This is a genomic window from Pseudobutyrivibrio xylanivorans (assembly GCF_008935055.1).
GTDB lineage: Bacteria > Bacillota > Clostridia > Lachnospirales > Lachnospiraceae > Pseudobutyrivibrio > Pseudobutyrivibrio xylanivorans_A.
In genome coordinates this window covers 1-57,671 of the sequence record NZ_CP043028.1, presented here as the reverse complement: position 1 = coordinate 57,671, position 57,671 = coordinate 1, and the positions used below count along the sequence as shown (strand labels likewise).

The following is a 57,671-nucleotide window of genomic DNA, read 5'->3' as shown; positions in this document are numbered from 1 at the left end:
TGGCACTAAATAAATTTTATAATTTGTTCGGGTTTACAAAAAAACGTGTTAGGGTGTATTATCTACTTACAAAAAACAAACATATTTTCGGAAAGTATGTTCGTGGTTTATCAAGGAGGTAAGACAACTGGATATGTCTAAGCATTTACTAATCCCCAAATGCTACATAGCTATAGATATGAAGTCATTCTATGCATCTGTAGAATGCGTTGCCAGAGGTCTTGATCCACTTAAAGCTAACCTTCTAGTCGCTGATGGAAGTAGAACCGACCAAACCATCTGCTTGGCAGTCTCTCCTGCCCTTAAAGCTATAGGCGTTCCAAGTAGACCTAGACTATTTGAGGCAAAACAGGCCATAGAGAAGTACGAGCGAATCCACCATACTAAGGTTCTTTATATTACTGCAGTCCCTCGTATGCTTGAATATGAAAAAGTATCAGCCAAGATTTACGGTATTTTTCTTAAATATGTAGCCCCAGAAGACATCCATGTTTACAGCATCGATGAGAGTTTCATTGATTGCACACCATACTTACATCTATATGAACCCGCATCTATAAAATCTGGCCAAAGCCCGGCTCACATCATGGCTATGACAATGATTAGAGATGTACTCAAGCAAACTGGCATTACAGCCACAGTTGGAATTGGAACTAATCTATATCTTGCAAAAGTAGCTATGGATATTGTTGCTAAGAAGGCTCCTGCCGATAAAGATGGCGTCCGCATAGCTGCTCTTACTGAAGATTCATATAAATCTTTATTATGGCCACATAAGCCTCTCACAGACTTTTGGCAGATAGGAAATGGTAAAGCTCGTCGTCTCGAACGAAATATGATGTTCACCATGGGCGATGTTGCAGAACGTTCTCAACTAGATGAGGAGTGGTTTTATAAAACCTTTGGCATCGATGCAGAGATACTAATAGATCATGCCTGGGGAATCGAACCTGTTACAATGCATGATATTAAAAACTACAAATCCGATAACCACTCTCTTTCCAATGGACAAGTATTGCCTAGACCATATAAGTACGAAGAAGCATGTATTGTCCTAAAAGAGATGATTGATATCCTCTGTTGTGACATGTACAAGAAGAATCTGGTATCGTCAAAGTTTACCTGGTGGGTAAGCTACGACTACAAAAGTCTTGAATACTGCCCTCACTACGATGGGCCACTAGCTATAGATTGGTATGGTAGACTCCATCCAGCACATTCTAATGGCACAGTAAACCTTCGTAATGCGACAAACACTTCTAAGCTTGTAATTGAAGCAATCATGAATGATGTGATAAAGAAAACTGACCATAGAATACTATTCCGCCGACTTGGCATTTGTGCTTGTAATGTTCAAAACAATGGTGGCTACTTTCAAATGGATCTATTCACTGACTATGATGCGCTTAACAAAGAACAGCTCATTCATTCAGCTCTTTTAGAAGTAAGAACTAGGTATGGAGCAAATGCGATATTAAAAGGCATTAACCTTTTAGAAGGAGCCACTACAAGAGAAAGAAATCAACAGATAGGTGGTCACAAACGATAGCACGACATCCTATTTCTGTTAATACAACAGAGGAAATGATATGATTACAGATAGATACAAAAAAGTGTATGAAAGAGGCAAACCAAAGCACTTTCCTTTTGATGATTTTTCAATCAAACATCCGGCTATGGATTTATCCAGACGCGCCAAAATATTCAGCCCCTTCGATGCACTAAAAGGATTTAATGAAGAAATCGCAAGTACAGAGCAATCTTTTGAAGCAAATTACTCTGACTTAGAACATGTACCTGCAGAAGAATATCCATAGGAGATTCACCATGTGTACTAGATATGCACTTGATATAACTCAACCTGAATTGAAAGAAATCATAGATATTGCAAAGAACTCACGTCTCACTACTAAATTTGTAGACACTCATGCAAGACCACTTGTCACTGATGGCGAAGTCCGCCCTACAGATATTGTTCCAGTAATAGCTCCTAATTCCAAAGGAGAAAAATGTGTATTTCCAATGCAATGGGGATTCACTGCCAGGGATAATAAAAGATCTTTGTTCAATGCCAGACTTGAAACTGCTGGTGAAAAGCCTACATTTAAGGATGCATTTCAATCTCATAGATGTATTATTCCAGCTGCTTATTACTATGAATGGGAGCACTTTAAAAGTCCTGATGGAAAAGTAAAAACAGGAGATAAATATGCCATTCAGCCAGCTGGTTGCACTGTAACCTGGCTCTGTGGCCTATATCGTATCGAAGAAGGCTATCCTGTATTTGTAATTCTTACAAAAGAACCTACCATAGAGCTTAGTAAAATTCATGACCGGATGCCTATGATGATACCGAAAGATAAAATTGAAGACTGGATTAATCCTTCAAAAAATCCCAAAGAATTGATATCATATGCCTTACTTGATATGGTTACAGAAAAAGCAGAAAGATAAAAACATATTTATGGGAAAAGTAATACAAGAAGTAGATGTTATAGCTCAATTCAAGTACGATGGTGAAATCATACCCCTGCGATTTCAGCTAATAAATGAAGATGGAAAACCTGAAGCCTACTCTATAAAAGGTTACAAACGAATAAGACATAAAAGCCCATATAAAAGTGTAGATGACATCTTAGTCATAAGCACAACCATTGTTTTTGAATGCCAAGTCAATGTACAAGATAAACTCAGTATTGTGAGGCTCTACTTTCAACCAGAAGGCCATATTTGGCTACTTGGAATAGATTAATAGTTTAAGGTACAGAAAGGTTTTATCGATGTCTAGATTTATTGTTTTTGACGTGGAAACTCCAAATAGATATAACAATCGTATGAGTGCTATCGGAATCAGCGTTATCGAGGATGACAAAATCATCGACGAGTTCTACTCGTTAGTAAATCCAGAGACTCATTTTGACTATTTTAATGTTAAGCTTACAGGAATTAACGAAGAAAAAGTTGCTAATGCTCCAACCTTTCCAGAACTATGGGAACAAATTGAACCTATTATGAGCAGTGGAATGCTTGTGGCTCACAATGCATCTTTTGATATGAATGTTTTAAAGAAATGCCTAAATGATTACTGTATCGAATGGAAGCCATATGCTAGGTATGTCTGTACTGTCCTAATGGGAAGACAATTACTTCCTAACATCAGCCATAAACTTAATGATTTATGCTGCTATTATGGAATAGCCCTAGACCACCATCAGGCAGATAGCGATAGTCACGCCTGCGCCGAAATACTTTTAAGATACTTTCAAGATGGTGGTGATATAAAAGGAGCAATTAGAACCTGTTCTTTTAAGAAAAAATAGGCTCGTCTTACAGTGCTTGCTGCAATACCAAGTGCCAGGATTATATGGATCTTCATAACTAGCTGCGCCATCACATATTCCACATGAATGAGAGCCGCTAGAAGAACTACTAGAGTAACTACCTGAAAAATAATCAGAACTGCTATATCCCATAATCTCATCCGCAAAATCAGACATCCACTGATAGTGTTCATCGCAGTAATATTCTAATTATTAAATGAAGAATTTATCTAGACTTTTACACTTCTAATAGGTTCAACAAGTCTAGTTGACTTCTTCACTAGTTGTAATGTAGGTCTATTCATTTAAGTTCCACAATTACACACACAATTGCAATCATTTAATCGTTTCTGGGGGAATACCCCGATTTTAACGCATTTTATAAAAGTTTCCCCCTCTTAAAGAACCAGGTAAAAAATGCCATAGATATAAGAAAATAGCCGGTAGGTTCAAGAATACTTCCTTGGATACATTGTCTAGGATTTTCTCCATTAATTTTAATCATAAAACGCTCACTTTCATGATTAAAATATCTTCTTTTCTCAAGAAAATACAATCTTCTTTGAGAGCTAGACGTATAATTGATTCCTTCATATTCATAAGTAAAAACAGGATAATACATATAATGTTTATAACGATCATTTGGACTATCCACTTTATCTATGTATCTTAGAACCGCTTCTACTTTTACATTACATTCTCGTAATGCAGCTAAACCTTTTGCAAATTCTACTGCTGAACCATAGCAAAATGCAGCTAGACACATAGCTGCCAGCAACATAAAAACTATATTATCGTCAATCACAACTAAATCTTTCCTTTTCCTATAATAAAATGCCAGTTCCATCGCTTCTTCAAACATCTCCGCGGTAAAACCAGCACTAAAACATCTTTATATAAATCACTTGTCTGGAACTCAATTACAGCTCAAACTCTACATGAGTTCTTCTATCAACAAAAGGAACTACAACATCTTTTGTGACCGCATTATAGTCTTCATTTACCTTGAAGTTCTTAAGTGCATCCTCATTTTCAAAGAAAATCTCTACAAACACATCTGCATTTGATGTTGTAAGGTAATCTGCTTTTACCTCTATGCTCTTCATCCCATCAATTTGTCCGTTTAGGGATTCTAGTCTTGTTTTCATATTACTCTTAATGGTCTCCAAGTTAGGTCCAAAACATTTATCCTGAAGATTCATTACTATTACTTGTTTAATCATAGGTGTTATTCTCTCTTCTACCTCTTTTTATCTGAAACAGTTTAGTACGGATATAGTACCGCTGCAAATCCCATTCGTGCCATTAGTTGACCAATTATACAGTAGTGCGAGAAAAAACGCCTCCCATGTAGGAAGACGCTTTAATCTTAAGGAATAATATTTACTTCATAAAAGCTCCAGCCAAATCTTTGTTTCCGTCAGGCTACTTAACGAATTAATACATACAGTTAAACCCTCATTAATCGCTATATTTCAAGCTGAAATAATTCATATATGCTTTGAAATGATCCTGACAAAAGAGAATTGTATCTTTAAGATAACCTTTTTCGTTTTTCCATTCCTTCAGCCCTCTATAATAAAACTCCTTTATATCATCTTCTATTATAAAAGGCGTAATTCCATTTCTTAGACATTCCTTAAACATTATAAGTCTTCCAATTCGACCATTGCCATCTTGAAAAGGATGTATTTTCTCAAATTTATAATGAAATTCTATTATGTCATCTATGCTTTTAACTTTATCTTTATTATATTCACGGATAAGTTCTTTCATGGAAATCGCCACTTCTTCTGGTGCTGTCGTCTCTAATCCGCCAACTTCATTGGCAAGCCTTTTATAATCTCCTACAGCAAACCATGGTTTTCTACTGTCAGAGGTACCTGATTTTAATACAAAATGAAGCTGCTTAATAAAACTTTCACTCAAAGCATAATTTGCATGGTCTATAACAAGATCAACGCAGCGAAAATGATTAACAGTCTCCACAATATCATCAACATTAATAGTATCATTTTCTACACCAATAGTGTTTGTTTCGTAAATATATCTTGTCTCGTCATGTGTAAGACGACTTCCCTCAATATGATTGGAATTATAAGTAAGCTCGATTTGAACTTTGTGATAAATTCCTCCATTCATTCCAGCATCTTTTTCCATCTTGAGTCGTTTAAGAATATCATTTGGCAGTTTTCCTGCTCTCTGCTTCCTTGCAGGTTTTTCTGTATCTGAAGGAATGGACCATGAGCCATTTTTCATCACAGCCCCCAAAATTCGTCCTTCGCTGCAATAATTTCTTACACTTCTCTCAGATATGTTCCACTTTTCCGCAGCACTTGCAACATCCATATAATTCATAGCTAGTCTCCATTGATCTTAATCTACTTATGACACGGAATAATTATATCATAATTGGCAATGTAAATCATTATTCCTATACACATATTCACATTTTATATTGCCGCCAAAGTTGTCTTGTGTATTAATATTTTTATAAGAAAATCCACCCTTCTCTCAATTGAAATTAGGGTGGTCTAAAAGGAACGATATTCAACTTAAATACTTTTATTATCTCCAATCATTCTGAAGCGGGATTTCTTCCATCTGGAACTCCCCGAAATCATCATCGTTATAAATATTCCTTAAACTAATTACTTCGAGTCACCAAATCCTGATAGTGTAACAACCTATACACCCCTATAAAATCCAGTCTATTAATATTGACATATATTTAGACATATATTATGATGTCCATAAATTAATGCATATTATTAGACACGGAGGTTAACAACATGGACGGACAGTTATCATTATTTGATGGTGACAACAATAGTTTTAAGGTAATTGATGGGGCTATAGACTCATCTCCTAACGAAAAACTCAAATGCTTTAAATCAGAATTACAATCAGTAGAGTTTCATTCACTAGAAGACCTTTTCATTGGATTTAATTCAATGAAGGCAATCACCTTCTCCTATGACATTGGATTCATAGATTCTATTATGGAAAACTTTGATTACGCCGAGATTTTACTAGGCGCCGATTTCTTGGTACAAAAAGACAATAAGCTTAATAATTTCTTGGCTGAAGTATTTACCAATGCATACGAAGCAGGACAAGTAATTAAATCGCATAAACGACTAGCAGCAATGCTTGAAGCTGGGGATATAGAATTCCACACTCCTACTTTCGTTTTGGATCATCGAAAAATATACTTACTAAAAGCTGATGACGGTAGAACCCGTGTTATTACTGCTTCTGCCAACATGACTAATCGTGCTTGGAACAACGATCACATGGAGTTCTATACTTTTGATGACTCACTATACTGTTACGAGGAATTTGAAAAAGACTTTGAAACTGCTTGGATTAACTCACAGGAAATACCTTATTCGGTTGTTTCATCTAAAAAGGCAGATGACTTAGTAGAAGGAAATGTGATTCTAAAAGGTGTAAAGGAAACTGGTCAAACAATTGTCCTTCAGCAGCCAGAAGACGTGGTTTCTTACGATAATATCAAATATGCCATTGATCATGAAAGAATCAAAGAGGACTATAAAGCTCTCATTGATGGCCTAAATACAAAAGGCAAGAACGGCATATTTGAGTTAATACCTAAAGCAATTGAAAAAATCGAACATAATAATAAGAAACATCTGCAAAAAAAAGTTAAGGTAAACAATATTACTGAACCATATCCTACTCTTGAATTTGACTATGGAGATAGAACTGCCGCTATTAATGGTAAACAGCTTGATTTAAAACCTTCTAAGCAAGAAATCACAGAGGATATAGAAGAGCTTCTTGGTATGTTTTCAAACTTTGATGATTTCGTTGGAGATAGCGAACGCCTCAAGGAAACACACTTTAAAATGCTTAATGCTATCTTCTGCTCTCCTTTCAATGCGAAATTACGTTGTGCAGCTAAGATACGTGGCATAGGCACCTCTAGTCTCCCACTATTCCTTCTAGCTGCTTCAAGTGAAGCTGATAGTGGAAAGACACTGTCCGTGCGTGCTGCTCTAAAGATGATGACTGGACGTGATTTACCAGTTACTAATAAAGCCAACACTAAAAAGGATGATATCCGCGATGTTCAAATTGGCTGCAAATGTGTCCCTTTCTTTGTTGATGAGTTAGATAATAGTTTCTTATCAAGAATCAAAGACCTCATTAAATTCCCTGAGCGATGCGAGGAGCACCAATTAGAAGAACAGCCTATGATTCTCTTTGCCAGCAACGATGTTACTGAACCAGATGAGATTCTTCGAAAGCGAATGGTATTCTTACGATTCGAAGGCGGTCTTCCTAGCGATACTGATTTAAGTGCAGCAAAGGGTAAGGGAGAGGCTATAATCCGTCGTCTCGGAACAGGTTTCTATCGTGAATACCTTCGTAGAATGCTAGATGATGTTTGCAATGAACTTAATTACATTATTTGTAGCGATGATATTCCAGACACATATTATCCAGATTTAATGAAGCTTTCATCAGATAATCTTGTTCAAATACTAGAAGATTACGGGTTCACACCTCCATCATATTTTAAGCACTTAACCTGGAATGACGATTACTCAGTAAATGCTAATTTCATCTCTGATAATTCTATTGATGAGATTGATAAGTTATATAAGAGAGAACGCCGCGTATTCACTATTGATAAGGAAATTGTCACTATCGAATTAGGTACTGACAAGAATAGTCAAAAGAAATGTGAGAACTGGAAGAACACTCTCCCACCTGAAATGAGAGCTCAATACCAATTTACTCGCGATTGTAGTAAAATAATGCTCGATAGAAAAGAACTTGAAAAACGTCTCGGTTATAAACTAGGCGGATTCAATATATTCAGGAGATAATATGTTTATACATCAATATGCTGACTCAACTGAAGATCTAACAACTTTTTTGGAACCGGTAGGCTTTCTTCAAATGATGGAATCAATTCCCAAAAATCCTCTTTTAGATGGAACAAAGAGTCTCTCGGCACCATTCTCTCCTGGAATAATGACTACTCATACGATCGAAAATAGACGTAGCTTCAGGAACTTTGAAATACTAAAAAATAATTGCGGTAGTGAAGATGCTATTGCTGTCACATCAGTAAAAGCCCTAGGCCTCAATGATACTGATATTGTTAACCAACTCGATTGGTTTATTAGTAATAAGAAGCTCCTAATCATTTGTGATATGCCATCAACCTACCAATATGGCTTATCAAAAGATGTTAATCGAGCTGTGCTTGCCACTATTAGGCAGTCCCTTGTGGCGGTAAATAATATATCGTTAAAGCCAAGCCGTAATAACGCAGGTCGAAAAGCTATCGAGTATCCTGATAATTGGGAAGACTTATACGATCAGTGGGTTAGCAAAGAGATATCTTCTAAAGAATTCATAGAAAAAAGTGGCCTGAAAAAGGCCACCTTCTATAATCTTCTTACTGAGTATAAAGAGCTTTTAGCTCAACAGGATGAGCTGGATATACGTGAAGCATAATGTAACAAAGACACCGTAGTATCATTACGGTGTCTTCTTTTATTATTCAAATAGTCCTAGCTACCTTACTCTATCGGTGTGGTTTTACCGGTCTAAATTCTGATAACTCTTCATCTGTAAGTTCAGGTGCGTCCTCCGTATATTGTATAGGCCTCCTGGAAGCTTCTTCTATCTCTGTCGCTTGCTCCTTAGTTGGTTGATCACTAGGATTCAAAGCTATCCAGTGAATATTTGATGGAAGCTTGCATTCTCTTAACTCTACTGTATTATCATCGAAGACTATGCAAGTAGCATAGACATCCCATTCATCTAAATTGCTTGAAAGTGTTAATGTACGCTCATTAGCATGTAGATCGAAACCTAAAAAGCAATATAACCCCTCCGGAACCTCTTCAGTGCTGAAGCAAGATACATCTTTGTATTGTAAGCAAAAGTCTTTTCCAATCGTTTCAGTTAACTTATTAAAACCGACCTGTTCTCTTCTCATCATACAACCTTCCATTATCCTCAACATCTATAGTAACAACAATATTATAGCATTATATGGCTGATATTACTGATTACATTTCTGGATAAATAGAAGCTTTTATGATAAGCGCAACCTTAAATATGAGCATTTAGGTAGCAGTATGTCTATCTAATCATAATGATGTGTGCTTCGTATTTGGGTTTATGCTATATGAACACTTAATATCTTTTTATGGCCAATAATGCCAATAAATCCTAGATATCTCAACTAATCGTCTACTGTATATAGATATAATAATATATTAGATTTACCTTACTTATACGACATAAGAAGGCTTATTCTCGACTTCAGACTGTCTATCCTCCTTATAAACCTTATAACCTACAGTATCTTGACTCAATCTATTATGTTAAACACACGATAAATAGGCCTATGGATTTTTAATCCAGAGACCATCTGTACAACGTCCACTACGACCGTATTAATTTATATTGAGGATTTCTTCTAGGTATAATCTAGATTAGGTTCAACCTGAGAAGCTCTTCTTTAACACCTTTAGTGTTAACAACAAGCTCATTACCCTTTCTGAAGATTAGTTCAGATTCTACTGGTACAATAAGATTATTCATCTCCTTGTATCTAAATATATCATCTTCGTGCTTAAATGCTTTATAGAAATCATCTAACAGTGTGATTTTGTTATGAATCAAAACGCCATTAATATCTGTTGAGGCTACACCAACACATTTGTATACTGGCTTACCACCTAAATCTCGTAATTTAGCCACATATACCGTGTAATACTCACTAAGATTGAGGAATTCACAATTAGCTGATAATTTCTCTAAATCATAATATCTTTTCCCAGAAGGTTCCTCTACTATATATTTATTAACGTCAATACGTCTCTCAAGCTCAACAGCATCTTCCCTAAGATCCATTGGAATACTCTCATACCCCTGTTTCTTTTTGTAGTTAGCAGCATTGAAGAATGTAAGCATTATAGGATCTAGTGACTGAATGCTCTTTCTCTCACCATATATATAGATAGCTGTTGAATCCTTAGTATAGCTTTCACATTTACCATTATTGCATTTGATTGTTACCTGAACCTGCTTTTCCTTATAAGTAAACATGTAACCATACAACTTCAGAATCATTCGTCTGATGTAATCATCAGACTTTTTAATATCATAGTGATGATAAATTTTCATTGCCTCCCTTAATTTAGGTATAGCAATAGAGCACTTATTATAATCAATAAGTACATTCTTCCAATTATAGTTACCATCTATATACTGAGCACCAAACAACTCGGCAAACTCTTTACTCTTCAGAATTGCTGCCATCTGGCAGATTCTATAAGGGCTATCTTCGCTACAGTCATTAAATACACGAATATAGTTTGTAAGCTCTGAAATCATTTCTCCCGTAAAGCTCTCACCAATAGAACATAAGCGCTTCCATGAAATCATACGTCCACTCTGCTTAAGAGTAGCTCCAAACATCATAATCCAGTTATTGAACAATCTACTCATAAATATAGCTTGGTAATATCTATAAGCAGCCTCTTCTTGTAATTGCTTTAAATCGTTATTCGAAACTGTATGGTCCTTTATATCTTCTCTTCCATACACAGCCTTGCTTATAGTTTTACGAATGTCGGCCCTTCCAAAACTGTTTTCATTAAGAACAACATAATCTCTAATAGCCATAGCTACAGTTTGATTAGTTTTGGCCATTCTAAAGAATAACTTCTCATAGAACTTTTCTAAGTCTTTTAAGTATTTAGTTATAGTCTTATACTCCATATTCGCAAGTTCAAAGGCCATTCTGAGATTATCTATAAATATAGACATGTCAAAAGAACCTGTACTCATGTGATACAGGAGAAGTAACTTTGCTATTGGTTTTGCTATGGCTGCGTCAACAGCTTTAATTTGCTCTCTAATATTATTCGTTCCATTAATGTCTACATTCCAAGCTATAAATTTGTAGAATGTCTCTTTATTGTTAATGGAGGATGCTATCGCATTACATATTAGATTTATGTCATCTTCGGTATAGGTCCAGTTGCCTGAAGCATATATATCTGTGCTATCTGCAACTACATTGGCTATTGTAGTTTCAACTCCTAGTTCCTGAGCGACTTTCTTCTCTAATAGATTCCAATTAGATAGCATGTACTGACAGTATGCCTCATTCGCTCTTTTGGTCATGCTGTTGGACAAACTTACACCAGTATTTGCCTTTCTGTAGTTGTTTTCTGATCCAAAAATATAAGCCCTTAAGAAGTCCTCATAATTCTTGTACTCCACTTCCCTTTCGTCAACTAAGCTTTCTGGAAGAACAATCATGTTGCTATGGTGACTAAATCTAATACGTAAGAAGAACTGCTCAATATTATTCAAATTGAACTCTTCTTTCTTATTACAAACGTAGATACACTTAACCATGTTGTGATTACGATAATCAATAAGCGGATCTTCATCACGATAGACAAGCTCATCAATTGACGTACCATTGTTAAGAAGCGATGTTGTAAAAATAACCTGATAGCCTAATCCAATAGGCCCCAGATTAATCTTTCCTTCACTGATAATGTCGTTGTACGCACTATTAGAATAAATTTCATCCACCTTACTGTAATTAATATCATCCGAAGAAATAGCAGCTGCGCTTATACCCTGTTCTTCTAAGAACTTTACCGCTCTCAGATTGTATTCTTTGTCATTGTTATGTACCAAGAAATAGCCGCCTTCCTTCACTTCATCTGCAAGTCTTGCAAGCTCATAAGGTAAATGACGAACATTCTTATAAGGTACGATATTGCAATATTTATAATTTCTATATACTTCTGGCTTACCATTAATACCGACCTTCTCGCAAACAATATGAGCCTTGTATTCACTACAAAGCGGGTTATTATCAGGCGGAGTTAGAAGGATACTCATCGGCGTGCCTGTTAAATAAACAACTCGACCTCCAGCATTAGCCACCTTTCTACAAGCAAGCTTAACATCGTTAATGGCTTCTTTACGATAGTCAATAGCATCAACTAATAGATGTGCCTCGTCTATTACAAGAAACACATCTTTAAGATCATTTTCCATTTCAATTTTCTTTATTTCAGTAAGAAGCTTGTCGTAGATTACGTTTGTCGCTACGTAATCCTCGACGTTTCTATTTATCACCGCATTTTTACCAGCTACAGCCTTGAACGCATACTTTTTAGAATTCTGGCTGACCTGAGAAACGTTTGGTGATGCCAAAATATTTATATGATTCTTTCTAGTCTTAAGGAAGATATCTTTAGCAAAAGCATATGTCTTACCAGCAGAGCAATCCGCAGTCATTAGATATTCTCCATTTTTAAAGGCAGGGTCTGGCTGTTCTCTGAATATAGATATATTCATGCACTCCTTAAGCATCCTATTTATATCCCTACTATTCTCAGCAATATACTGGCTATATTTAATTGTATAGATACAGGTCTTTGTCACTTCTCTATAGTCTTTGTTCATAAAATCCTACATCCTTTCTCAATGTCTTTCTGAGTCTGATATAGGTTTTTTTCACTGTATTAGAAATTTCTAGTGTCTGTTTTAATCACTTTTTCAATTTTTTTCTAAATTCTTTTTTCAACTAAGAGTTGAATGCCACGAATGAATAAAATATGTATAATATTTATATAGCTTTTGGAAAGGAATCATATAATTATGATAGATATGCTTCAAGAAATTCACAGTGCGATTATAGAGATAATACTGGATCACTTACGTTTGACCGAGGATGATCTAAAGGTAATAGACTTCAAACGATATTGTAAATACAGAGCAAAAAAGTCCTCTAAGCAGAAAAAATGTAAAATAGAACTTTTATAATATTACTGTAGTTTTTATCCTAAGGCATAAAAAAAGGCACTATATCGTGATAATATAGCGCCTTTATCTTTATAATTGCTTCAAATAAACATTTATATGTTCTGTAGCATATTCCACCAATTCATCAGTAAATCCGCTTTTTGAATACAAAACATAATACTCTTTTCGATTATCTTTATTCCAGTTAACAGTCTTCGCCTTTTCCTGGAGATCATTTAGGACACTAAGTCCTTTCTTGTTCTTAGAATACTTGCATTCGCCAAAGACAATATCTGCTCCTGTAGAATCATACGCAACAATGTCTATCTCAACATCTTTTGACCACCATCTTCCAGCTCGATTGAATGTTATACCTTCAGATAATAGCTTCCAAATATCTCCACGACAAACATCTTCATAGATATATGAAACATGATTGTCGATGAAGTTGTTTTTTATCTTATCTTCTACGTATTCAGGATGTCCTGATTCAAGCATGCTTCGGTTTGGATATACAAATTTGAACCAGAAAGCTATGAAATTATCCTTAATTCTGTATAGGCCCATCTTGCTCTTCTCTGGATTCTCTTCTGTAACAGGGACTTCCCTCTCAATAATATCTAAATCGATAAGCGTCTTCAGATAATTCGTTAAGTTCGATTGAGATACCCCCAGGGCAGTTGCAATCTTGCTAAGTTTATGGTTACCTGCAGCAATTGCCTTCAATATGGAGAAATAACTCCCAATCTCAGAAACCTCTTTTTGCAACAAGAACTCAGGCTCAGCATATAGAAACGAACTTGTAGACAAGATGTTTTCCTTGATTGATTTATAGATATCTTTCTTTTTATCAAAAAGCTCAATATACTTTGGAACTCCTCCAGTTACAGCATATTGTTCAATCTGTTCCTCTAATGACAATGTTTCATCAAACTCATGATAATATGAGAAATCAATCTGCTTTAGCTTTATCTGTGCAGTTCTACGTCCATAAAGAGGCGAATCATAGTTAAGGACCTGTGAAGTCATCATATTGATAAGTGATCCGCAAAGAATCAGCATAACATTTGACTTCGATAAGATCTCATCCCAAATCTTCTGCATCACAGATGGAAACGCCTTATTAGCCTTACCTAGATTCTGAAACTCGTCCATGACAAGTACAATTCTCTCGCCTCTGGATTCATCAGCTATTATTTTGAAGATAGGTGTCCAGGAATCAAGTATTGCACTTGCTAGTAAGGAATTATCAAAAGTTTCTGCAACAAGCTCCTTGAAAGCATTTCGATTCTCTGACTCATTCTCTTCTGTCGCTAAGAAATATATTGCTTTTTTATTTTCGCAAAAATGATTTATGAGAGTAGTTTTACCAACTCTTCTTCTTCCATAAATAACAACAAAGGATGCTGAATCTCTGGCATATTCATTTTCAAGAGAAGCCATCTCATCGATTCTATCTATAAATGCTGACATATATTCCTCCTGTGTTTTTATATTTGAGATTATTATAATTCAGATTATTATAATTGTAAATATATCTATTTTACTATTTGTATTACAACAACAGGTATGTCTTTATCTAGTATGTTGTTGTTTATATATAAATAATAATACAACAATTATTTTATTATTAGTAAAGCAGAGTCCTTATAAATTAAGGCTTTACAAACTCATTTCGGATATAAAATTGGGACAAGATGGATACAAAAACAGGAGAAGTTGGATACAAAATCAGTAAAAGATGGGTATAAAATTAGGATTTGGAAGATGGATACAAAAATAGGAGAAGTTGGATACAAAATCAGTAAAAGATGGGTATAAAAATAGGATTAGAAGCTTTACTTGGCTACAAAATTGGGATCTATAAAACTATGATTTTTCTTCTCAAGTTTCTAAATCGGCTATATTACTTGGTTTTCTCTTTTTTCAAGAAAATCTCTTGACATTGTTTCATCCTGTTTTTGTATCCATCTTTACATTGCAAATCCCATTTTTATATCCATCTTTGCATAATCGCGCAAAAAAAGAAGGCCTATAGCCTTCTTTTGAAAATTTTTCTATTATCTCGTCATCAGTATGTTTGTTTATTAAATCCTCTATGCTTGCTTCATACAAGCACATAAGAGCAAACATAGACTCTACCTGAGGATATCCGGTTCCAGACTCATATTTATATATAGCCTGAACGCTAGAAAAGCCTAAATATTCAGTTACTTCCTTAACTGATAGGTTTTTAGCCTTTCTGATTTTTCTTAAATTCTCTCCTACTATTTCCATGTTAAAAGTTGGTCTTTCCTGCATCGATTAATGCCTCCTTACTAAATATTATTTGACAATTGAGTAAAAAAATATGAAAGCATACACTCCTAGCGTGCAAAGCTTCCATTCTCATCTTCAATCAATATTTAGTTGCTCAACCATACAGGTAATGCGAGCATCCTTCCTATGTTCAACCAAATGATGCTCATATACTGCTCATTTTAAAAAAAATAAAAGGTTGTCTGGTTTTATCTCCGGACACTTGTAATAATACCACATGAATTTAAGAATATAAATCCCTATTTTGTATATAAATCAAATCAGATTTATTTCCCTTTACGTTCAGACCTAACAACTGCTATTTCTGCATTAATGTCATCTAAGGACATATCTGGCAAGCTAGCTGCGTCTTCTCGTAGTGAATAAAAAGATTGCTTGAAATCTTCTCTTTCTTTAGTCTTGAGATAATTAATGAAATCTATCACTTCCAACTGATGATATTCAGAGAGCCCTTTTGCAGCCTGTATTAATTCATCATACACCATTTCTAACACCCCGCTAATATATGTAATTACCAACTAGTATTATATATAAGATTCTTGTCTTACTCAATGTATTTCCAATATTTGTATACCCTCTGTTATCACTTTCCTATGGCCATTTATATCTACAACACTCTCTTTATTCAACTATACGTTGAATGCCAATCTTAACAACGCCTGATAAACTTTATCTGTAGTTGTAACAAGGAAACATGATACATATTGTGTTTATCGCTTTGACAGAAAGGAGTATATCATGTCAAACAAGAAACAGATTAAAACAGATGAGCCAGAGCTCATTACAAAGTCAACCGTAAAGTCCGAATATGGATTCAATGAAAAGATGATTGATACCTTATTACCAGAACCTATATTAAAGACGAATCCTCGCTATCACAGTGCTGCACCAATGCAGTTGTTTAATAAGGAAGATGTTTTAAAAGCTATGGAAACTGATGAATATAAGGATATGCATGCAAAACATCTAAAGCGCTCAAAGACAGCCACAGAAGTTGCAGAACGAAAAAGACAGGAAATACAGGCTGCTGTTAATGAAATCATCGATTCAATTACGATTCCTAATATACCATTAGACGATATTTACGAAGAAGCATGTGAATGTGGTCTAGCTCACATGGAAGAAAAAGCCTTCAACAGAGGTGATTTTGACTTTAACATCTACGATTATTCAAATGTCGATGACAAAACTCGAGACCGATGGGCTGTTAATTTTATACGTCATGAACTCACCGATTACGATTATTATCTTCATAAACTAGAAGGTAAAATTGGTAAGGAGGATGCCTATATTCAATTAAATCAAACCATCTTTGATAAAATAGTTTCTCTCTATCCAACACTTAAAACTGCTTGTGAAGATCAAAGAAATAGAATGTTTACAAGGATAGCAAATTCACATTTAAGGTAATGCCTTTATGCCTATTCTTGTTTTAACATAAAATTTATCTCTTATGAATCGTTTTGGAATTGAAATACTAATACTTATTTCATATGTTTCAACTTATTAAAACTACATTATTTATGATTGCCAACCTAAAACGTATTTCGTTAAAGGTTGGCATTTTAACTATTATGATGATTAGCATAATAGTTTATTATGTACGTTTATAATTTTGATTTTTTATATGTAAAACTATACAATAAAAGTAAAAATTGATTTTTTTGGTCGTAATTATTGGTTTTCATTTTCTCTGAATCGATTCTGTTGGTTCCAGCGTGTTTCTATGGCTCATATTCGCCTGATTAACGAGAGTTTTATTCTTTGGCATGCAAATGTCCGTTTTTGATTTCTTTTGCGCTATCTGTCGAATTTCGAGGCTATTTAACATTATTAACATTTCATACATTTATATTATTTATAACATCTGTATTATTTTTAATATTTTTCATATGTATAACATACCTAATATTCTCATTATTTGTAATACTGTGTATGTTATGTACATTATATATATTGTTTATATAGTTCATAATGTTATTATTTCTGTTATGTTGAATATTTTTCTTATGTATGATATGATTCTTCTTGTATATATTTTCAATATCATTTATAATATTCATATAATCAATATTATTAATATTGATTAGATTATTCATATTAAATATATGATTTGTATTTCCCATATAATACATATATTTAATATCTATCATATAATTAATATTGTACATGATAAACATATGGCAAAGAATAAGGATATGAGGTAAACTTTGATGAAAGTAATTTGTATAACAACAACTAAGGGTGGAGCAGCAAAAACAACTAACACTGTCGAGATTGCCGGTGCACTCTCAACATATGGTAAGAAAGTCCTTTGTATTGACGTAGATCAGACAAGTGGTCTTTCAAAGTACTTGGGCGTAAGACTTACTCCAGAAGAGCGTGAAAACTACGGAATTAAGACATCTCTTGAGGTTTTAACAGGAAATGGCTCAATCGAAGAGTCGATCATAGAGCTTGATAATATGGACATCATCTGCGGAGACGCTAGATTTGAGAAGGCATCACAGTTTTTCCAAGATGAAGACGAAGATAAGTATTTACTTAAGGATTTATGCGATGAAATCGCTAAATCAGGCAAATATGACTACATCTTCATCGACCATGGTCCACAGAACGATATAGTAAAGAAAATGGCTTTAATTGCTGCTGATGAGTTCTATATCACATCAATGATTTCAGACGTAGACAGAGACGAGGCAAAGAGATCCATTGATAACATCGTAAAGCTCCAGCATACAAGAGATAAGCTGGTAAGTGGTCAGATTAAGGGCGTTATCTTAAGTTCTACATCCGGAAAAGCACTTAAAGAGATGGCATTAGAGGATATTGAAGGAAAAATCAACCAGCTCGAAGATGGCGAAAACCTTGAATATAATGTGCATATCTTTGATATACCTCAGTCAATGGCCATTAAAGAAGCTCAGACATATCAGGTACCAAATACTATAAAGCACAAGAGTAGCAGTGTTTCAAGAAACTATTATGAAATAGCAGATTATATCATGGAGGGTGAAGCATAATGGCAAAATTAGACAGCTTAAAGAACGGTCAGGCCAGAGGAGGCTTTAAACCTAAAAAAGTTGATATCGGAATCCCATCAGATACACCAATGGCTGAAGAATCTGTAAAACCAGTGGCGTTGAAGGATGTGTCAACTATTGCAGAAGATATAATTGTGAAGCCAGCAGAAAAGAAAGCGCCTGTTAAAAAAACAGAAACAAAGCCTGAAATAAAAGAAGAGAAGACTCCTAAGGCTGCATCTAAAAAGCATACAAGCAAATCTTCTGTAGATATAAGTAAATATGAAATAGGAGAGGACACAAAAACTAAGAGATTAAACCTTGGTATCCAGCATGATATTTTAAATTACATTAAGTTCAAGGCTTTAAGAACAGGTACTCCTCAGTATCAGTTGGTAACAAATATAGTTGCTGAGGCCCTTGTAAATGCTCAGAAAAAGAATTTCAAATATAACACACCTGAGCTTGAACCATACAAAATTAAGCAATCATCACCATCACATATAGGTTTAGATCTTCCAGAGGTACTCCTTAATGATGTTAAGGAATACTCAAGAGAACTTCTTATGACACCAACACAGTTTTATGGATATGCATTAACAGAAGCAAGAAAAGCAGATGTTGATTTTGAATTTTAAATTATTGAAGGATTTCATCATAAATGAGATCCTTCTTTTTTTTCTCTGTCTGGAAAGAGTATATATAAAGTATAGTTAAGTATAGATTGTATAGCAGGAATGAAAATATGCAGTATTTATAAGGCTTTTGAGATTTAGACCAAGACAAATTCGTGACTAAATTCGACAAAATGATGTCTACCACTTGTCACTATCATGACGAGACTTGACGAAATGATGACTCACTTGACATAATAATGACTAAACTCGACATTTTAACGTCTTGTCAAGTTTTGAGATTGAAATTATGATAAATAAAGACTTCTTGAAACTCAAAGAGAAGCATATTTAAAGGAATTAGCGGATTAAACGAGTAAAGTACTCGACAAAATGGTGACTAGATTCGACAAATTAACTACTTGTCAAAATTCGACAGTTTGACGACCGTAAATTCATGAGTTTTATTGGATTAATAAATACTATAATTCCGTAGTTTATAAGATAAAAACTGGCATAAATTAAGTTCAAAAAGCCTAATTTTCGACAAAATAATGACTAAACTTGACAAGATGGTGACTTGTCGACTCGACATAATGATGACTATAAATGAAACTAACTCGACAAAATGATGACTTCAAATAAAAGCATATATTTAAAGGATTTTACAGAGTAAAAAAGGAATAAAAACTCGACAAATATATGACAAAATCGAGTCGACAAGCGAATCAAGTTGTCAAGAAATGTATTGAAAAGGTGTGACAGTTAATCTATAATTTTTGACAGAAGATTTAAATGTCGAGGTGGGAGAATAATAATGGCTATTAAAAAGCAAGATGAATATGGTAATTATCGAACTGTAGATCCAACCACTGGACAGTTTATTGATGAGTATCCTCTTACCAATAATTTGGGAGGAATGGAGCATCAGACTGTAGCCACTAACATGGGTAATGTCGTAGATCTTGATGAGCAAAGATACGATGTCGTAGATGTTGATGGCAATCCAGTTTTAAGTGAAGATGAGACACAGATTCGAGAATATATAAAAGCGGCAATATCTGTAGATAACCTCGTTGAAACATTTTCAACTAATTCCCACGCAGCATTATTAAAGCTTCTAGCTCTACAGGATAACAAACATCCTTTAAAAAAGGGTGGTGTAGGAATTGCTTATAGAACAGATGCTTTGATTATGCATTGTAAAATGGAGTTTACAGCAGAAGAGAATGTAGTATTTGATGCTATTCTTGGAACTATGTCTTCTTTTCCGGAAAATGTTGCTTACAGAATTGAACCATCAAACTTCGTTCAGTTTTCAAGATTCCAGAATGATAAAACACTTTATAATGTATTTAGAAAAGGAACAGAAAAGCTTAAGGAACGACATTTGAAATTTGAAGAACTAGGACCTGATGGAGAGGACGACATAATTGTTCCATGGTTTGATATTCTTCGCTATCATAAAAAGAAAAATGATGAGCTTTCTTATATCGAATTTAAGCCATCTGACTTTTTCAAGGATTTAGCGCTTTGTTCTCAGTTGGTACACGGAGCTTATGGATCACTTGAGGTAACAACTCAATTACGAGGTAAGTATACAATAGCTTTGTATTGGTTCCTGGAAAATAAAAAGAGATATAAGGAATATCCAAATGCAACGCCTGGTGTGTTTGATTTAGAGCTTGAAGAATTTAAACATCAGTTTTCTATTCCGGATAAGTATTACAAGTCGGATATTGAAAGACGAGTACTTAGACCTGCATATGAAAGTATTAATGAAGTCGATGAATGTGATTTCACTTTTGAATACCAGGAGCAGCTTAAGGGTAGCAAGCTTGTAGGCTATAGATTTATTGTCAAAGAAAAGAACTATATCGATGCTGTTGAAACAAAAGCTCTACCACAAAAGGAAGATGCTCAGGACAATCCATTAACAGAAAAGATTGCATTGTTTATCAATGCATATGATTTAAGCTTTTCAAGTGATGAGATTAATCGTATTTCAGCTTGTGCTAGTAGAAATAATAGAGATGCTATTTTTGTTTCTCAGATTCTTTTAACATTTAAGCAGAGAATCGATAATACTGAACTTGCTCCAGTAGAAGATAAACTTGGATATGTTTGTAGAATGATTGAACAGGGAGCAACACCAAAAGTTTCTGCTAATGATGGAAAGAAAGCAAAGAACTCATTTCATAACTTCAGCCAAAGAGATGTAGATATGGATGAATTAGAAAAAGCCTTATTTAGCAAATAAACTTTGACCTATCAGAGTTCAATCTGGTAGGTCATTTCTTTTTAGTGTAAATGAGGGTAGCTAATAGAGTTTTAGAGATAATTATGATAGACTAAGGCAAAAGTAAAGATAATAGAGAGAGGACAATATGAGCATCTCGAACATTGATTACTCTATATGGCACGACAAAATTGATAAGATAAAGGAATATATGATACAAAGAGGAAGGCTTGATTATTTTGTCATACTCACTTTGTATGATTATTCTTATGCGGAATTAAATACAATTTTAGACATTAAATTAAAAGATATAGAAGTTACTAGTGGGAAGAGAGTTTATTTCACTCCTGAGACTATTATATTTATTCCTGAATATGAGTTTCGATTACCAGAAGAGCATCATAAATTAGTAGTACGCTGTCTCACTAAGCTGGCAGAAGGAAAAAAAGACGATGATTATATTTTCCTTAATAATAACGGAAAGAGAGTTTCACAAAAAAACTTCTCATTATTCATTTCTAGGGCAAAAAAAGAGTTAAATATTGATGATTTTTCATTAAGAAAGTATAGAAACATATGCAGATCTGAGGATATAGTGAATGTTAATGTAAATAATGATTTTAATGATGCAATTAATGAAATTATAATGCTTAATGATTCGATTAATAAAATCGTGAATGAAAATGAATCTATATTTGAGAATGATGATTTAAAAATTTTAAAAGACGCATGCAACATTATAAAAGAAACAGGTGAAAGATATAAAAAGTAGTACTTAAGGTGCTACTTTTTTTTATTGACAGAAATAGAAAAAATAACTATTGTAGTATTTAGGTATCGCTAGGTATCACGGGGTATCTAAAGGTATCATTGAAAGTTAAATTATAGGAGAAAATACTATGAGAGTTGTGCTGATAGGTAATATACTTGGAGGACAGGGCAAATCGGTTATTGCTCATAATTTTGCGGCTTTGCTAAATAAAAAAGGCTTTCGAACATTGATGATTGATGGAGATGGACTGGCCTCGTTAGATTGTTATATTGATGATGATAACAAATCAACAATTAAGGATGTAATATATGAGAAAAAAACAATTGTAGAAACCATTCAACGAGGAGAATATTTTGACTATGTAAGGGGGAGTTCAAATTGCAGAGTGGACGGAATAGATACAGCCAAAGTAATTTTATTGTTGCAGAAGCAATTTGAAACTATAAACCTATTTTACGATTATGGCGTAATAGATTTACCAGCTGGAAACTTAGTAAAGAATCGTTTATTTGCTACAGTAGCCGATGAGCTTATTATTCCAGTTACTAATTATCTTCATGAGAGTTGTATTCATGATTATATAGATGAGATGTTGGAGATGAAGCAGTTTAATGAAAAATTTGCTATTAGAGGTATTTTGCTAAATAGAATAGATGAGAGACATAATGACGTAAATCTTTTGTATAAAAGAGTATATGAAAAATTGAATCCAGATAAGATCAATAGAATATTTTCTACGACTCTTAGAGAGTCATATTTAATGCCGTATTCCATATATGAAAAAAAATTCATATGTGAGTATGAAAGATATGTGGGAATTCGTCAGGATTTTGAGAATTTTGTTGATGAATATCTTGCAGGATAGATTATTAAGGGAGAATAAGGACCTTCTAAAATAGTTACTGTCTCAGTTATTTGAATGCACACTGGAAGAAATTATCGTATTCAAAAGAGATTAAGATGTAATTAGCTGATAGAGGTGTATATCAATGACTAGGTCAGATGAAGATATAATATATGAACTATTATTAAAGCTGGGCAATTCTGTAAAGGCTACAAAGGCCAAAGGAAAGCTCAAATCGGATACTGAGTATATTCAATCCTTAAGAGGGAGAATCGATTCGGAAATATATTATCTAGAGGACGCCAATTTATTACAGTCAGAACTGAATAAATATATGTGTAAATCAAAGAATGACTTTATGTTGTATAACGCCATAAAGAAGCGACATCCGGACTTAATTAAACCCAATTTGGCTAGGAGGATAGATAGACTTGTTCATGCTATAGCAAAGCAAGAAGCTATTATACTACAAAAATTTAGAATACAAGAACCTAGTGGTAACAGAATAGATTTAGAGGATCTTCTTGCTGGAACCAACTCTTACAAAAAGATTTTGACATGTAATATAGTACAAGTCGTAAAAGAGCTTCTTTACGATTCAACAAGCACTGCTGTTGGAAATATACAAAATGAGCTTTATATTACGGAAACTGGTAAGAAGTATCACATAAAGGATTGTCCTTATTGCAAGGGAAAGCAATTAATCATTGCTCCGATGAAAATGATAAAAAACCTTAATCTTGACCCTTGTAAATGTGTCAATGATAGAGCGGAAAGGACAAAAAAAGAGGATTCATACAGAACGATATTTATTGATGAATCAATCCATAATGTGAGTTGGGATTTAGCAGGTTATGGAGGAAGGTTTTCGAGTTTTAGTTATATTGTCTGCAGAGGGAATCTTGCTAATGAATCGGAAATAACAGAAGAAAATACTCTTGCCATAGATGTTGAGTATACACAAGAACGGTATCGGACAGACAGTATTGCAAAAAATGCTATTGGTGCAACGATGATATTATTGGCGTTTGAATATAATTTTAAAGGAAATGTAAAAATATTTACTGATAATTTGGGTGCAATGAAAAGCTGGCATATTGGGACAAAGAATGAAAAACTTGCTCAGATGTTTGAATCAGTAACAGTACAGTTTGTACCAAGAACAGAAAACAAAAAAGCAGATCAGCTGGGACGTACTCAAATGTGCTTGAAGCTTCCTATGCCAATATATAAACAGATAGGGGACATACTAAAGGATTATACTGAATTAAAACAAGAAAATGAACGCTTAAAAGAAAAAGAAAGAGAGCTAGAAGATTTCTTAAACATCGAGAGAGAACATTCATTAAAACTATCACACGAAAACAATCGCATAAAGAATATGTCTATGATTTCTCTTATTATAGAGCGAATAAAGTATTTATTTCAGAAAGAACATTTACCAGTAATGGCAGTTGATGAGTAGAAACTGCGAAGAATATTCAACTATACGTTGAATGACATAGGGTAAATATACTTATATCCTATTAGTAGAAAGAAAATAATATCTTGAGGAGGTGAATACGCAAATGGGATTGTTTGACACTTTTTGGGGAGACTTTAAATGTCAGAACTGCGGTGAAGTATTTAGGTTTGAAGAACAGACAAAAGAATATGATCGGAGCTTAAATAATTATTATATAGGGGACTATGTTGATAAAGGAAATAAGAATTACTTCTTTGATTTTGTTCAGGAATGCCCAAAATGCAAGGTAAATAATGATATTAGCGTTGCAATTAGGCGTGGTCAGTATGTAGGAGTTTATCCTTCAAAAGAGGCTAGAAATATTAACATTCTTGAGTTAGATAATATCAGCAAAAGGACGGGAGGAAAAGGAGACAAAATGATGAAACAATTATTAGGAGATTTTTTGAATATTACAACTGCAGATGACCACTTTTTTATCAATGTACAGAAGAAGAGAGAGCAAATATATTTTGGTTACAACAACGAAATTCCAGAAGAAGTAAAAGAAAAATACTATATAGAGGGTATTTATCTTGATTTTGCCAGTGAGGCACTTGGAATAGAAGTATCTGATAAAGCTGGTGAATAAATGAAAAAAGAAATAGAAATAAAATTGGATAATAACCGGTATCCATTATTGGTAAAAGATAGTAATGGTGTTTGTCTCGAGAATACAGGAATCGCTACTGTAAATAATGACTTTTTTATTCAAAAGTGGAGTGAAGAGGCAACGGAGTTATATTCGTCTCTCTATGGCGAGAATAATCTATTCAATAAAGAAAAATATGAAGAAATGAAGCCGAAGCTTTCGGCCACTCTTTGGAAAATTGTTGCTAGACTAGAAGAGATTAATGATGGTTCTTTTATTGTTATAAACAAGGAACAAGACCTGTTGAAAATTAATAATCCAATTGCTTATGCGTTGGAAGAATCAAACGAAGATGAATACCCTGAGGTGATAGATGGAGAGCTGGTAGTATGGCCAAAGCCAGAAACCCCAACAAGTAATATATTTATTGGGGGTATTTATTCATCATTAATCAATATGATAGAAGAAGCAAAACTTGAATATGAGGTGTTTAGTCACGTTGGATTGTGTTGTTATGATATTTTAGAGGAAAATCCTGCAGAGAATTTTTTTATTCCTGCTATTACTGTTGTTCAGAAAGGGTTTAAAGAATATTGTGAACGTATTGCGTCAGCACCTTCTTTTGTTGTAGAGGTAGTGAAAAGCAGATTACAAAAGGAATACACATTAAAGAAGATTCCATCATATAAAAAGATGGGGACAGAGGTTTGGATAATTGATTATGTAAATAATAGGTTATCTCTTTTTGATACTAACAATAATTATATAGAAGAATACAAAGAATATGAATTCAATCAACCTGAGGAGTGTGCAGACCTAATTTTCGCTGAGATATTGATAAAAACAAGAAAAACGATGATTTAATCAAAGATGAGCTGGGTGGATGGAAACAAGAAACATAGACAATAAATATCTTAAGCATATGTTGAGAGTCTTAGATAGATATGGGGTTTCTTACATGGTGGATGAAAATAAGGATGAAGAGTACTCGCAAATAACGACTGGTCTTTCATACCAAGATTTCAATAGATATGTCGAAAGAGCTATGTGCGAGTTTGAAAGTGAAACCATGCACAATGGACGTTTCGTGATATCATTCAACGAATTGCTAAATAATAAGGATGAGTTACAGAGAGAGTTCTTTCCAGATAAGAAAGGAATGGCTTATCATATCCTTTCAAGGGATCAAGCCAAGTTGAAGCATTTGGAATAACAGGGGAACGTAAATTATTAGGAGAATTCACAGATGAAATATGCTTTTTTAAGTGAGGATGGAAAAAAAGAATTAATAGAAATAATCAATATGTTATTGCGTGAGTATGAACGTAATGAAGAAGAGACAGAAGACTGTTGTCGCTGTTATCGCTTGCCATACAGAAATGAAGAATTTGAAGCATTTGTTACGGAAGGAGAAAAGAATAAGGTTATAGACTTAGCTATTGCATTAATGGAAGAGCTGAAATCGTTGGCAAATAGTACATATACAAAAGAAGATTTAAACCAGCTTCTAAGCCAGGTTAATGGTGAGCCTAGTGCAATCAAGTCAACCTTATTAATGGAATCCATACAGACTCCAAACATTAAGGCGCTTGTAGCAGAGGCAGCAGAGACCGTTCGTGTAGGGGGCGCCTACCTAATGTTTGTAGCTAGACCCGAGATTGCTCAGCTACTGTTTGTTACCCTCTATGGTATGATTGACAAGTTTGATGATGAGATTATGTATGATAGTTCCACTTTCTTGATTACAAGAGGAATTCTTAATATGCATAAATGCCCTGTTACAGAAGATGAAATGGAGAAAGAAAAGAATGCATAGAGCTTTAAATGTAACAGCAATGGCTAACAATATGTTACTAATTGAGTTTGATACAGGAGAAAAGAAGAGATTTGATTGTTCAAAGCTGATTGAGAAATCCAGTCTTTATAAGGACTTATCTGATGAGACATATTTTCAGGGGGTGTACGTTGATGAGATGGGAATAATCTCTTGGGAAGATGCAGTCAATTTAGATCCATATATGGTTTATGAGGAGTCAATAGCAACAAATGAGATAAATTGTGACAAGTAGGTTATATCATATATAGCTAGGTGTAAAAATGGGAGGGTATGTTAGGTGGATTATTGCAGTAAAATAGTATCAGGATATCCTGCTTACGAAATTGATACTAGGGGACAAATTTTTAGTTATAAATCAGGAAAAAAGAAACAGTTAAAGCCAACTCTTGATTCAAAGCAACGTTATTATGCTATTACATTATGTTCTCAATCCGGTAATCATAAGAAATTTTTGATTCATAGACTAGTAGCCTTAGCTTTTATTCCTAATCCAAATGATTATGGTGAAGTCAATCATATTGATGGTAATCCTCAAAATAATAATGTAGAAAATTTAGAATGGTGTGACCGAAAACACAATCTTGCTGAAAGTTATAAGACTATGTCTCCTGTGAGAAACAAAAATGCATCTAGGTTATATAAAGGAGATGAATATATTGGGGACTTTGAATCTATTTCTGCCGCTATTCGATATGCAAAGGAAAAGTTTAAAATTGTGAGTGTTTCATCATTACATAAATATCTTCAATATGGAGATATTAGAGTAATTCCTGAGAAACAAGGGCGAAAGCATGTGGCAAAGAGAGTCGAAACTAGAACACAAAATAAGGGGATACTCATCTTAGAAGGTGAGGGTATAACAATAAAAAGAAATACAGTGAAAGAAATAGCAGATGATGTTTATAGATTAACAGGAAGAAGATATCCCCCACGATCATTATGTGCTGATTACAATGGGGGATATAAAATTGCTCATAGATTTTCGCTTAAAAGAGTTTATGAAGAAAATTACGTAGGAGAAACATAGTGGGAAAAAGTATTTATATTGATGAATTACCAAAAGATGCAGTTCAGATAAAAGATTCATTTGATTATATCGATCCGAGAGGAAATATCTACGGACTTGAAAAAAGAAACAATCATCATAGTGGAGAATTCTTTATTAAGAAGCAAAGTTTGAGTAATGGATATTTGTATTGCGGGATAAATAAAGTTAATGGTAGTAGAGTCAGCTGCAGAGTGAATAGATTAGTAGCAAACACGTTTATCCCAAATCCTGAAAACTATCCAGTTGTTCTCCATAAAGATAATAATAAAGCTAATAATAATGTGGATAATTTAAAGTGGGGAACAGTGTCAGAAAACACAAAACAAGCTTTTGATGACGGGCTGGCTGTTAATAGAAAAGGTTTTAATGATGAACAATCGATTCCAGTTGATTGTTATGATACTTTATATAATCAATTTATTGGATCTTATGGCTCGATTTCTATAGCTGCGCGAGAAGTAGGAATGACTAAGAAGGGAATAACGTATCAGCTAGAGAATCCGGATAATCCCATAAGAAAGAATGTATATTTTGTAAAATATAATGCTTCTAAGAGAATTCATACTGTTATAGGACAGTTTGATATTCATACAGATGAAGAAATAGCTAGGTACATAAATATAGGTCATGCATGTGTTGCAACAGGAATCTCTGACTCTGTAATTAGCAGTCAAGTAGTACTAGATAGAAAACCTAAATGGACGAAAACAGGAACCTATTTTAAGGAAATAGAAGTATCATAGTGTCCTATTTTTTTTAATCTTTCTGGCCAAAAAACGTTATAAAATAAAGTCTTTCGTGGGCTTATTTTAAGCACTTTTAAAATGCGATAAACAGCGTAAATTAAACATTTTTTAATTTTTGCTGGGCTAAAATGCCTATGTTTTTGTGGGCATTTTTAATGTAAAATAAGCCTTTTTGTGGGCTGAAATTGATGCAAAATGATGTTACTGGGCAAAAATTCGATATTTTGCTGGGCTAAATTTGATAAGAAAAAAATGGAAAAAACAGCGAAAATAAAGGAAAGTACCTATTTTTAGTGGGCTAAAATCAGCATTTTTTTATAGTGTTTGTGGGCAAAAATCCTTATGTTTTAGTGACCTCAAATTAATGGTTAGCGTCGCCCTATTCACCGACTAGGATGAAGGCTTGCGCGTGGCAGGGAAGTTGCTAAACGCATCTTTTCCTGCTCTTTTCCAGGTTTTCTTCTTCTTTTTTTAAAGCTATAAGTAAAGGCCTATTGTTTGAAGTGATTTTTTTGAAAAACATAGGAAAAAATGGGGAAAACCCTGGATTGAACAATATATACAGCTGTAGACTTTATTTTAAAAGGGAATGTAAAATAAGTTGTAAACTCAAGAATTTCTTAGATTGTCAAAATCTAAATCCCCTCATAAAAAAATTTATATCTATTAGAATTTCATATTTATAAATCCATAAAAGGCATTCAAAACAAGTACATATGCGCTAATACATATACTCCGTAGACAATTGACGCAAATTTGAGAAACGCTGGGTGAAGCAAATATCAAAGAATCTTGATTTTCCGAGGGTTTCAGGCATGTAAAGAATATGTTCTAAGGAATCAAATTATCCAATATAGATATTATTACGTTTAAAATATTATCTTCAATTAGCAGTTCTTTAATTCAAAAACATTAAATTTCACTATAAATTTCTTTTAAAAAGTATCTGAAACATCGTTTTAAGAGCGATTTTCTTATCCTACATCCATATTAGACACGAATAGAACATTCAAGATCAAATTATCTATGTTTGGATAATTTGAAATAACAAGAAAGGATAAATAATAATGGGATATTCGATGTTTAAGATTTCTTCCTTAAAGACAGAAGCGGACTTTAAGGAGATTATTACGGAGGTCAATCAGGGTAGTTTTGCTTACTTCACATGTAAGGATTATTTGCTAAAGCAATCATATTATTCAACGCATCAGCTTCGAAAAAACGGCGTTATAGCTATTGGAATCCAATTTAAGTTATGTATTGGTGAAAGTGATGTTATTGATGAAAACCGCTGGAAGAAAGTGGCATTACTTTTTTGTAGAGATTATTTGGATATTAATATTGCTGAGTTGAAAGATTCATCTACGGAAGAAGCGTGCGCTGATAAAACTAAAATATTGTTTTGTGATTTTGATAGCAAAAAGCAAAAAGGAACATATACGATTGTTTTTTCAAAGACGCGTGCAGATGGAAAGCTTTTCCTGACTAAGTATTCATGTGCTAAACGAGGTTGGTTCAAGAGTATATTAAGGAATTATGAAAAGATAATGAGGAATACTTTTTACCTTGATACAGCACCCAAAGAAGTATTCTACGACTTTTTATACAACAAGGATAGAGAAGCTGTTTTAACATCAGATTATTCTCAATTAAAGAAGTTGCCATTTCCAATGGAGGGTGAAACTACAACGCAATATTATATGAGAATAACGCCTTTTGTTGAAAGGATAAAAAAACAAAGGGATGAAGATGAAGAAAAAAAGTATAGCAGGCTTAACCAATCATATAAAAATCTTAAAATTAAGTATGATGTTTTGAAAGAGCAGGAAGTGAGACAGAGAGTATATTTAGCTAGAGCTGGTAAGGTAATGCAGATTATAGATGAATATCAAGATTTTAGGGTACTCCGTTCTGATTTACTACAAGGGCAACGTATTAAGGCAGCATTAAAATTTTTTGATTTGCTAGGAGATGAACGAGGAGAACAGTCAATAAAATTTATTGAATATGCTTTGGACCAAGGCAAATCATTTTTAGAAGATTTAGAAAGAAAGGACTTAATTATAGATGAAAGTAACTTGTAGAAATAAACGTGCCGGCTGCTTAGCAAATCATAATGATAGAAATTTTGATATACAAAAAGCAGACCATATAGATATCTCTAAATCTATCAACAATATCTATGGAAACATCTATGAGGATGAAGGTTTAAAATTCAAGGATGTTGAACTCAAGTATTACAAAGAACAATATGGTGAGCGAATAAAACATATTAATGAAACCTACATAAAAGCACGTCACAAAGAACGTTGCATGACGATAGAGAAATATTATATAAAGCATCCTCCGGAAGAAACCATTCTTCAAATAGGAACAATGACGGACAATATAAATCCAGAAATCTTTAAAGATTGTGTGATGGAGTATTTGAAACAGCTGGAGAAATATAACTCTAATTGCCATGTTTTAGACTGGGCCATTCATGTTGATGAGAAAAGTCCGCATGCTCATATAAGGAAATGTTGGGATTATATTAATGAAAATGGTGACTTAGCGATTTCAAAAGAAAATGCTCTTGAAAAACTGGGCATTAGCAGAGTAGATGAGCACCTACCTCAAGGACGTAGAAACAATAGAACCGTAGCTTTTGATACGATGATGCGAGAAAAATGGACAGAGATTGTAGAAGCAAGAGGTTTTACTATTGAACGAAAAACTGAAAGAGAACTCAATCCTGAAAGAGAAGATATGGATATTCATCAGTTTAAGGAGCAGAAGCTTAAAGAAAATCTTGAGATTATAAGAGAGTATCAGGTTAAAGTGCAAGAACTTGAAAATAAAATAACAGAGCAAGATTCTCAAAAAAGAGAAATTGAAACGAGAGCTGAAGCAGAGAGAATAGAAAAAGAAAGAGAATTTCAAAATACGGTCGTCCAGCTTAATCAATTAATAATTGAACAGCAAAAGCAAATTAAGATGCTTGAGCAGGAAATTCAAAGGAACAAACATAAGAGTAAGGATGAAGAAATAGAATTATAACGATATTTATAGAAGACGAGTTCTAAAATATCTTTTCCAATTATACTTTTCCCAAGGGAGTCATAATACATTACGTTCTTGCACGATGTCTTCTTTCAACCAAATCGGCTATTAAGTCGAAAGCTTTATCTGCAGGTAATTCTCTACCATTATCAACATCATCAAGGCCTTTATCTAAAATAGATGTAAGATTCTTTGGAATAGAAATATTCTTTCCTTTTTTACTATCCATAATTAATATTTCTTCCATAAAGGCCGAGTTCCTTTCTCCTGTGTTTCAAGTAAAAGAGAATCTTGAAGATTCTCAGTATTTCTTTGCAAAAATCCTTCTTGACAACAATATTATAACATGAAAATCTTGCTTTTTCTTTACTTTTGTACCTCCATGCGTAAATATAACAACGGAAAAACAAAACACATGAAGACCACAGACATCACGTTTGTGGTCTTTTTGCGTTGAGAAATATTTGTTTTCTTAATATAATATTATTAGATTTATAGTTTATTGTAAGGAATGATTGTTTCCGTGCGAACTTGCATCGGGGCTCCGCTTTACGGGATGATAATATGCTCCGCCCCGATTATATCAGGAACCCCCCGAAGGACTCCCCACAATGCGAGCAGAGGAAAGATTGCATTGTTCGCCCGGTTCCCGAACCTTCCCCAAGCACAGTTTTTATATGGTAACTATTAAAAGGTTCTCTAATAGCCGATATAAAAAGTACCCATAATAATTCAGTAGAGATACTGAAGGAATTAAGCTATCACATCAACCTCTGTGATGGCTTTTTTTATAATTAGTAAGATGATATATTAAAGCCATGAGAATGTAGTTCAAAGGGGCTTTGAAAATGATGAGGTATCTATCTGAAAGCGAAGCTGCTAAGAGTCGCAGCACAACAGATATAGCAAAAACACTTCCTGCATCTGTGCAGGGATATTGTTATTATGCGGAAAATACTAAGGGAAAATCCATTGGTGGTATCTATATTGAGGTGTGCCAAATTAGACGTTTTTATGATGTGATTGCAGAATCACTAGCAAAATCAAGGGATGAGCTGGTGGAAGATGATCTAAATTCTGTTTCAGATGAAATGATTGAAGAGTATTTATCAATTCCATTTCAGCCCAAATTTGAAGGTGCAAAGCAACGAACAGTAAGTGAGGCGGAGCGGAGCCGTCGCATCAATGCCTTATATAATTACTGTGAGTATCTTATATTAGAAGGAATTCTTTCTCGCAATTTGATTACTAAGCCTGAATCAAAAAGAAAGAAGGGCAGAGTAATCAAGAACTCATCAGAAGTAAAGTTTACAGGTACCGCAAAAGTAAAAACCACAGTGGATGGAAAATATAGCCTCATCAAAGAAAAATATGGTAACAAGCCAAATGAATATCATTATTGTATTAGAGATGAGAAATCAGGACTTTTCTTTTTAGATGATAAAGGTGAAAAGCTTGTTATAAAGTCATATTCTGATGCCAGAAATTATGTAAAGAAACTATATTAAGACGGAGAATAATTGGACTTATAAGCTTGTTGATGAAGCAGAATCCATGAGTGAACTTATTCGTAAAAAGAAAATGTATGGATTAAAGTAAATTTTATTTAAATACATATCAAATCGCAGGAACAACCTCTATCAATGAGGTTGTTTTTTATGGATAAGACCGAAAATTATACGATACTCGGTTGAATTACGGTTATAGTCCTGGAGTTATACCGAGGATTTTTACGCTTGATGATGGTGTTATGACGACACAGGATTAACAATATTCTTTGGTACACTAACTCTATCTGTAAATAAATGCTATATGTAGAGCTATTAAAAGTATAGGTTGCATTGCTGTTATAAAAAGTTATAAAAAGGTATTATGCTGTACGATTTTTCGTACTTATAACATGATATTTTATATTCAGGATATAAAAGTAACCATTTGCAGAGAGGGGCGGGTTTATGAAACAAAGATTGATTGTTAATATCACATTTTCTTTATTAATCTCTATTTTTTCGCTTGCTTATTTTATTAAGCCAACACCTGTATTTGCTGAGTCTCTTAATATTGATGGTGTAGAGTATCAGTTTGATGAGGATACTGACTATGTGCTGAAAAATGCCCAGTCAAATAAAGCTATAAATGGTAAGACTAAATTTGGTATATTATCACTTGATGGCGATATCAAAAAGATAAATGATGTAAACAAAGTTCAAGCCTTTGAAGTAAATAGTGGCATTGTAGAAATTAAGTACAACATTGATACTGCTACAGATAAAATCTCAGAGGACAATACAAAAAAGGTCTCTACGGCTACACTTGATGAAAAAGTAAAGAAAGGTGCTATTATTGTTCAAACATCATTAGATGGAGAAAACTGGTTTATAGATAAACAGCTTACAGATGTATTGGGCGAAGAGAGCGAATTTGAAGAGAAAGTATATGAGTCAAATTATGTGCAACAAGCAAATGGATGTTTTTATAGAGTTTTAGTAGCGTATAAAACAAAAACATTAGTTGAGAAGAATAGTTTTTTGGTGTTTGATACATCAGATTACAATGTAACAAGATGGGCAGAAGTCTATAAATTTTATTTGATTGATAAGGATTTAGGTAATGTTGAATCTGTAGACACAACGCCACGTACTATATTCCAAGATAAAGAATATCGATTTAAAGTAGAAAATGATTCAGGTTATAGTGTGATAGTTGATATTCCTGATGATGATCCTCATAGAGGCTGGAATCTTGGAGATTTTACTATAAATGGATACACCGATGCTATTAAAGATGAAGACGATGTGCCGATGTTTTTAAAAAATGTTGGTGATCAAGTAACATTATGGTTCACATTGGATTCAGGAATTAAAGATATAAATAAGTTGAATGGTAATGAGGACTTATCCATCAATGATGTCAAAGATGGTTGGGATGACCAGTTTGATATAAAACATACAGCATTTAGAAAAGGAACTTTAATTATCCAACAAACTGATGCTGAGGGGAAAGCAAAAGACCCAGTTGTTTTCACCAATTATCTTGAAGCCAATGTTCGTACTGGCGCTGATACAAAAGTTAAATTGTTTGAAGAAGGCGACTATGTAGTTGCATTAGATTATGAAATAAAGGATTCATCGGGGATACTTGATGACATCTCAAGTTATTCGCTATTTTTTGAATTCAAGATTAGAAATGGCAATTGTAACATATTCCCATTTGATTTGGCGACAAATAATCAACTTGTAGATCATTCTATCTCTATGGAAGGGTTCAGATTAGACTATGCAAATTCGAAGTATTTAACAGTTTCAGTTGAACATAAAGCAATTAATTTCAATGGCACATCTTATTCTGAGGACACTAAAGGAAATAAGCCAGCAAAAGATGGCTCAGAATATAAAGATGAAGGTATTTATATTATTAGTGTAGAGCATGATTATGATAGTAACCGTAAAACAGATAAGACAATTTATGTTGGAGATTCTCCAATTATAAAAGCGTTATCGAAGAATAATCTTTCTGTTAATGATGTAAATAATCTACTAGCCCAGGGATATAAACTAAAAGATGATGGTAGTCTTGTATCGAAGTCTGGCGAGGCGGTAACTGAAGATGAGAATATAGAAGATGCAAACGATACAACTGAGGTAGTAGATAATTCTAGCAGTACTGAGATAGCCAAAAATGTAACAGAAAAAAGTGAGCCAGATAAAAGTGATGGAAGTAGTGGGTCAAGCGTTAATTCCACAAAACAGGAATCATCGCCTATAGGATATATTGGTATCGCTGTAGTAATAGTTGTTGGAGGCTTCTGGGTCTTAAAGAATAGGAAAAAGAAGCTAGTTCAAAATATAAATGAAACAAATGAAGGAACTAGAAACGAGGAACGAGGAAATGTTGATGTAAGCGAAGAGGAGGAGAAGTAATGGTAAAAAAGATAATTGCAATAACTTTATCATTGGCTTTAACTCTTTGTGGCTGTGGTCAAAGCGCATCAGTTAGTAACACGACAGAGAGTAGTGAAGATACACAAACAAAAGTAGAAGAAAGTGTAGCACAGGACGAAAGTGCCACTACAGAAGATGATGAATTAGGCGATATTGATTTATCCAATACATCAATGCAAGATGAAGAATTAATTCAGTATGTGGAGGATACAGTTTATTCTGATCTAGAGTCAACGCTTGATTCCGAAGACTATATTATTGAAAATGTTTCAGCTGTTTATGTTTCTAAAGAGTACTTGGAAGAATTAGAATATAATTCCAAATCTAATATTTTCTTTGGGTATTCTTTGGAAGAAGTCGAAAAGCAATTTGATGATGAACAGTACGTTTTTACAACAAATGATGAAGGAAAAACAGTAGTAGCAAAATTTGAGGATTATGATGATACTTATGACCAGATTATTAGAAATGTAGCTATAGGTGGAGGCGTAATTCTTGTATGTGTTACTGTTACCGTTGTATCAGCGGGGCTAGGTGCGCCAGCAGTTAGTATGATTTTTGCAACAGCTGCATCTACTGGAACAGAATTTGCTATTTCGGGAGCTGTGATTAGCGGTGCAGTATCGGCTGCAGTTACAGGATATGAAACTAAGGATTTAGAATCTACTGTAAAAGCAAGTGCTTTGGCTGCTAGCGAAGGTTTTAAGTGGGGTGCTATTTCCGGAGTTGTATTAGGTGGTGTTTCTGCAACAATAGATTTGGCAGCTGCTAATCTGTCGCCTAAAACAATCCCAACACCAAGAGAGTCTGAAGAATATGTTTTAAAGATTAAGGGCGGAAGAGAACAGGTTTCTTATATAGGTGGAAAAGAAGTTCCATTTAACACACCAGGTGCAACAAGGCCAGATGTGGTTGTACAGAATCCGAATGGTACTATAGAAGCTATAGAGGTAAAAAACTACAATTTGGCAAGTGCCAAAAGTAGACAAACTTTGTACAGTGAACTGGAAAGACAAATAACAGCTCGTGTACAAAATCTTCCAGCTGATTCAACTCAACGAATTATTCTTGATACAAGAAATAGAGAGTATACTACTGAGATAATTGAAACAGTTACTAGAAATATACATCTTAGATTAGATAGTGTTTATCCTAATATACCAATTGAAATTCTTTAGTGGAGGTTTTTCATGGAATTATTTACAGAGGATAGAAAAAGATACGTAGATGTAGGTGGAAGCTGGATTTTACATTCTGTTTATTCGACTGCACAGGTTCGATTAGGTGGAATGAAAAGAAAAATTCCTCTAGCAATGGATTTTCTTCAAACAGGGAAATGTGAACCTAATAATGCAATAGAGACTGCACGACAAATTAATCTGCTAAGAGATGAATTTTCAAAGATTAAACCAGAAAAGGCTGTATATGATTGTGATAATCCTAAAGTAAAAGCTCCGTGGGATGGAAATCTAAGCTATGTAACTACATCGTGTGCAAATTTATACACAACTGCTGATGGAAAGGATTTACTATTTGAATTAGTATCAATTCTTACCTACGCAGATATTATGAAGAAAGCAGTAGATATGTCGGAATGAATTCCCATCCAGGAGTCCTAGGCAGATAACTTGATATCATACAAACAACCTCTATCCCATGATGAATGGATGGAGGTTGTTTTTTTCTTACGGTTATAGTCGCGGAGTTATACCGAGGATTTTATGGTTATAGGAAACATTAAATAATGTAAGTCTCATTTTACCCCCCCCCCCCGAATAATGAACATAAAAAAATATATCAAAAATACTATTGACAAAATGTTTTTAGCGTGGTAAATTATACTTACAAGATGAACATACAAAAACATATCATTTTTGTATGGAGATATAACTTTAAAATGAACGGCTATGAATGGCTATTTTTTTTACAAGTCAATAATGAACATAAAAAAATATATCATCGAAAGGGACAGGAAACATAAATGGAAAGAATATCAGGAATTGCACAGACAATAGGAGGACAAATAACAAGTAGAATCCAAGCAGATCAAAGAAAAAATGAACTTGTTAAAGGTAAAATAAAAGTTTTAGCTCCGAAAGCTATATCTGGTGGACAGATTAACAATGATGATTTATACGAATTGGAGTATAAAACTGAGCCTGACGAGAAGAAAACTACACAACAGGGGGATATTGTTTTAAAGCTTTCTACTCCATATGATGCAGTATATATAGATGAGAAGAACGCGGGACTATTAGTAACATCTTTTTGTGCAATTGTTAGATGTAATCAGAAACAAGTAAATCCAAAGTTTTTAACTGCATTTTTTAACTCAGAAAGCTATAGAAACCAAGTACTTAAGGAGGTAAGTGGTGCGACAGTACCAATGTTAACCATTGGTAAAATAAATGAAGTAGAGCTAAATATGTATGACCCAAAAGAGCAAGAGCAGATTGCAGAATATTATGAATGTATAGTTGAAAAGGAAGCTTTATATAAAAAGACTATTAGTCTTGAAAAGGAGAAATTGGATACTGTTTTTGGATATCATTAAATATTGGTTGGAGGATGTACTAATGGAAAAGAATAATGAGACATTAAGTGAAAAAATAATAAGCATTTGTAAGGAGAATGGGTATACATTACCTGCTTTCTTAGAACAAATATTATATGTCATGAATATTTTTAGTGATGTAAATCTTGAACATAATAGATTTTTTAAATATTTTGTTGGTCTCACAGCAATTAAACATGATGAGATTTTAACTTCTAAACTTTTTGATACAGAGGTAATAAGCAGGATTGAAAAACAATGTGGTTGTATTGAGGGATTATTAAGTAATATAAATGCTCCATATAGATCCCAAGAGGAAGGATGGATGCATACATTTGCAAATATTCTTGAAACAATCGCTACTCAGCCCTTGGACAAGGAAGGTGCTAAGAATTTAGCCTATCAATTGATGAAAACTGTATGTGATGGTTCACATGCAAAATCTATGGTTACGAATACTATTATTGCAGAGTTAGAGAGTGCAGTTGCGGATATTAAGGATGGAGAAGAAGTTTGCGATGGAACTGTAGGATTAGGTTATTCACTTGGAGTGTGTGCAGATAATAAGAAGTGTCAACTTACAATTAACGATATTGATGATAGAAATGTTAGAGATGCTGCACTTTATTTAAATCTTATAGGGGATTATGAACTTGACGCGAAGGTAGGAGATTTTACTATTCGTAAGTCAGAAAAGAAATTTGACAAAGTTGTAATGAATATACCTTTTGGTACAAAAGTCAAAGAACTCAATGGGCATCAAGTAGATATTTTAATTAAATACATGAACACTGATTATTGCAAGGACGGTGATGTTCTGTTTACAGCAGCAGGACTTGATGCGCTAAAAGATAAAGGAAGACTTGTGCTTGTTGTACCACAGAGCTTTTTATTCAAGCAAGGTCTAAATGCAGTATGTCGTGAACGTTTACGTAGTCTTAATCTACTTAGAGCTGTTATTGATCTTCCTGCAGGATTGGATAATACCAGAGTGAAAACATCAATGTTAGTCTTCGAAAAAGGAAATGATGACGTAATCTACGTGGATGCATCAAAGCTCATAAATAGAGGTCGTAGATCAGAAGCTAGCATTACATTAGAAAATAAAAGGCTTCTTACAGATATTATAAACGAAAAGAAGGAGGTAGAAGGAATTTCGCATAAGGTTTCTATAGGCGAAATTAAGGAAATAGGAGATTGGTCATATTCTCGCTATTTTAAGGAAGAGACTGAGGTGATTTATCGTTCTATTGAGGATATAAATAAGGATATAAATGAATGTATGGAACAGATATCAGCCATTGATAATAAAATTGGAAAAATGCAGCTATTCAACTAGAAATGTTACAAAGGAACGAAAGGATTAGAAGTATACAAGATGAAGAGATATTTTATAACAGATGCTAAATATTTTGAAGATGAAAATGATTGGGTGGGAGGAGAACATGCTACGGTAAGATTTATTGATGATTCAGGAAAGGAAAGATGGATTACTTTGTCCTATATTTGTGGTTTTGCAGAATTCTCTTTATCAGAGGATAATCCACAAAAAATAATGACTGAATTATCTTATGAGAATATTGGTAAAATTATCAGTTATCGTATAGATGAATTCAATGGCATTAGTCTTAAGAACCGTGTAGGTGGACCAGTTGATTTATTTTATTTCAAGGACAATGATGCATATAGCTTGTTAAATGTATTGTTTACACTGCTAGAAAATAGAGGCAATGAAGAATTTATTCATAGTGTAATTGGGAAAGATGCTAAAGACATTGACATAGAGACATCAATGTTAATGGTGGATTAACCGCAAAGCACTATAGGCATCCATGTTCTATGCAAGATGAATAAAGATTGGAGCATTAGAATGTATGACAATATTGGATGAATACATAAAGCTTGCATTATATGCTTTGAATCTTAGGGGACAGTATTGCAAAACTAAAGCCAATACTGAGATAGAAAATGAAATCAGAGCCCTGATTGGACTACTTAGGAAGTATTCTCTACGTATGATGCAGCTGAATGTACATTTTTTATATGAGTTGGATTTAAATAGTCTGCGTGAGGCGAAATCTAATTTTTTTGGCTATCAAGATATTCAAAGGAGACATCCTGAGATAGTAACTAAGGAAGTCGAAATAATGATGAATAATCTTGCTAGGAGGGTTTCATATTGGGAAGGGCAGTTGCTTTATGAAAATACTCGCACCATTATTGATTATGAGAATTTCCGTGAGTATTTGCAGAATCCCATTCAGGCAAATAGAATTGCTAAGGATTTTTTATATGAAATAGCAGAATCTTATTTATGCGATAGTGCATTGCAAGAGGGTGGCTCAAAATCAAATCAGCGAGTGGAAAGCGTGACGATTTTCATTGATGAAACTAACAAAAAGCATCCACTGCATCCAAAAGGAGGGCTCGTCAGTAATTACAGCTTCATAATAGCAAAGGGCAAAATCAAGAAAGAATCTGAACTTAATTATGCAAATATTGTTTGTGAGAAAGTAGGACAGGTTCGAAGTACTAATCATGTTGAAGATATTACCCTAGAAGCCATAGGAAATGCGTTGTTTACGCTTCTTTATGATTATAACTACACTCAAGATGTGCACATTTGGATTGATAATCTGACCGCAAAACATCATTGGAACAAGAAGAAGAAAGAACTTGCATTATATAAGTGTTTCAATTCTGTCAATGTTAGCCATGTAAGCAGGGGATATAATACTAAGGCAGATGCCTTATCTAGGCAAAATGTGGTTGTTACTTTTTCAAAAGCTGAATTTGATAAGTTGGAGCAATTTGATTTGGCAAATCAGCTGAAGAACTATTTTAAAAATGAAGCGGTATAAGAATAATTTTTATGGGAGGTAATTTTTGAAAAAATATTTGAAAAAGCATCTTATAAGGGGAAGCATATTAACATTAGCATTGTTAATATGGGCATTTAAACCATACCATCTGGATAACAGTAAGAAATATCCAATCTACATGAAATATGAGGTGACATGTGGAACAGAAAGTGGTACGTGGCATTTACAAAGAATAGACCCAAATAAGTATAGTGGTTATCAGATAGCCACCAACCCATCGATGAGTTTAGAATCTACAGTAGAAGCTCATATGGTGACGGACGGTGTAGATGTTCATTTGAACGAAGGAGAGTATTTGAAACTGGTTAATTGTTCCGGGATATTAATAGATAGCGAATAATACTTTATAGGTTGTTAAAGTGTTATTTCAAATACATGGCAAGAATATATATGCTATAATTACTATGTGTTTTTACATGCTTTTAATTCATATAGGAGATGTGTCTATGGCGGTAATACATAATGAAGATTCTAGAGTAAAGATTCCAGCACTTGTTCATTTTACAAGACTAGGATACACGTATAAGTCATTAAAAGAATCTGATGGAAAATATGATGAGGATACCAATATTTTTATTGGTTCTTTTCGTGATGGAATAAATAATATTAATGGAACTAATATTTCTGAGCAAGAAGCAAAAGATATAATAGCAGATTTAAAAGATACATTAAATCAAGAGGATTTGGGACAGGGCTTTTATACTTATCTAAAGAAAGGTTATAAGGGACTCAAGTTAATAGATTTTGATTCTATTGATGGTTTTAAAAATATATATGAGGTAGTCACTGAATTTACTTGTAAAAATGGAAGTGAAGAGTTTAGACCGGATATTACAGTTTTGGTTAATGGAATGCCGCTTGTTTTTATAGAGGTAAAGAAACCGAATAATAAAAATGGAATACAAGCTGAATATGAAAGAATTAATAAACGTTTTGCAAACAAGAAATTCCGCCGGTTTGCAAATATTACACAGTTTATGATTTTCTCAAATAATAGTGAATATGATGATACTGAGGTCATTCCGTTAGAAGGAGCATTTTATTCGACCACAGATTATAAAAAATTATTCTTTAGTCATTTTAGGGAAGAAGACAGTTCTATATTTGACAACATCTCTGAAATAGATGTTGATGTGGAAAAGAAAATTTTAAAGGATAATAATCTGTTTTCTATAAAGGGAAGTGGTGAGTATGATACTAATATGTCTTCAACTACTCCTACAAATAGAATTATTACATCTATGCTTTCGCATGAGCGATTCATGATGCTTTTAAAATATGCAATATGCTTTGTCGATAAAGTAGATCCTGATACAGGGATTAGAAGATTAGAAAAGCATATTATGAGATATCCTCAGCTATTTGCCACAAAAGCAATTGAGAAAAAATTAGATGATGGTGTAAAGAAAGGGGTAATTTGGCACACGCAAGGAAGCGGTAAGACTGAACTTGCATTTTACAATACACATTATTTGAAGGATTATTATCAAAAGCAAGGGATAATAGCGAAGTTTTATTTTATTGTAGATAGATTAGATTTACTTCGACAGGCTGCAGACGAGTTTCGTTCTCGAGGACTTGTTGTTGATGAGGTCAAAAACAAAGCTGAATTTGAAAAAGTATTTACGAAACCAGGCGAAAAAAATAATACCGGTGAACTATCTATTACTGTTATTAATATTCAAAAGCTATCTGCAAATGCTATTTCTAAATCTTTAGATTACGATTTGAATATACAGAGGATTTATTTTTTAGATGAGGCACATAGAAGCTATAATCCGACAGGGTCATTTCTTGCAAATTTAATAGCTTCAGATAGAAATGCAGTAATGATTGCGTTAACTGGAACGCCTCTGATTAGTGGAGACTATAATACAACAGATGTATTTGGGCACTATATTCATAAGTACTTTTATAACAGCTCAATTGCGGATAGGTATACTCTTAGATTAATAAGAGAAGGAATTAAGACTGAGTATAGAATGAGCCTAATGGCAGCTTTAAAAGAACTCAAAGCTATTAAAGGCTCATTGCCTACGAAAGATATATATGCGCACAAAGCTTATGTTAGACCATTGGTAAAGTATATAATTGACGATTTTACAAGGAGTAGACTCAGGCTTAATGATGATAGCATCGGAGGTATGATAGTTTGCGAATCGGAATCACAAGCTAGAGCTGTTTTCGAGGAAATAAAGTCTAAGAATTACAAAGTGGCACTGGCAGATGAGCAGGATGATAGCGAACTTTTATTAGATAAAGATTATTCTTGTGCCTTAATATTGCATGATGAAGATGATAAAGATACAAGAGCTCACGAGCAAAATGAATTTAAGCAAGGACAAATAGATTTTCTGGTGGTTTATCGCATGTTACTTACTGGATTTGATGCGAATAGACTCAAAAAGCTTTATCTTTGCAGAAAGATTACTGAACATAATTTACTTCAGGCTTTAACCAGGGTTAACAGACCATATAAAAATTATAGATATGGTTATGTTGTTGATTTTGCTGATATTAGAAAAGAATTTGATAAGACAAATAAGGCCTATTTCGAAGAACTTCAGCAAGAGTTAGGAGATGCCTTTGAGGAATATAACAACATTCTAAAAGGCGAAGATGAGATTAAAAAAGAGTTAGATTATATTTCCGAAAAGCTTTTTTTATTTGATACAGAGAATGCAGAAATATTCTCACAGCAAATTTCAGAATTAGAAAAAAGTGAATTGATAGAAGTTCGTAAAGCTATAGAACTATATAAGGAATTGGCTAATTTATCAAAGCTATATGGTTATGATGATTTAGCAAATAGATTTACCCTTGATAATATAAAGTCTCTATACAATGAAGTAACAAATCGAATCAATATAGTAAATCAAAAGGAAGCATTGGCTAATGCGGAGGACATGTCTGCCATTTTAAATATGGCTTTGGATGGAATAGACTTCAGGTTCCATAAGGTGTCAGAAAGTGAAATGGTTATTGCAGATAAATTCCGAGAATCATTAGAGCATACACGGGCAGAACTGCAGCGTAATAATGATCCCAAAGATCCAGAATATGTCTTATTAGTTGATGAATTACAAAGATTATTTGCAAAGAAAAATATTGAGGAATTAACAGCAGAAGAGATGGATTCTCATATTAAGGAACTAAATAGAATAGAAGACGCAGCGAAAAAAAAGAATCTTGCGGATGCAATGCTAGCTAGAAAATATAATGGTGATCTGAAGTATATGAGAACGCATAAAAGATTACGTGAGGGCATTAGTCCAGTTGCAACTGATATTGTGCTAAACAGAATATTACTTTCAGTAAAAAATTCTGTTGATAAGCAAGTGTATGATAATGAAAACGTTCTTGATAATGAACCGTATTTTCAAAAAAGTATGTACCGTTTAATATTAAAAGAATTTAACAATAATGATATTCGGCTAAATGCTCAGAATGTAAAAGAAATCGGAAATTGTATTTCCGAAGAATACTTTCATGAAAGGACCTGGAAATAAAAATGAATATTTCAGAAATAAAACAAGAAACATATGCCATGATTGATGATTTAAAGTCAGCATGTAATTTGGCCGGAGCAGGCAATAGTCCAGGGGAATACAAGATTATAACTCAATCATTTCTTTATAAATTTTTGAACGATAAATTTATATATGATTTAGGAAAAAATGTTCCAGAGTTTCAAGGAAAAAGTAATAAAGAAATTGAAAGCTTACTAAAGAGCAAAAGTGATGAAGAATATGAAATTATGTTACTTAGTCTAGATGCAGGAACCGCTGTTCTTGGTAAAGAGCAGCTGATATCTACAATATTTAGTCGCAAGGGCGAAGAGGATTTTCATAACATATTCGATAAGGCACTTGAAGAAATTTCAAAAAAGAACATGGAGATTTTTTCTGTGCATACTGGTGGAAAAGCTCAAATAAAACTATTTTCACCAATATCTAGAGAAATCGCAGACGATGAGAAGAAGGATTCACTATGTAGTGCAATTATACAAAAACTAGCAACAAGTAGTTTTGAGAATGTTTTTGAACAGAAATATGATTTTTTTGCGGATATTTTTGAATATTTAATAAAGGACTACAATAAAGATTCTGGACGATATGCAGAGTATTACACTCCGCACGTTATTGCAGGAATTATTGCAAAGATTATGGCTCCTGAAGGCGCAACAAATGTGACAGTATATGATCCTTCTGCTGGTACAGGAACGCTAGTGTTAGCTATGGCACATCAGATAGGAGAAGAACATTGTACTATTTATACTCAGGATATTACACAAAAGTCTAACGAATTTATGAGATTAAATTTGATTCTAAATAATCTTGTGCATTCGTTGCCCAATGTAATTCAAGACGATACGTTGCTTTATCCTAGACATTTAAATAAGAAAAAAACAGATATTGAGCATTTTGATTTTATTGTATCGAATCCGCCTTTTAATGTTGATTTTAGTGAGACTAGAGATGAATTGGCTGGTAGTAAGTATAATAAACGGTTTTGGGCAGGAGTGCCAAACGTTCCAAATAAAGATAAATCTAAGATGGCCATATATCTTATGTTTTTACAACATATTATTGATTCAATGAAAGAGGACGGTAAAGCAGCGATTGTTGTTCCAACCGGATTTTTGACTGCCGGAAGTGGTATTCAAAAGAAAATCCGCGATAGAATAATTCGTGAGAGAATGCTAAAAGGTGTTATATCAATGCCTTCTAATATTTTTGCAACTACTGGAACGAATGTATCAATTATCTTTTTAGATAAATCAAATAAAGATGGAGATGTCGTATTGATGGATGCTTCAAATCTTGGTACTAAAGAAAAGATTGATGGCAAATATCAAAAGACAGTTCTTAGTGATAGTGAAATAAGAAGAATAATTGATATCTTTATTAAGAAGGAGCCGGTTGATGATTTCAGTGTGGTTGTAAAATACGAAGATATAGAAAAGAAAAAATTGTCATTTTCAGCTGGACAGTATTTTGAGGTAAAGATAGATTATGTAGAACTAACACCTCAGGAGTTTACCGATAAAATGAATAACTATATGGTTGAGTTACAGGAATTATTTGATGAAGGGGCGAAACTGCAAAAGGAAATAATAGAACAGTTAAAAAAGGTTAATTATGAGCAAAATAATAACGTCTAAACTTGAAAATATATGTATAAAAGAGAAAGGTTCACTGATATCTGGACCATTTGGTTCAAATATTTCCAGTAAATATTTTGTTGATAAAGGCGTCCCAGTAATAAGGGGTAACAATTTAAATTTATCATATGAGAAATTTAATGATGAGGGATTTGTTTTTGTCACTAAGGAAAAAGCTGATGAGCTTAATTGCTATGCATACAGTGATGATTTGATTTTCACTGCTGCTGGAACAATAGGGCAAGTAGGATTAATTCCTAGAGATTCAAAATATAAGGAATATGTTATATCTAATAAACAAATACGTGCAAGAATAAATCAATCACTAGTTGATGTAAAGTATGCATATTATTGGTTTTGTAGCCCGTGGATGAAAAAATGTTTGATGAACAATAATAAAGGGAGTACGGTGCCTCTTCTTACATTAGGAGAGGTTAGAGATTTGCAAATATCTTATCCAGAAAGCCTAGAAGCGCAGAAGAAAATTGTTGAGTGTGTAGAATGTGTATCACAGAAGATAGAATTAAATAATAGGATATACGACAATTTATACAAGCAGGTTTGTAGCATATATGACTATTGGTTCACTCAGTATGACTATCCTAATGAGGAACGCAAACCTTATAAAGCGTCGGGGGGTAAACTTATATACAGTGAATCTTTAGGCAAAAGCATTCCTGCGACTTGGAATACAACTACAGTTGGGGAGATTACAACATGTCTTGATTCAGAAAGGATACCCTTATCTGCAAATGAAAGGTTATCTATGCAAGGGGCCTATCCTTATTATGGAGCAACTGAAATAATGGATTATGTGAACAAATATATCTTTGATGGTGATTATATCCTTCTTGCTGAAGATGGTTCGGTCATGGATAAAAACGGTCATCCTGTCCTACAAAGAATTCATGGCAAATGCTGGATTAATAATCACGCGCATGTGTTAAAACCTGCAAGCGGATATTCTTGTCTACTTCTACAAATGATTTTAAAAGACATACCAGTTGTAAAAATCAAAACAGGATCTATTCAGTATAAGATTAATCAAGAGAATATGAATAGTTTTGTCTTGCCAGAAATACCAAGTTCGCTCCGTGAAAAGTTCATTAGTATAACCGAACCTCTTGACATAAAAATGTTGGCTATTAGATCAGAAATAGATCAATTGAATAAATTAAGAGATTGGCTCTTGCCAATCTTCATGAATGGACAAGCATCAATTTCAGAGTAAGTTACGAATTCATTGTGCTTGCATCGTTAAATTACATGAGTTCTCGCTTTATTCTAAAGCCTGTATTTATCGAAAATCTTGAAAAAGTGGTAAAGCATTTTACTAACAAACATGGTTGGCTAAGCATTGCTTAAATTGAATATTCATAATTCATTAATCAAGATGAGGGATTAATGCAATCCCTCATCTGATGCAAGCTATATAGTTGGTGTATTAACATAAATAATCACTTCACTTGAAGGTTCAACCCAAGTTTTAGCATCAAATTTCTCGAGTCCATTAATGCTAATCTTAGCCACTTTATTATTTTTGTTTTTCAGATAAAGTTAGTTTAACAAAGAATGTTGTTTATCTTGTGTCGACACAACAAACTCATCAAATTATCCTTTTATATAACTAAATAAGCATATCTTGTATTATAATAAAATCCGTATAAACGATATCACGGTTGAGTATCAGCCGGATGTACGGAAGATGTGGGAGTAGAATATGATTTTTCGCAAGAAGAAAAATGAGATAGCAGTTGTTGAATTAAAAGAATTGGTTACTACCGATGAATTTAATGAACTTTCATTGGTTGAAATTAAGGATGAGAAGGTAATCAGTCGTATTGTAAGTGCTGTGCCAGGTGCAGCTCAAGTTGTTGGAAATACGGTTGTAGCTGCGGAAGCTGCTGGTTTAGCCAATAGTGGAGTTTATCAAGCAATATTGCCTAGTGGTGCAAAACTCGTTAACTCTAAAGCTACTGAAGGCGCAGTTAGAGGTATGTTTAGAGAGGGTGGTAAAATTGCAGGTAATGCAGACTTTGTGTCTGTTGATGGTGCTATGAAAAATATTGCGGCTGTAAATGTTGCCAATGCCGCTATGGGAGCAGCATCTCTTGTCGTGGGACAATATTACATGCAACAGATTAATGCTGAGCTTAATGCAATTAGTGATGGAATATCAAGACTTCAGGATTATCAAAAGAACGAATATAAGAGCAAAGTACTAACACTTGTAACACAGGTTAAACGTGCTGCTGATTTCCAAGCTGAAATACTAGAAGATGTCACCCTTAGGGCTGAAGAAATAAGTAGACTTCAATCATTAGAAACTACTTGTATGAATTTACTTAATCAGGCGAATATAGAAGTAGAGCAGATTAGTTTTAGAAAGTATGATACATTTGATAAGTATTCTCAAGCTACAAAAGATATTTCTGAATGGCAGAAGTATCAGATGATGCTTGTTAATGTATTGTTTACGATTGCAGATTTAAATTATACATTTCATATAGGTGCTTTATCACCTGAACAATGTTATTCGACTTATGACAGTAGTTTTAAGTACACTGACAAGACGATTGAAAAAACAAAGAAATGGCATTTGATGCATGAAGAAACGCTAGGTATAGATATTGATCAGGCTATTTTTGAGCGAAAGGGCTTAGATGCAATTGTACATAAGCCATTATCGTTGATTAACGATGATTTTCAGTATAGGTCTATGAAAAAACAAGAGGTTGAAAAAATCCGTATTCAAAAAGGTGCTGAAATTGTTAATCGTCGTGAAGAGAATAAGAATCTGTATATGGAAGACGCTAAAATAGTATTTAAAAATGGAAAAGTATTCTATGTGTCAGTTTAACATTTTAACAATATGATTTTGAAATACTGTCAGTTTAACTTGAAATATAGTTATTCTGACAGTATTATTTTTATATAATTAAACTATAGTTATTTTGATTCTTATACTGATAAGTAGCTATAGAAATGCATATGTCTTTCTTTGTTTATAAGTAAATTTTCTAATACCAAAGCTCTAGGGTATATATATCTCTAGGGCTATTTTTCTATCATCCAGACGTAAAAACTGATAAAATTACAATATACGATGACTTGAAAGTGAGCCACATACCTATTCTTCAATTGTCCTTATAGGACACGAGGTATTCTTATGAAAGAGTATTTAGATGAAAAAGAAGCTCAAATCAGCAGAACAGTCACTAATATTACTGACACACTACCAAGTTCAGTTGCTGCCTTTGCTCATAGCTTAGAGTATGACAATATTAAATCTATTGCTTCTATATATCAGTACATATTAGATATCCGCTTGTTCTATTCTGTATTAGCAGAACAGTGGGAAATAGATCCTAAAGATATTGATGATAAGAAACTCTATAAAGTTACCCCTGAGATTATTAAGTCATATGTAAATGCTTTATATAAACCAAATAGGATAACAGCTGGACTAACATCTCCAGATCAAAAAAGAAAAGATAAGCGCTATAAAAGCCTTTGGTATTACTTTGATTACTTGGAAAGAACAGGTTTCCTTGATGAAAATATAATGCAAAAACCTGAAGATAAAAGGAAAGGCAAACCAGCTAAACCTAAGGTAATTAAGTCTCCTGAAGATGTATCTTTTAAAATGAATGGCTGGACCAAAACCACTGTTGATGGTAAGTATAGTATCATCAAAGAAAAAGACCCTAATGGTGGCTATGGAAAGTATCGTTTTTACGTTAAAGATGAAGAAAGAAACGTACTCTTTACTGATGACAAAGGAGAAACACTCTATTTAAATGGCAATGAAGCTAGAGATTTTGTAAAAAGACTCTATGTTAACCTCAAGAAAGAGAGACATAAATGAATAAAAAAGACCAAATGACAGTAGAAAACTTTGTGAGCACAGGGATGGATCTAGAAACCCTCTATGCCTCCTTCCCAGACTTTTCAAAGGAAGAAATAGCAGAGATTTACAATAACTATAAAGACAACGAAGTACCAACAAATAATCCTACAAACATGAGCATTAACTGTTCTTAACAAATATGAAGAGGGGAAGAGTATGACTTTATTTATTAATACATGTGTAAGAGAAGAATCAAGAACTAAGATTTTATCAGATGCGTTACTTTCTAAACTTGGGGATTATGAAGAACTAAAGCTCGAAAACATAGATTTTCCAAAGACCGATGAAGCTTTCTTAAAGAAAAGAGATTCCCTTATAGCTTCACAAAGCTTTGATAATCCAATGTTTACCTTGGCTCGCCAGTTCGCTAAGGCAGATATAATAGTGATTGCTGCACCATATTGGGATTTATCTTTTCCTGCTGTACTTAAACAGTATATTGAGCATATTAATGTACTGGGCATTACATTTGAGTACACACCAGAAGGTTTTCCCAAAGGGTTATGTAAAGCCAATAAGCTTTATTATGTGATGACAGCTGGTGGCACCTACGTTCCAGAAGAATATGGATTCGGATACATAAAGTCCTTAGCAGAAAACTTCTATGGAATAAAAGATGTAGAGCTAATCAAAGCAACAGGGTTAGATATCTACGGAACTGATGAAAAAGCTGTTCTTAATGATGTAATTACAAGAATAGAAAAGATTTGATACTACAACCATTATACGAAAAGGAACTTCTTACAAACAGTTAAATATTGGCGATACTTGGCCTGAGGAGGACTAAATTGAATAGAGCAGACGTACTAAAGAAAGAATATAACCTTGAAAAACATCCTGAAGGCGGCTGGTTCGTAGAAGTCTACACAGCTCCTTTTGAAAAGGAAGGTAGACCTCTTGCAGGTAGCATTTATTTCCTTTTAGATAAAGGTGAGCTTTCTCACTTCCACCAGATAGACTGTGATGAAATCTGGTATTTCCACGAGGGCTGTGGAATGAAGGTAACAATGCTTACAGACACTGGCAAAGAAGAACTTTTATTAGGAAACGATGTAGAAAGCGGTCAGAGAGCTATGGTTCTTATCCCAAAGGGCGCTATCTTTGCTGCAGAAAATCTTGAACCAGATGGCTTCACTTTTGTATCCTGCGCTACTACACCAAACTTTACTTATGAAGGCTTTAGACTCGTTGAAAAGCAGGAGATTAAGGAGAAGTTCCCAGAGATTGCTGAGAATATTGAGTATTTAGCCTATTAGATTTCAGTTACATTTCACATTATTTCCAGTACATATTCATATTAGGAGAGTAATATACAACCATCGCAAGAGCGATAATAAAAACTTTTTCATATATCATTCTCCCAAAAAAGGCTGCCGATAAGGCAGCCCATTTTACTTCTTAGCATTTTCAAAGATTTTTGATGTAGCTTTATAAACTACACTAGTCTTATCATTGCCAAGTGATTTTTGAAGTTTATTATTGTAAGTTGATGCATTTTCGCAAGATGCAAATGCATCATACACTTTCTTATAGTCTGGAGCACTTAACTCAGCACCTTTAAGTGCAGCTCTGATTTCAGCTTTTTGCTTATCAGTAACAGTAGGTCGAGTAGTAGTTCTAGGCTTCTTTGGCTGAGGTTTTGTTACTACCTTTTGTCTTACGGTTCTTGTGGTCGTTCTTCCAGAATTACCAGCCCGTCTTGTGTAAGTTCTTCTAGGTCTAGCCTTTGGCTGCTCTTCAGATATTTCTTCAACCACTTTTTCTTTTATTACAATGGATTCCTGACGCTTTATTGAGTATCCCTTTTCAGTCCAAAAATCCACCACGGCATCAAATCCAGAATCTCTACTGATAACGAATATTGCATCATAAGAATTCTGTCCCAACTTATATCCAAGATATGTTGTTAGTTGGAAATCCAAATAATTCTTTGCAGTCTTTTCGGCTTTTACATGCTCTATATTTGCTGTGGAGCTAGTTATAGCTATAAGCGATTCATATGCAACTGTTTTCACCTTTGAACCATAAAAAATTACAACAATATCGTTGCTAGATAATTGATTAACACCAACAAGTCCGGCATCTGATACATTTTCATAGTCTACAAGATATAATCTCTTAATTACTCTTGATTCTCCTGTTGCAGCGCTTATATCTGATACTTTATTTTCGTTCTTTACATTCTTATTAAATAATCCCATATTAACCTCACATATTTCTATAGTTAACAGACCTATTGTATCACAGGTTTGTGTAAAAATTTTTTGTATAATCGCATACTCATACCAATAATATTTACAATTCCATCTGTTATAGTAAATATTTATAGGCTGGTATACTAGGTGGAACAAAATTCACTTAAGTGATAAACTAATAGCCATTAGAGATAGAAATTGGAGAGAATTATTTAAATGATAAAACAGGTCATAATCTGGAAGTTACAGGACAAGTGCTTTGGCCCAAACTTAGGAGCAATCAAGGCAAACATAAAGACAAAGCTTGAGGGATTAAATGGTAATATTCCAGGACTTGAAAACATTGTAGTGTGCACAGAATGTCTTAGCTCATCAAATGGCGATGTAACAGCAGAAGCCATCTTTGAGAGTGAAGAGGCTTTAAAACAATATCAAAAGCATGAGCTTCGTCTTGCTGCCACAAAGGATGCTATTGTGCCTTTCGTGGATACAACAACTCATGTAGAATATGAACTATAAAATCATTTTAAAAAGGGGGTTTTTGAAATGGATGTTAAGGATATTATTACTAAGGTAGCAGGTAACAAGGACCTTTTAGACAAGCTTAAGTCTGCAGATGTTAATCAGGCAAAAGAGCTATTAGACAAAGCTGGTGTAAAGGTTGATGAAGCAGACGTAAAAAAAGTAAAAGATGCTCTAGCAGATGGAAAGATTGATTTGAAAGAAATCAAGGATATCGCTGGAGGAATATTTAAGTAATAGGAACATGACAAGAGAAGAGAGGTTTGCTCAGCTGTTTACACGGCTGGGCAATTCTAAATTTAGGACAAGTTTTCATTTAAAACAAAAGGATTTAGACTATATAGAAGAAAAGGGACTAGAAACTATTAGGGAACATGCAGCTGATTTTATTGCTAAAAGAGAGGCTCTAGCTATTATTCCTAATGATGGAAAACAAACACCGACTAAGGAGGAATCGCGATCATCACATTGATTGCATGTTTTTTATAGAATATGTATAGAGTCAAGAGAATAATACCATACGCTTGTACAGTTCTGTTAGTAGCGCTGATGACACTATTTGCAGAAACTTTAAATGAGAAGGAGATTATATTTCCTGAGATAACAGCATTAGCAGTTGGATATATGGTGGCAAAAAATAGAAGCTGGAAGGTTAATGGAAAGCGTATGCTTTCACTGATAACAGGCTGTGCGATAATAGGAGTGTGCATTGTAAGATTTGTTCCGTTTGATACGTATATCGAAGTGATTTTGGCATTCACAATCGCTCAGGTAATCTTTATGTTTTCAGGAACCACGTTTGCACCATTTGTCTCAGCAATAGTGCTCCCGGTGATGATGCATACTACAAGTATAGTGTATCCTATAGCTGCATTTGTACTGACATTACTTGTAATATTGTTTCATAAACTTTTTCTATTTCAGGGAATCCGAGCAGATGAGGAATATGTTCCTGTGATGCTGAATTCCAGGGACGATATGATAGATACTTCCATTAGAATCCTTTGTGTGACAGTAATAGCCGGTGTTGCATTCAGAACGGGTTATAGATTTGTTGTGGCGCCTCCGTTACTTGTGGCATTTACTGAGTTTTCCAGGCCAAGGAACAAAACAAGAAATATGCCAGTCAAAACGGTGGCAGTGATAACTGTGTGTGCCATAATTGGTGTGATTTCAAGATATTTCTTTGCTATTTGGATAGGGCTTCCTATTACGATTTCAGCAATTGTTGCTACAAGTGGTATGCTTATCGTTATTCATTTTACTAAGATGTATATGCCACCGGTTGGCGCTATTACCATGCTGAGCATGATAATATCTGAAAGCGTACTAATCACATATCCGATTCAGATTTTTGTAGGAAGTAGCTTGATTCTTTTTCTGTCCCGGATGATTTTCATGAGACGGCAGGATAACAAGCTTTATGAAAAAGAACATGAACTTCATGCAGAATGAGTTATAGGTTGTATTTCCTCACATATTGCACGGATCTCTTCACTGAAAACAGTATCTTTGGGCCAGATGAAGGTAAAATCATGTTTTACCCTAAAGTCGTCAAGGGGGATTGTTTTCAGATATCCGGACTGCAGTCCTGATGCAACCGCTGCTTTATATAAAAAGGTGATGCCACAATCTTTTTCAACAAGGCTTATTATGGCATGCATGTTCTCCACCTGGGTAAAATTCCTAAAATCACTTGTGGAGTAATTGTTCAGGGCAAGAGCTCTTTCCAATATATTTCGCGTTCCTGAACCGGGTTCTCTTATAAGAATTCGCTCGGGAAAGAGATCTTTTATCACGCGTGGCTTCTGATTGAAAGAGTGCTTTGCCGAACAGACAGGAACGAACTCTTCTTTGCTAAAAAGCAGCGTTTCATAATCATTTTCAGGGAAATATCCTTCTACAAGTGCAAAATCTATAACACCGTCGGAGAGTTTTTTAAGAAGCTCCGATGTGTTGCCAAATGTAATCTTAAGATTAGTATCCGGGTGATTTTTTATGTAATCACTGATCGGATCAGCAATTATGTATTCTCCTATGGTCATGGTGACACCAAAAGAGATGTCTTTTAAGCCATGGTTATTCTTTGAAAGTATTTCTTTGAGACTTTCATCATCATTTTTTATCTGATTCATTTTTTTATACAGGAGTTTTCCGTTATCAGTTAGAAAAAGTTTTTTTCCATCCTGAGTAAACAGCTTTGTCCCGTATTCATTTTCAAGATGATGTATGTGCTGAGAAACAGCGGGCTGAGTAATATTCAGCTCCTTAGACGCCTTGGTGAAATTGAGGTGCCTGCAAACACATAGAAAAGTATCTATCCTGAAATCCAGCATAATCAGTCCTCCCTAACGATAAGAAATGTTTATGGATATATAATAATATATAATTTTATCTTTTTCAAAAGACAGAATAGAATAAGACCTGCGAAAGAACAGATTAAAAAGAGAGAGAGGTCTTGAGATGGATTTTTTGAAAAAGAATTACATGGGAGTAATAGTATGCTTCACTATTGCAGTTCCTTCATGGCTCCTGGGAAAGCGCTTCCCTGTCGTTGGCGGAGCGGTGATTGCAATCATTCTGGGCATGATAATAGCCCTGTTCTGGAATGACAAGGGGAAGGCGGCTGATGGAATAAAGTTTACATCAAAGATAATTCTGCAGGAGGCTGTTGTCCTCCTTGGATTTGGTATGAATCTTTCGGTCGTTCTTCAGACCGGGAAACAGTCACTTCCTATAATTATCTGCACGATTTCAACATCGCTTATCCTATCATGGATTCTTCATAAGGTTATGAATATCAAAGGAAACACAGCTACTCTTATCGGAGTTGGCTCATCAATATGCGGCGGCTCAGCAATAGCAGCTACGGCTCCTGTCATTGATGCGGATGATGATGAAGTGGCACAGGCAATTTCTGTGATATTTTTCTTTAACGTGCTGGCAGCACTTCTTTTTCCTTCGCTGGGAAAGCTTATAGGTTTTGATATCACAACAGGAGAGGCTTTCGGTATTTTTGCGGGAACTGCAGTTAATGATACTTCTTCCGTCACCGCAGCTGCATCAACCTGGGATAGTATGTGGAACCTGGGGAATCAGACTCTTGATAAGGCAGTTACGGTCAAGCTTACAAGAACACTGGCTATCATACCTATTACACTGGTACTTGCGTATCTGAGGGCAAGGGAAGCAAAAAAGGATGGAAGTTCGACAAATGGCTTTAGCTTTAGAAGAGCATTTCCGATGTTCATAGTCTTCTTTGTGATTGCTTCAATTATCACAACTATTTGCTTGAGAGCAGGTGTCCCTTCTTATGTTTTTAAGCCACTTAAGGAACTTAGCAAGTTCTTTATAATAATGGCCATGGCTGCTATTGGCTTGAACAGTAACATAATCAAACTAATTAAATCAGGTGGGAAGCCGATTTTGCTTGGCGGCTTTTGCTGGATCGGAATAACAGTTGTCAGCCTTTTGATGCAGTATGTAATGGGAATATGGTAAAAGAAAAGCACATAATAAATTTGACATATGTCAGTAATGATGATAAATTATAGCTGACATATGTCAAAAAAGTGGGAGGGTTCTATTGTGCCTAGATTACCAAAATGTAGAAAAATACGTGTATTTCCAGATTACTATAGCTTTGTTCCAGAGAATTCAGAGAATCCTCAGTTGGAGACAATCACCCTTACTCTAGATGAGTATGAGACTTTGAAACTTCTAGATGCTGAAGGTATGAATCAAGAGGATTGTGCAAATAGCATGGGTGTTGCAAGAACAACTGTTACAGCTATGTATGAGAGTGCTAGAAGAAAAATAGCAATTGCACTTGTAGAGGGAAAGCGAATTCGTATATCCGGTGGTAATGTAGAGATGGATAGAAACCAAGCTTTTTTTGATAATAACTTGAAATCAAAAGGAGTAAATACAATGAGAGTAGCAGTAACTTATGATAATGGAAATGTGTTTGGACACTTTGGAAGAACAGAGCAGTTCAAAGTATACGATATCGAAGATGGCAAGGTTGTTAACTCTGAGGTTGTAAGTACTAATGGTGAGGGCTGTGGCGCTCTTGCAGGTGTTCTTAATCTTGCTGAAGTAGATGTTCTTATCTGTGGTGGTATCGGCGGTGGCGCTGTAATGGCTCTTCAGGAGGCAGGCATTCAGTTATACGCAGGTGCAAGCGGGAACACTGATGAAGTCGTAAATGCATTCTTAGCCGGTACACTTGCAGCTTCAGGTGAAGCAAACTGTTCACATCATGATGAAGAACATGGTGACGGACATAGCTGCCATGGACACGGTCACGGAAGTTGCCACAATTAAATACATATAAAGTAGTAAAGGAGTTGGAGACATTATATATTCCAGCTCCTTTTATTTATGAGAGTGTCGGCAAAGTAAATGGGTGTCATTTGACACATAGTTTATAAAATAATAGCTATACATGAGCTCGCATTTGCGGGCTTTTTTGATGTCTTTTTATATTTTATGTGTCAATAGAATACTAATATTTGTGACACATAATGTATAAAAAGATGTCGTTTTGACACATAAAAAATAAAAAGCCGTCATTATGATATGCTCCCTGTCAAGTAGACAGGATAAATATCTAAAATGAGTGTTTAGAGAATGACCATACTTCGTATGAGGTATGGTCATTTTTCTATGCACACCATTTCTCTTTGTATTTATTGATTCGCTTGTTTTCTGGAATAGGATATTCTGTAGGATTTACAGCGGATAAAGCTTCCATTCTTACTTCAAGCGGAGTT

The 57,671-nt window shown here is 34.2% G+C and carries 57 protein-coding genes; 46 read left to right on the top strand and 11 right to left on the bottom strand.

The window, feature by feature from the left end; all coding sequences use genetic code 11:
• Nucleotides 1–133: 133 nt before the first annotated feature.
• The 5 genes from FXF36_RS00280 to FXF36_RS00260 are packed head-to-tail and all read left to right on the top strand — an operon-like array spanning nt 134 to nt 3,320.
• Nucleotides 134–1,549, top strand: coding sequence for a Y-family DNA polymerase (locus FXF36_RS00280; RefSeq protein ID WP_151621961.1), 1,416 nt, complete (start codon nt 134–136; stop codon nt 1,547–1,549).
• A gap of 40 nt (nt 1,550–1,589) precedes the next feature.
• Nucleotides 1,590–1,817: a hypothetical protein gene (locus tag FXF36_RS00275; RefSeq protein WP_151621960.1), complete on the top strand. Its 228-nt coding sequence runs from the start codon at nt 1,590–1,592 to the stop codon at nt 1,815–1,817.
• A 10-nt stretch (nt 1,818–1,827) separates the two neighbouring features.
• Nucleotides 1,828–2,454, top strand: coding sequence for an SOS response-associated peptidase (locus FXF36_RS00270; protein ID WP_167511241.1), 627 nt, complete (start codon nt 1,828–1,830; stop codon nt 2,452–2,454).
• A 10-nt stretch (nt 2,455–2,464) separates the two neighbouring features.
• Nucleotides 2,465–2,752 carry a hypothetical protein gene (locus FXF36_RS00265; protein ID WP_151621958.1) on the top strand — a complete coding sequence of 96 codons (288 nt, stop codon included), beginning with the start codon at nt 2,465–2,467 and terminating at the stop codon, nt 2,750–2,752.
• Between the two features lie 28 nt (nt 2,753–2,780).
• Nucleotides 2,781–3,320, top strand: coding sequence for a 3'-5' exonuclease (locus FXF36_RS00260; RefSeq protein WP_151621957.1), 540 nt, complete (start codon nt 2,781–2,783; stop codon nt 3,318–3,320).
• 379 nt (nt 3,321–3,699) lie between these two features.
• Here FXF36_RS00260 and FXF36_RS00255 read toward each other — a convergent pair whose 3' ends face one another.
• The 3 genes from FXF36_RS00255 to FXF36_RS00245 form a co-directional block, all read right to left on the bottom strand.
• Nucleotides 3,700–4,182 (bottom strand): hypothetical protein, encoded by a 483-nt coding sequence (locus FXF36_RS00255; protein WP_151621956.1) that lies wholly within the window; start codon nt 4,180–4,182, stop codon nt 3,700–3,702.
• A 58-nt stretch (nt 4,183–4,240) separates the two neighbouring features.
• Nucleotides 4,241–4,543, bottom strand: a complete 303-nt coding sequence (locus tag FXF36_RS00250) for a Dabb family protein (protein ID WP_151621955.1) — start codon at nt 4,541–4,543, stop codon at nt 4,241–4,243.
• 238 nt (nt 4,544–4,781) lie between these two features.
• Complete coding sequence (locus tag FXF36_RS00245) at nt 4,782–5,678, bottom strand: Fic family protein (protein ID WP_151621954.1); 897 nt, start codon at nt 5,676–5,678, stop codon at nt 4,782–4,784.
• A gap of 434 nt (nt 5,679–6,112) precedes the next feature.
• Here FXF36_RS00245 and FXF36_RS00240 point away from each other — a divergent pair, with 434 nt between their 5' ends.
• Together FXF36_RS00240 and FXF36_RS00235 are read left to right on the top strand one after the other, a co-directional pair.
• On the top strand, nt 6,113–8,179 hold the full coding sequence (locus FXF36_RS00240) for an Aq_aa27 family P-loop NTPase (RefSeq protein ID WP_151621953.1): 2,067 nt from the start codon (nt 6,113–6,115) through the stop codon (nt 8,177–8,179).
• 1 nt (nt 8,180) lies between these two features.
• Nucleotides 8,181–8,816 carry a hypothetical protein gene (locus FXF36_RS00235; RefSeq protein WP_151621952.1) on the top strand — a complete coding sequence of 212 codons (636 nt, stop codon included), beginning with the start codon at nt 8,181–8,183 and terminating at the stop codon, nt 8,814–8,816.
• Between the two features lie 70 nt (nt 8,817–8,886).
• Here FXF36_RS00235 and FXF36_RS00230 read toward each other — a convergent pair whose 3' ends face one another.
• The 5 genes from FXF36_RS00230 to FXF36_RS00210 form a co-directional block, all read right to left on the bottom strand.
• Nucleotides 8,887–9,306, bottom strand: a complete 420-nt coding sequence (locus FXF36_RS00230; RefSeq protein ID WP_151621951.1) for a hypothetical protein — start codon at nt 9,304–9,306, stop codon at nt 8,887–8,889.
• A gap of 494 nt (nt 9,307–9,800) precedes the next feature.
• The gene (locus tag FXF36_RS00225; protein ID WP_151621950.1) at nt 9,801–12,809 is read right to left on the bottom strand and encodes a DEAD/DEAH box helicase family protein; all 3,009 of its coding nucleotides are present in this window, start codon (nt 12,807–12,809) and stop codon (nt 9,801–9,803) included.
• A gap of 429 nt (nt 12,810–13,238) precedes the next feature.
• Nucleotides 13,239–14,621: an ATP-binding protein gene (locus FXF36_RS00220; protein ID WP_151621949.1), complete on the bottom strand. Its 1,383-nt coding sequence runs from the start codon at nt 14,619–14,621 to the stop codon at nt 13,239–13,241.
• A gap of 477 nt (nt 14,622–15,098) precedes the next feature.
• Entirely contained in the window at nt 15,099–15,449 is a 351-nt protein-coding gene (locus FXF36_RS00215) for a helix-turn-helix domain-containing protein (protein WP_090302646.1), read from the bottom strand.
• A gap of 284 nt (nt 15,450–15,733) precedes the next feature.
• The gene (locus FXF36_RS00210; RefSeq protein WP_090302645.1) at nt 15,734–15,952 is read right to left on the bottom strand and encodes a hypothetical protein; all 219 of its coding nucleotides are present in this window, start codon (nt 15,950–15,952) and stop codon (nt 15,734–15,736) included.
• A gap of 253 nt (nt 15,953–16,205) precedes the next feature.
• Between FXF36_RS00210 and FXF36_RS00205 the strand changes: the two genes are divergently transcribed.
• From FXF36_RS00205 to FXF36_RS00130, 16 genes are all read left to right on the top strand, one after another.
• Nucleotides 16,206–16,877, top strand: coding sequence for a hypothetical protein (locus FXF36_RS00205; protein ID WP_151621948.1), 672 nt, complete (start codon nt 16,206–16,208; stop codon nt 16,875–16,877).
• Between the two features lie 803 nt (nt 16,878–17,680).
• A complete protein-coding gene (locus FXF36_RS00200) occupies nt 17,681–18,490 on the top strand; it encodes a ParA family protein (RefSeq protein ID WP_151621947.1) in 810 nt (269 codons plus the stop codon).
• Nucleotides 18,490–19,128, top strand: a complete 639-nt coding sequence (locus tag FXF36_RS00195) for a hypothetical protein (RefSeq protein WP_151621946.1) — start codon at nt 18,490–18,492, stop codon at nt 19,126–19,128. The genes FXF36_RS00200 and FXF36_RS00195 overlap by 1 nt, the downstream gene beginning before the upstream one ends.
• 793 nt (nt 19,129–19,921) lie before the next feature.
• Nucleotides 19,922–21,364, top strand: a complete 1,443-nt coding sequence (locus FXF36_RS00190; RefSeq protein WP_151621945.1) for a replication initiation protein — start codon at nt 19,922–19,924, stop codon at nt 21,362–21,364.
• A gap of 190 nt (nt 21,365–21,554) precedes the next feature.
• Nucleotides 21,555–22,115, top strand: coding sequence for a site-specific integrase (locus tag FXF36_RS00185; RefSeq protein WP_167511240.1), 561 nt, complete (start codon nt 21,555–21,557; stop codon nt 22,113–22,115).
• A 127-nt stretch (nt 22,116–22,242) separates the two neighbouring features.
• A complete protein-coding gene (locus FXF36_RS00180; RefSeq protein WP_151621943.1) occupies nt 22,243–22,980 on the top strand; it encodes a ParA family protein in 738 nt (245 codons plus the stop codon).
• A gap of 124 nt (nt 22,981–23,104) precedes the next feature.
• A complete protein-coding gene (locus FXF36_RS00175; protein ID WP_151621942.1) occupies nt 23,105–24,424 on the top strand; it encodes a hypothetical protein in 1,320 nt (439 codons plus the stop codon).
• Nucleotides 24,425–24,527: 103 nt separating this feature from the next.
• Complete coding sequence (locus FXF36_RS00170) at nt 24,528–25,055, top strand: hypothetical protein (protein WP_151621941.1); 528 nt, start codon at nt 24,528–24,530, stop codon at nt 25,053–25,055.
• Nucleotides 25,056–25,919 (top strand): Uma2 family endonuclease, encoded by an 864-nt coding sequence (locus tag FXF36_RS00165; protein ID WP_151621940.1) that lies wholly within the window; start codon nt 25,056–25,058, stop codon nt 25,917–25,919.
• A 58-nt stretch (nt 25,920–25,977) separates the two neighbouring features.
• On the top strand, nt 25,978–26,268 hold the full coding sequence (locus FXF36_RS00160) for a hypothetical protein (RefSeq protein ID WP_151621939.1): 291 nt from the start codon (nt 25,978–25,980) through the stop codon (nt 26,266–26,268).
• A gap of 33 nt (nt 26,269–26,301) precedes the next feature.
• Entirely contained in the window at nt 26,302–26,871 is a 570-nt protein-coding gene (locus FXF36_RS00155) for a hypothetical protein (RefSeq protein ID WP_151621938.1), read from the top strand.
• Nucleotides 26,864–27,124 carry a DUF2442 domain-containing protein gene (locus FXF36_RS00150; protein WP_167511239.1) on the top strand — a complete coding sequence of 87 codons (261 nt, stop codon included), beginning with the start codon at nt 26,864–26,866 and terminating at the stop codon, nt 27,122–27,124. The genes FXF36_RS00155 and FXF36_RS00150 overlap by 8 nt, the downstream gene beginning before the upstream one ends.
• A 45-nt stretch (nt 27,125–27,169) precedes the next feature.
• The gene (locus tag FXF36_RS00145) at nt 27,170–27,919 is read left to right on the top strand and encodes an HNH endonuclease signature motif containing protein (protein WP_243143542.1); all 750 of its coding nucleotides are present in this window, start codon (nt 27,170–27,172) and stop codon (nt 27,917–27,919) included.
• Entirely contained in the window at nt 27,919–28,683 is a 765-nt protein-coding gene (locus FXF36_RS00140) for an HNH endonuclease (protein WP_243143541.1), read from the top strand. The genes FXF36_RS00145 and FXF36_RS00140 overlap by 1 nt, the downstream gene beginning before the upstream one ends.
• Before the next feature lie 1,082 nt (nt 28,684–29,765).
• Nucleotides 29,766–30,770: a hypothetical protein gene (locus tag FXF36_RS00135; RefSeq protein ID WP_151621936.1), complete on the top strand. Its 1,005-nt coding sequence runs from the start codon at nt 29,766–29,768 to the stop codon at nt 30,768–30,770.
• A complete protein-coding gene (locus tag FXF36_RS00130) occupies nt 30,754–31,725 on the top strand; it encodes a hypothetical protein (protein ID WP_151621935.1) in 972 nt (323 codons plus the stop codon). The genes FXF36_RS00135 and FXF36_RS00130 overlap by 17 nt, the downstream gene beginning before the upstream one ends.
• Nucleotides 31,726–31,795: 70 nt before the next feature.
• Here the strand turns inward: FXF36_RS00130 and FXF36_RS16175 are convergent, their stop codons facing one another.
• Complete coding sequence (locus tag FXF36_RS16175) at nt 31,796–31,957, bottom strand: hypothetical protein (protein ID WP_167511238.1); 162 nt, start codon at nt 31,955–31,957, stop codon at nt 31,796–31,798.
• A gap of 619 nt (nt 31,958–32,576) precedes the next feature.
• Here FXF36_RS16175 and FXF36_RS00125 point away from each other — a divergent pair.
• The 17 genes from FXF36_RS00125 (at nt 32,577) to FXF36_RS00045 (ending at nt 51,435) form a co-directional block, all read left to right on the top strand.
• On the top strand, nt 32,577–33,236 hold the full coding sequence (locus FXF36_RS00125) for a site-specific integrase (RefSeq protein ID WP_151621934.1): 660 nt from the start codon (nt 32,577–32,579) through the stop codon (nt 33,234–33,236).
• A gap of 447 nt (nt 33,237–33,683) precedes the next feature.
• On the top strand, nt 33,684–35,648 hold the full coding sequence (locus FXF36_RS00120; protein WP_151621933.1) for a hypothetical protein: 1,965 nt from the start codon (nt 33,684–33,686) through the stop codon (nt 35,646–35,648).
• A complete protein-coding gene (locus FXF36_RS00115) occupies nt 35,648–36,847 on the top strand; it encodes a hypothetical protein (protein ID WP_151621932.1) in 1,200 nt (399 codons plus the stop codon). The genes FXF36_RS00120 and FXF36_RS00115 overlap by 1 nt, the downstream gene beginning before the upstream one ends.
• Nucleotides 36,848–36,859: 12 nt before the next feature.
• Nucleotides 36,860–37,267, top strand: a complete 408-nt coding sequence (locus FXF36_RS00110; RefSeq protein ID WP_151621931.1) for an Imm70 family immunity protein — start codon at nt 36,860–36,862, stop codon at nt 37,265–37,267.
• Nucleotides 37,268–37,650: 383 nt separating this feature from the next.
• On the top strand, nt 37,651–38,223 hold the full coding sequence (locus FXF36_RS00105; protein WP_151621930.1) for a restriction endonuclease subunit S domain-containing protein: 573 nt from the start codon (nt 37,651–37,653) through the stop codon (nt 38,221–38,223).
• Nucleotides 38,224–38,245: 22 nt separating this feature from the next.
• On the top strand, nt 38,246–39,562 hold the full coding sequence (locus tag FXF36_RS00100; RefSeq protein ID WP_151621929.1) for an HsdM family class I SAM-dependent methyltransferase: 1,317 nt from the start codon (nt 38,246–38,248) through the stop codon (nt 39,560–39,562).
• Between the two features lie 39 nt (nt 39,563–39,601).
• Nucleotides 39,602–40,033 (top strand): hypothetical protein, encoded by a 432-nt coding sequence (locus tag FXF36_RS00095; protein WP_151621928.1) that lies wholly within the window; start codon nt 39,602–39,604, stop codon nt 40,031–40,033.
• A 73-nt stretch (nt 40,034–40,106) separates the two neighbouring features.
• Nucleotides 40,107–41,084, top strand: coding sequence for a hypothetical protein (locus FXF36_RS00090; protein WP_151621927.1), 978 nt, complete (start codon nt 40,107–40,109; stop codon nt 41,082–41,084).
• Nucleotides 41,085–41,109: 25 nt separating this feature from the next.
• Nucleotides 41,110–41,445: a hypothetical protein gene (locus tag FXF36_RS00085; RefSeq protein ID WP_151621926.1), complete on the top strand. Its 336-nt coding sequence runs from the start codon at nt 41,110–41,112 to the stop codon at nt 41,443–41,445.
• 106 nt (nt 41,446–41,551) lie between these two features.
• Complete coding sequence (locus tag FXF36_RS00080) at nt 41,552–44,614, top strand: type I restriction endonuclease (protein ID WP_151621925.1); 3,063 nt, start codon at nt 41,552–41,554, stop codon at nt 44,612–44,614.
• Nucleotides 44,615–44,616: 2 nt separating this feature from the next.
• Entirely contained in the window at nt 44,617–46,269 is a 1,653-nt protein-coding gene (locus FXF36_RS00075) for an HsdM family class I SAM-dependent methyltransferase (RefSeq protein WP_151621924.1), read from the top strand.
• Nucleotides 46,247–47,500 (top strand): restriction endonuclease subunit S, encoded by a 1,254-nt coding sequence (locus tag FXF36_RS16500; RefSeq protein WP_243143540.1) that lies wholly within the window; start codon nt 46,247–46,249, stop codon nt 47,498–47,500. The genes FXF36_RS00075 and FXF36_RS16500 overlap by 23 nt, the downstream gene beginning before the upstream one ends.
• Nucleotides 47,501–47,989: 489 nt before the next feature.
• The gene (locus tag FXF36_RS00065; RefSeq protein WP_151621923.1) at nt 47,990–49,129 is read left to right on the top strand and encodes a hypothetical protein; all 1,140 of its coding nucleotides are present in this window, start codon (nt 47,990–47,992) and stop codon (nt 49,127–49,129) included.
• Nucleotides 49,130–49,438: 309 nt separating this feature from the next.
• Nucleotides 49,439–50,137 (top strand): site-specific integrase, encoded by a 699-nt coding sequence (locus FXF36_RS00060; protein ID WP_151621922.1) that lies wholly within the window; start codon nt 49,439–49,441, stop codon nt 50,135–50,137.
• Nucleotides 50,134–50,313: a hypothetical protein gene (locus tag FXF36_RS00055; RefSeq protein WP_151621921.1), complete on the top strand. Its 180-nt coding sequence runs from the start codon at nt 50,134–50,136 to the stop codon at nt 50,311–50,313. Before FXF36_RS00060 ends, FXF36_RS00055 begins: the two co-directional genes overlap by 4 nt.
• Before the next feature lie 22 nt (nt 50,314–50,335).
• A complete protein-coding gene (locus tag FXF36_RS00050; protein ID WP_151621920.1) occupies nt 50,336–50,890 on the top strand; it encodes an NAD(P)H-dependent oxidoreductase in 555 nt (184 codons plus the stop codon).
• A 77-nt stretch (nt 50,891–50,967) separates the two neighbouring features.
• Nucleotides 50,968–51,435, top strand: a complete 468-nt coding sequence (locus FXF36_RS00045; protein ID WP_167511237.1) for a cupin domain-containing protein — start codon at nt 50,968–50,970, stop codon at nt 51,433–51,435.
• A 135-nt stretch (nt 51,436–51,570) separates the two neighbouring features.
• Here FXF36_RS00045 and FXF36_RS00040 read toward each other — a convergent pair whose 3' ends face one another.
• Nucleotides 51,571–52,380: a PIN domain-containing protein gene (locus FXF36_RS00040; RefSeq protein WP_151621918.1), complete on the bottom strand. Its 810-nt coding sequence runs from the start codon at nt 52,378–52,380 to the stop codon at nt 51,571–51,573.
• Between the two features lie 210 nt (nt 52,381–52,590).
• Here FXF36_RS00040 and FXF36_RS00035 point away from each other — a divergent pair, with 210 nt between their 5' ends.
• Genes FXF36_RS00035 through FXF36_RS00020 form a run of 4 tightly spaced genes read left to right on the top strand, consistent with a single transcriptional unit; the run spans nt 52,591 to nt 54,351 of the window.
• Nucleotides 52,591–52,893, top strand: a complete 303-nt coding sequence (locus FXF36_RS00035; RefSeq protein ID WP_151621917.1) for a Dabb family protein — start codon at nt 52,591–52,593, stop codon at nt 52,891–52,893.
• A gap of 27 nt (nt 52,894–52,920) precedes the next feature.
• Nucleotides 52,921–53,133, top strand: a complete 213-nt coding sequence (locus FXF36_RS00030; protein ID WP_151621916.1) for a hypothetical protein — start codon at nt 52,921–52,923, stop codon at nt 53,131–53,133.
• A gap of 7 nt (nt 53,134–53,140) precedes the next feature.
• Nucleotides 53,141–53,368 (top strand): DUF4186 family protein, encoded by a 228-nt coding sequence (locus FXF36_RS00025; RefSeq protein WP_151621915.1) that lies wholly within the window; start codon nt 53,141–53,143, stop codon nt 53,366–53,368.
• A gap of 20 nt (nt 53,369–53,388) precedes the next feature.
• Nucleotides 53,389–54,351 carry a hypothetical protein gene (locus FXF36_RS00020; protein ID WP_167511236.1) on the top strand — a complete coding sequence of 321 codons (963 nt, stop codon included), beginning with the start codon at nt 53,389–53,391 and terminating at the stop codon, nt 54,349–54,351.
• Here FXF36_RS00020 and FXF36_RS00015 read toward each other — a convergent pair.
• A complete protein-coding gene (locus tag FXF36_RS00015) occupies nt 54,339–55,232 on the bottom strand; it encodes a LysR substrate-binding domain-containing protein (protein ID WP_151621913.1) in 894 nt (297 codons plus the stop codon). The genes FXF36_RS00020 and FXF36_RS00015 overlap by 13 nt on opposite strands.
• A 127-nt stretch (nt 55,233–55,359) precedes the next feature.
• On the opposite strand from FXF36_RS00015, the gene FXF36_RS00010 reads away from it, so the two are divergent.
• Nucleotides 55,360–56,397 carry a YeiH family protein gene (locus FXF36_RS00010; RefSeq protein WP_151621912.1) on the top strand — a complete coding sequence of 346 codons (1,038 nt, stop codon included), beginning with the start codon at nt 55,360–55,362 and terminating at the stop codon, nt 56,395–56,397.
• 87 nt (nt 56,398–56,484) lie between these two features.
• A complete protein-coding gene (locus FXF36_RS00005; RefSeq protein ID WP_028236233.1) occupies nt 56,485–57,222 on the top strand; it encodes a NifB/NifX family molybdenum-iron cluster-binding protein in 738 nt (245 codons plus the stop codon).
• Nucleotides 57,223–57,671 lie beyond the last annotated feature (449 nt).

Excerpts from the sequence above, each read along its gene's own strand:
- FXF36_RS16500 (WP_243143540.1), top strand. The coding sequence starts at position 46,247 with ATGAGCAAAATAATAACGTCTAAACTTGAAAATATATGTATAAAAGAG.
- FXF36_RS00280 (WP_151621961.1), top strand. The coding sequence starts at position 134 with ATGTCTAAGCATTTACTAATCCCCAAATGCTACATAGCTATAGATATG.
- FXF36_RS00130 (WP_151621935.1), top strand. The coding sequence starts at position 30,754 with ATGAAAGTAACTTGTAGAAATAAACGTGCCGGCTGCTTAGCAAATCAT.
- FXF36_RS00165 (WP_151621940.1), top strand. The coding sequence starts at position 25,056 with ATGAAAAAAGAAATAGAAATAAAATTGGATAATAACCGGTATCCATTA.
- FXF36_RS00240 (WP_151621953.1), top strand. The coding sequence starts at position 6,113 with ATGGACGGACAGTTATCATTATTTGATGGTGACAACAATAGTTTTAAG.
- FXF36_RS00040 (WP_151621918.1), bottom strand. The coding sequence starts at position 52,380 with ATGGGATTATTTAATAAGAATGTAAAGAACGAAAATAAAGTATCAGAT.
- FXF36_RS00275 (WP_151621960.1), top strand. The coding sequence starts at position 1,590 with ATGATTACAGATAGATACAAAAAAGTGTATGAAAGAGGCAAACCAAAG.
- FXF36_RS00030 (WP_151621916.1), top strand. The coding sequence starts at position 52,921 with ATGGATGTTAAGGATATTATTACTAAGGTAGCAGGTAACAAGGACCTT.
- FXF36_RS00235 (WP_151621952.1), top strand. The coding sequence starts at position 8,181 with ATGTTTATACATCAATATGCTGACTCAACTGAAGATCTAACAACTTTT.
- FXF36_RS00205 (WP_151621948.1), top strand. The coding sequence starts at position 16,206 with ATGTCAAACAAGAAACAGATTAAAACAGATGAGCCAGAGCTCATTACA.
- FXF36_RS00150 (WP_167511239.1), top strand. The coding sequence starts at position 26,864 with ATGCATAGAGCTTTAAATGTAACAGCAATGGCTAACAATATGTTACTA.
- FXF36_RS00260 (WP_151621957.1), top strand. The coding sequence starts at position 2,781 with ATGTCTAGATTTATTGTTTTTGACGTGGAAACTCCAAATAGATATAAC.
- FXF36_RS00110 (WP_151621931.1), top strand. The coding sequence starts at position 36,860 with ATGGAATTATTTACAGAGGATAGAAAAAGATACGTAGATGTAGGTGGA.
- FXF36_RS00225 (WP_151621950.1), bottom strand. The coding sequence starts at position 12,809 with ATGAACAAAGACTATAGAGAAGTGACAAAGACCTGTATCTATACAATT.
- FXF36_RS00215 (WP_090302646.1), bottom strand. The coding sequence starts at position 15,449 with ATGCAGGAAAGACCAACTTTTAACATGGAAATAGTAGGAGAGAATTTA.
- FXF36_RS00035 (WP_151621917.1), top strand. The coding sequence starts at position 52,591 with ATGATAAAACAGGTCATAATCTGGAAGTTACAGGACAAGTGCTTTGGC.
- FXF36_RS00180 (WP_151621943.1), top strand. The coding sequence starts at position 22,243 with ATGAGAGTTGTGCTGATAGGTAATATACTTGGAGGACAGGGCAAATCG.
- FXF36_RS00175 (WP_151621942.1), top strand. The coding sequence starts at position 23,105 with ATGACTAGGTCAGATGAAGATATAATATATGAACTATTATTAAAGCTG.
- FXF36_RS00185 (WP_167511240.1), top strand. The coding sequence starts at position 21,555 with ATGATACAAAGAGGAAGGCTTGATTATTTTGTCATACTCACTTTGTAT.
- FXF36_RS00025 (WP_151621915.1), top strand. The coding sequence starts at position 53,141 with ATGACAAGAGAAGAGAGGTTTGCTCAGCTGTTTACACGGCTGGGCAAT.
- FXF36_RS00115 (WP_151621932.1), top strand. The coding sequence starts at position 35,648 with ATGGTAAAAAAGATAATTGCAATAACTTTATCATTGGCTTTAACTCTT.
- FXF36_RS00190 (WP_151621945.1), top strand. The coding sequence starts at position 19,922 with ATGGCTATTAAAAAGCAAGATGAATATGGTAATTATCGAACTGTAGAT.
- FXF36_RS00250 (WP_151621955.1), bottom strand. The coding sequence starts at position 4,543 with ATGATTAAACAAGTAATAGTAATGAATCTTCAGGATAAATGTTTTGGA.
- FXF36_RS00060 (WP_151621922.1), top strand. The coding sequence starts at position 49,439 with ATGAAAGAGTATTTAGATGAAAAAGAAGCTCAAATCAGCAGAACAGTC.
- FXF36_RS00100 (WP_151621929.1), top strand. The coding sequence starts at position 38,246 with ATGGAAAAGAATAATGAGACATTAAGTGAAAAAATAATAAGCATTTGT.
- FXF36_RS00245 (WP_151621954.1), bottom strand. The coding sequence starts at position 5,678 with ATGAATTATATGGATGTTGCAAGTGCTGCGGAAAAGTGGAACATATCT.
- FXF36_RS00015 (WP_151621913.1), bottom strand. The coding sequence starts at position 55,232 with ATGCTGGATTTCAGGATAGATACTTTTCTATGTGTTTGCAGGCACCTC.
- FXF36_RS00155 (WP_151621938.1), top strand. The coding sequence starts at position 26,302 with ATGAAATATGCTTTTTTAAGTGAGGATGGAAAAAAAGAATTAATAGAA.
- FXF36_RS00160 (WP_151621939.1), top strand. The coding sequence starts at position 25,978 with ATGTTGAGAGTCTTAGATAGATATGGGGTTTCTTACATGGTGGATGAA.
- FXF36_RS00195 (WP_151621946.1), top strand. The coding sequence starts at position 18,490 with ATGGCAAAATTAGACAGCTTAAAGAACGGTCAGGCCAGAGGAGGCTTT.
- FXF36_RS00080 (WP_151621925.1), top strand. The coding sequence starts at position 41,552 with ATGGCGGTAATACATAATGAAGATTCTAGAGTAAAGATTCCAGCACTT.
- FXF36_RS00270 (WP_167511241.1), top strand. The coding sequence starts at position 1,828 with ATGTGTACTAGATATGCACTTGATATAACTCAACCTGAATTGAAAGAA.
- FXF36_RS00020 (WP_167511236.1), top strand. The coding sequence starts at position 53,389 with ATGTATAGAGTCAAGAGAATAATACCATACGCTTGTACAGTTCTGTTA.
- FXF36_RS00135 (WP_151621936.1), top strand. The coding sequence starts at position 29,766 with ATGTTTAAGATTTCTTCCTTAAAGACAGAAGCGGACTTTAAGGAGATT.
- FXF36_RS00010 (WP_151621912.1), top strand. The coding sequence starts at position 55,360 with ATGGATTTTTTGAAAAAGAATTACATGGGAGTAATAGTATGCTTCACT.
- FXF36_RS16175 (WP_167511238.1), bottom strand. The coding sequence starts at position 31,957 with ATGGATAGTAAAAAAGGAAAGAATATTTCTATTCCAAAGAATCTTACA.
- FXF36_RS00050 (WP_151621920.1), top strand. The coding sequence starts at position 50,336 with ATGACTTTATTTATTAATACATGTGTAAGAGAAGAATCAAGAACTAAG.
- FXF36_RS00105 (WP_151621930.1), top strand. The coding sequence starts at position 37,651 with ATGGAAAGAATATCAGGAATTGCACAGACAATAGGAGGACAAATAACA.
- FXF36_RS00120 (WP_151621933.1), top strand. The coding sequence starts at position 33,684 with ATGAAACAAAGATTGATTGTTAATATCACATTTTCTTTATTAATCTCT.
- FXF36_RS00055 (WP_151621921.1), top strand. The coding sequence starts at position 50,134 with ATGAATAAAAAAGACCAAATGACAGTAGAAAACTTTGTGAGCACAGGG.
- FXF36_RS00170 (WP_151621941.1), top strand. The coding sequence starts at position 24,528 with ATGGGATTGTTTGACACTTTTTGGGGAGACTTTAAATGTCAGAACTGC.
- FXF36_RS00065 (WP_151621923.1), top strand. The coding sequence starts at position 47,990 with ATGATTTTTCGCAAGAAGAAAAATGAGATAGCAGTTGTTGAATTAAAA.
- FXF36_RS00200 (WP_151621947.1), top strand. The coding sequence starts at position 17,681 with ATGAAAGTAATTTGTATAACAACAACTAAGGGTGGAGCAGCAAAAACA.
- FXF36_RS00230 (WP_151621951.1), bottom strand. The coding sequence starts at position 9,306 with ATGATGAGAAGAGAACAGGTCGGTTTTAATAAGTTAACTGAAACGATT.
- FXF36_RS00220 (WP_151621949.1), bottom strand. The coding sequence starts at position 14,621 with ATGTCAGCATTTATAGATAGAATCGATGAGATGGCTTCTCTTGAAAAT.
- FXF36_RS00255 (WP_151621956.1), bottom strand. The coding sequence starts at position 4,182 with ATGTTTGAAGAAGCGATGGAACTGGCATTTTATTATAGGAAAAGGAAA.
- FXF36_RS00210 (WP_090302645.1), bottom strand. The coding sequence starts at position 15,952 with ATGGTGTATGATGAATTAATACAGGCTGCAAAAGGGCTCTCTGAATAT.
- FXF36_RS00095 (WP_151621928.1), top strand. The coding sequence starts at position 39,602 with ATGAAGAGATATTTTATAACAGATGCTAAATATTTTGAAGATGAAAAT.
- FXF36_RS00125 (WP_151621934.1), top strand. The coding sequence starts at position 32,577 with ATGATGAGGTATCTATCTGAAAGCGAAGCTGCTAAGAGTCGCAGCACA.
- FXF36_RS00265 (WP_151621958.1), top strand. The coding sequence starts at position 2,465 with ATGGGAAAAGTAATACAAGAAGTAGATGTTATAGCTCAATTCAAGTAC.
- FXF36_RS00075 (WP_151621924.1), top strand. The coding sequence starts at position 44,617 with ATGAATATTTCAGAAATAAAACAAGAAACATATGCCATGATTGATGAT.